43 protein-coding genes (1 of these 43 running past the window's edge) are annotated in these 57,671 nt (G+C 42.9%); 17 read left to right on the top strand and 26 right to left on the bottom strand.

The genetic code is table 11. The features are described from left to right. Positions 1-82 precede the first annotated feature (82 nt). The 6 genes from B2863_RS12240 to B2863_RS12265 form a co-directional block, all read right to left on the bottom strand. A complete protein-coding gene (locus B2863_RS12240; protein WP_296211060.1) occupies positions 83-622 on the bottom strand; it encodes a pentapeptide repeat-containing protein in 540 nt (179 codons plus the stop codon). A gap of 25 nt (positions 623-647) precedes the next feature. Then, positions 648-2,348: a copper resistance system multicopper oxidase gene (locus B2863_RS12245; RefSeq protein ID WP_296211063.1), complete on the bottom strand. Its 1,701-nt coding sequence runs from the start codon at positions 2,346-2,348 to the stop codon at positions 648-650. A gap of 98 nt (positions 2,349-2,446) precedes the next feature. Continuing rightward, positions 2,447-3,094 (bottom strand): DUF411 domain-containing protein, encoded by a 648-nt coding sequence (locus tag B2863_RS12250; RefSeq protein ID WP_296133885.1) that lies wholly within the window; start codon positions 3,092-3,094, stop codon positions 2,447-2,449. 139 nt (positions 3,095-3,233) lie between these two features. Beyond that, entirely contained in the window at positions 3,234-3,827 is a 594-nt protein-coding gene (locus B2863_RS12255; RefSeq protein WP_296211066.1) for a c-type cytochrome, read from the bottom strand. A gap of 90 nt (positions 3,828-3,917) precedes the next feature. Further along, positions 3,918-4,196, bottom strand: coding sequence for a hypothetical protein (locus tag B2863_RS12260; RefSeq protein ID WP_197102714.1), 279 nt, complete (start codon positions 4,194-4,196; stop codon positions 3,918-3,920). A gap of 176 nt (positions 4,197-4,372) precedes the next feature. Further along, entirely contained in the window at positions 4,373-4,657 is a 285-nt protein-coding gene (locus tag B2863_RS12265) for a hypothetical protein (protein WP_102093213.1), read from the bottom strand. Between the two features lie 227 nt (positions 4,658-4,884). Here B2863_RS12265 and B2863_RS12270 point away from each other — a divergent pair, with 227 nt between their 5' ends. Continuing rightward, the gene (locus tag B2863_RS12270) at positions 4,885-5,604 is read left to right on the top strand and encodes a heavy metal response regulator transcription factor (RefSeq protein ID WP_102078699.1); all 720 of its coding nucleotides are present in this window, start codon (positions 4,885-4,887) and stop codon (positions 5,602-5,604) included. Beyond that, on the top strand, positions 5,579-7,075 hold the full coding sequence (locus B2863_RS12275) for an ATP-binding protein (RefSeq protein ID WP_296211075.1): 1,497 nt from the start codon (positions 5,579-5,581) through the stop codon (positions 7,073-7,075). The genes B2863_RS12270 and B2863_RS12275 overlap by 26 nt, the downstream gene beginning before the upstream one ends. Before the next feature lie 625 nt (positions 7,076-7,700). Here B2863_RS12275 and B2863_RS12280 read toward each other — a convergent pair. Continuing rightward, positions 7,701-8,063 carry a hypothetical protein gene (locus B2863_RS12280; protein ID WP_102091131.1) on the bottom strand — a complete coding sequence of 121 codons (363 nt, stop codon included), beginning with the start codon at positions 8,061-8,063 and terminating at the stop codon, positions 7,701-7,703. A 35-nt stretch (positions 8,064-8,098) separates the two neighbouring features. Between B2863_RS12280 and B2863_RS12285 the strand changes: the two genes are divergently transcribed. Then, the gene (locus B2863_RS12285; RefSeq protein ID WP_296211081.1) at positions 8,099-8,899 is read left to right on the top strand and encodes an SIR2 family NAD-dependent protein deacylase; all 801 of its coding nucleotides are present in this window, start codon (positions 8,099-8,101) and stop codon (positions 8,897-8,899) included. A gap of 106 nt (positions 8,900-9,005) precedes the next feature. On the opposite strand, the gene B2863_RS12290 is transcribed toward B2863_RS12285, so the two are convergent. The 4 genes from B2863_RS12290 to B2863_RS12305 all read right to left on the bottom strand — a co-directional run bounded on the left by B2863_RS12290 (position 9,006) and on the right by B2863_RS12305 (position 12,742). Next, complete coding sequence (locus B2863_RS12290) at positions 9,006-10,004, bottom strand: adenosine deaminase (RefSeq protein WP_296211084.1); 999 nt, start codon at positions 10,002-10,004, stop codon at positions 9,006-9,008. Positions 10,005-10,208: 204 nt separating this feature from the next. After that, positions 10,209-10,733: a TPM domain-containing protein gene (locus tag B2863_RS12295; RefSeq protein WP_296211086.1), complete on the bottom strand. Its 525-nt coding sequence runs from the start codon at positions 10,731-10,733 to the stop codon at positions 10,209-10,211. A gap of 71 nt (positions 10,734-10,804) precedes the next feature. Next, positions 10,805-11,986, bottom strand: coding sequence for a TPM domain-containing protein (locus B2863_RS12300; protein ID WP_296211088.1), 1,182 nt, complete (start codon positions 11,984-11,986; stop codon positions 10,805-10,807). Positions 11,987-12,109: 123 nt separating this feature from the next. Next, positions 12,110-12,742: a LemA family protein gene (locus tag B2863_RS12305; protein ID WP_057758539.1), complete on the bottom strand. Its 633-nt coding sequence runs from the start codon at positions 12,740-12,742 to the stop codon at positions 12,110-12,112. Positions 12,743-13,698: 956 nt separating this feature from the next. Here B2863_RS12305 and B2863_RS12310 point away from each other — a divergent pair. Next, complete coding sequence (locus B2863_RS12310; RefSeq protein WP_201569401.1) at positions 13,699-15,246, top strand: alanine/glycine:cation symporter family protein; 1,548 nt, start codon at positions 13,699-13,701, stop codon at positions 15,244-15,246. 438 nt (positions 15,247-15,684) lie between these two features. Here B2863_RS12310 and B2863_RS12315 read toward each other — a convergent pair whose 3' ends face one another. Both B2863_RS12315 and B2863_RS12320 read right to left on the bottom strand, forming a co-directional pair. Continuing rightward, positions 15,685-16,290, bottom strand: a complete 606-nt coding sequence (locus B2863_RS12315; RefSeq protein ID WP_057758535.1) for a fasciclin domain-containing protein — start codon at positions 16,288-16,290, stop codon at positions 15,685-15,687. A gap of 422 nt (positions 16,291-16,712) precedes the next feature. After that, positions 16,713-17,267, bottom strand: a complete 555-nt coding sequence (locus B2863_RS12320; RefSeq protein ID WP_296211098.1) for a fasciclin domain-containing protein — start codon at positions 17,265-17,267, stop codon at positions 16,713-16,715. A gap of 572 nt (positions 17,268-17,839) precedes the next feature. On the opposite strand from B2863_RS12320, the gene metH reads away from it, so the two are divergent. From metH to B2863_RS12335, 3 genes are all read left to right on the top strand, one after another. Beyond that, a complete protein-coding gene (gene metH / locus B2863_RS12325) occupies positions 17,840-21,643 on the top strand; it encodes a methionine synthase (RefSeq protein WP_296211101.1) in 3,804 nt (1,267 codons plus the stop codon). A gap of 207 nt (positions 21,644-21,850) precedes the next feature. Next, complete coding sequence (locus tag B2863_RS12330; RefSeq protein WP_296211104.1) at positions 21,851-22,780, top strand: bile acid:sodium symporter family protein; 930 nt, start codon at positions 21,851-21,853, stop codon at positions 22,778-22,780. Positions 22,781-23,162: 382 nt separating this feature from the next. Continuing rightward, complete coding sequence (locus tag B2863_RS12335; RefSeq protein ID WP_296211107.1) at positions 23,163-24,425, top strand: RNA-directed DNA polymerase; 1,263 nt, start codon at positions 23,163-23,165, stop codon at positions 24,423-24,425. 24 nt (positions 24,426-24,449) lie between these two features. Here B2863_RS12335 and B2863_RS12340 read toward each other — a convergent pair whose 3' ends face one another. The 10 genes from B2863_RS12340 to B2863_RS12385 all read right to left on the bottom strand — a co-directional run bounded on the left by B2863_RS12340 (position 24,450) and on the right by B2863_RS12385 (position 40,415). Continuing rightward, on the bottom strand, positions 24,450-24,593 hold the full coding sequence (locus B2863_RS12340) for a DUF2256 domain-containing protein (RefSeq protein ID WP_296211113.1): 144 nt from the start codon (positions 24,591-24,593) through the stop codon (positions 24,450-24,452). Between the two features lie 45 nt (positions 24,594-24,638). Continuing rightward, complete coding sequence (locus tag B2863_RS12345; protein ID WP_349678899.1) at positions 24,639-24,839, bottom strand: DUF2256 domain-containing protein; 201 nt, start codon at positions 24,837-24,839, stop codon at positions 24,639-24,641. Between the two features lie 214 nt (positions 24,840-25,053). Further along, positions 25,054-31,257: a DNA repair ATPase gene (locus B2863_RS12350; RefSeq protein WP_296211119.1), complete on the bottom strand. Its 6,204-nt coding sequence runs from the start codon at positions 31,255-31,257 to the stop codon at positions 25,054-25,056. Positions 31,258-31,385: 128 nt separating this feature from the next. Then, complete coding sequence (locus B2863_RS12355; protein ID WP_296211121.1) at positions 31,386-32,432, bottom strand: hypothetical protein; 1,047 nt, start codon at positions 32,430-32,432, stop codon at positions 31,386-31,388. Between the two features lie 224 nt (positions 32,433-32,656). Further along, on the bottom strand, positions 32,657-34,732 hold the full coding sequence (locus tag B2863_RS12360; RefSeq protein ID WP_296211124.1) for a flotillin family protein: 2,076 nt from the start codon (positions 34,730-34,732) through the stop codon (positions 32,657-32,659). A 461-nt stretch (positions 34,733-35,193) separates the two neighbouring features. Next, complete coding sequence (locus tag B2863_RS12365) at positions 35,194-35,844, bottom strand: hypothetical protein (RefSeq protein WP_296211126.1); 651 nt, start codon at positions 35,842-35,844, stop codon at positions 35,194-35,196. A 142-nt stretch (positions 35,845-35,986) separates the two neighbouring features. Continuing rightward, positions 35,987-36,949 (bottom strand): Xaa-Pro aminopeptidase, encoded by a 963-nt coding sequence (locus B2863_RS12370; RefSeq protein ID WP_296211129.1) that lies wholly within the window; start codon positions 36,947-36,949, stop codon positions 35,987-35,989. Positions 36,950-37,326: 377 nt separating this feature from the next. Further along, positions 37,327-37,812: an META domain-containing protein gene (locus B2863_RS12375; protein WP_296211132.1), complete on the bottom strand. Its 486-nt coding sequence runs from the start codon at positions 37,810-37,812 to the stop codon at positions 37,327-37,329. Between the two features lie 370 nt (positions 37,813-38,182). Next, the gene (locus B2863_RS12380; protein WP_296211134.1) at positions 38,183-39,292 is read right to left on the bottom strand and encodes a lipase secretion chaperone; all 1,110 of its coding nucleotides are present in this window, start codon (positions 39,290-39,292) and stop codon (positions 38,183-38,185) included. 46 nt (positions 39,293-39,338) lie between these two features. Continuing rightward, on the bottom strand, positions 39,339-40,415 hold the full coding sequence (locus B2863_RS12385) for an esterase/lipase family protein (protein WP_296211137.1): 1,077 nt from the start codon (positions 40,413-40,415) through the stop codon (positions 39,339-39,341). Positions 40,416-40,713: 298 nt separating this feature from the next. Between B2863_RS12385 and map the strand changes: the two genes are divergently transcribed. After that, complete coding sequence (gene map, locus B2863_RS12390) at positions 40,714-41,505, top strand: type I methionyl aminopeptidase (RefSeq protein ID WP_371548431.1); 792 nt, start codon at positions 40,714-40,716, stop codon at positions 41,503-41,505. Positions 41,506-41,744: 239 nt separating this feature from the next. Further along, positions 41,745-44,501, top strand: a complete 2,757-nt coding sequence (gene glnD / locus B2863_RS12395) for a [protein-PII] uridylyltransferase (protein WP_296211139.1) — start codon at positions 41,745-41,747, stop codon at positions 44,499-44,501. An 81-nt stretch (positions 44,502-44,582) separates the two neighbouring features. Here the strand turns inward: glnD and B2863_RS12400 are convergent, their stop codons facing one another. Continuing rightward, complete coding sequence (locus B2863_RS12400; protein WP_296211141.1) at positions 44,583-45,254, bottom strand: hypothetical protein; 672 nt, start codon at positions 45,252-45,254, stop codon at positions 44,583-44,585. 261 nt (positions 45,255-45,515) lie between these two features. Between B2863_RS12400 and dapC the strand changes: the two genes are divergently transcribed. The 8 genes from dapC (at position 45,516) to B2863_RS12440 (ending at position 54,618) form a co-directional block, all read left to right on the top strand. Continuing rightward, on the top strand, positions 45,516-46,745 hold the full coding sequence (dapC, locus tag B2863_RS12405) for a succinyldiaminopimelate transaminase (RefSeq protein WP_296211144.1): 1,230 nt from the start codon (positions 45,516-45,518) through the stop codon (positions 46,743-46,745). 153 nt (positions 46,746-46,898) lie between these two features. Then, positions 46,899-48,866, top strand: a complete 1,968-nt coding sequence (locus tag B2863_RS12410) for a DUF294 nucleotidyltransferase-like domain-containing protein (RefSeq protein WP_296211147.1) — start codon at positions 46,899-46,901, stop codon at positions 48,864-48,866. A gap of 82 nt (positions 48,867-48,948) precedes the next feature. Beyond that, positions 48,949-49,554 (top strand): 3'-5' exonuclease, encoded by a 606-nt coding sequence (locus B2863_RS12415; protein WP_296211150.1) that lies wholly within the window; start codon positions 48,949-48,951, stop codon positions 49,552-49,554. A 151-nt stretch (positions 49,555-49,705) separates the two neighbouring features. After that, positions 49,706-51,748 carry a D-alanyl-D-alanine carboxypeptidase/D-alanyl-D-alanine-endopeptidase gene (locus B2863_RS12420; protein WP_296211153.1) on the top strand — a complete coding sequence of 681 codons (2,043 nt, stop codon included), beginning with the start codon at positions 49,706-49,708 and terminating at the stop codon, positions 51,746-51,748. 64 nt (positions 51,749-51,812) lie between these two features. Continuing rightward, positions 51,813-52,298, top strand: a complete 486-nt coding sequence (locus B2863_RS12425; RefSeq protein WP_296211155.1) for an ABZJ_00895 family protein — start codon at positions 51,813-51,815, stop codon at positions 52,296-52,298. 185 nt (positions 52,299-52,483) lie between these two features. Continuing rightward, a complete protein-coding gene (locus tag B2863_RS12430; RefSeq protein WP_296211158.1) occupies positions 52,484-53,032 on the top strand; it encodes a DUF421 domain-containing protein in 549 nt (182 codons plus the stop codon). A gap of 85 nt (positions 53,033-53,117) precedes the next feature. Further along, positions 53,118-53,606, top strand: coding sequence for a 23S rRNA (pseudouridine(1915)-N(3))-methyltransferase RlmH (gene rlmH / locus B2863_RS12435; protein WP_160023059.1), 489 nt, complete (start codon positions 53,118-53,120; stop codon positions 53,604-53,606). A 121-nt stretch (positions 53,607-53,727) separates the two neighbouring features. Continuing rightward, a complete protein-coding gene (locus B2863_RS12440; RefSeq protein ID WP_296211169.1) occupies positions 53,728-54,618 on the top strand; it encodes a DODA-type extradiol aromatic ring-opening family dioxygenase in 891 nt (296 codons plus the stop codon). 29 nt (positions 54,619-54,647) lie between these two features. On the opposite strand, the gene B2863_RS12445 is transcribed toward B2863_RS12440, so the two are convergent. After that, entirely contained in the window at positions 54,648-56,141 is a 1,494-nt protein-coding gene (locus B2863_RS12445; RefSeq protein WP_296211172.1) for an amidase, read from the bottom strand. 324 nt (positions 56,142-56,465) lie between these two features. Then, on the bottom strand, positions 56,466-57,671 hold the 3' portion of the coding sequence (locus B2863_RS12450; RefSeq protein ID WP_296211174.1) for a DNA translocase FtsK. Its footprint extends 2,157 nt past the window's final position; only the last 1,206 of its 3,363 coding nucleotides appear in the window; the start codon falls outside the window, past its right edge; the stop codon is at positions 56,466-56,468.

Genomic DNA, 57,671 nt, shown 5'->3' on the forward strand with positions numbered 1-57,671 from the left:
CAGTACCCTACCAACCCGTCGCTTCAAAGTTGATTTGGACTTCATCGAACTGATACACCAAGCCATCTACTGAGACTCCCCATTAGTGCATCCTACCCATCATCCTTGGCTTACCATCCTGCCCGTAGGGAACCCCATTTGAATAGTCTGGACTGCGAGCATCGGCTGGTGGCTGCCCACCTTGCATACCAGACATATCCATGCCACTATGATCCATATCAGACATATCACCTGACATATCCATGCCACTATGATCCATATCAGACATATCACCTGACATATCCATACCGCTATGATCCATACCAGACATATCGCCCGACATATCCATGCCACTGTGATCCATATCAGACATATCCATGCTGCTGTGATCCATATCAGACATATCCATGCTGCTGTGATCCATATCAGACATATCGCCCGACATGTCCATACCACTGTGATCCATACCAGACATATCGCCTGACATGTCCATGCCGCTATGATCCATACCAGACATATCGCCTGACATATCCATGTCACTGTGATCCATACCAGACATCTCAGCAGCTGTTGCAAAAGAGGATGTGAGCAAGACTAGCGATGACAAACCAATGAATGGCAGATTTTTCTTAAATATTTTCATAATAAGCCTCATATTTGAAGGTTTGTTAAACAACGGCAACTTCTCTGAACATACCGGCTTCCATGTGATAAAGCAGATGGCAATGCCACGCCCATCGTCCAAACTCACCCGTCACATCAAAGCTAATCTTTTGCGCAGGTTGCACCACAATCGTATGTTTACGTACCTGAAAGTCTCCAGATGGCGTGCGCAAATCACTCCACATACCATGCAAATGCATCGGATGGTTCATCATCGTGTCATTGACTAAGGTAATGCGTACACGCTCGTTAGGCTTAATATTGACAGGGGTTGCATCCTTAAACATGACACCATCTAAGGCCCAAATATAGCGCTCCATGTTACCCGTTAAATGTAGCTCGATCTCTCGGGTAGGCTTACGCTGCTCCGCAAATATGGCCTCATCGACAGAGCGTAATTGATCATAAGTCAAAACCTTTCTATCAATCTCACGCAGATTGATACCGGGGTCATCGAGGTTCATACGTGGACTGTCGACACGCATATCAGATTTAAAGTCATACTCGGTCTTAGCGTGCTTTGCTTTGTAACCTTTATCACCCATCGCACCCATCATATCGGCCATGGTTAGCCATTCGATCTTATCCATAGCAGGTATTGCAGCACGAGCGCCTTTTTTGGTTGCAAGCGTGGTCGCGACATAGCCCGAACGGTCTATATTTTGGGCAAATATCGTATGCGCATCTTTGGTCGGAGTGACGATGACATCATAGGTCTCAGCTACGCCAATACGGAAATCATCAATCGCAACGGGTGCGACATCATTTCCATCCGTTGATACGACGGTCATTTTGAGACCCGGTATACGCACATCAAATATCGTCTGTGCTGAGGCGTTGATAAAGCGTAGTTTGACGGGCTGTCCCGCTTTCACTAGCTGTGTCCAATTGGCGGCTGTGGTCTTACCATTCATCAGATACGTAAAAGTTTTTTCACCAGACAAATCGGTGAAATCCGTTGGCATCATGCGCATCTTATTCCACATTTTGCGCTTATCATGAGCGGCTTCTAGATCTGTTGCTGCGATATCAGACAATAGTTTTTTGAAGTCTGGCAAGTGGTAGTTATCAAAGTCAGCACGCTGCTTTAAAAGTTTTAAGAGATTGTGTGGATCGCGGTGTGTCCAGTCACTAAGCACAATAACGTGGTCTTCCTCGATTGGATGACGCTCACGGCCTTTTGGCTCAATGACGATAGCGCCGAGCATTCCTGTTTGCTCTTGGAACCCACTATGAGAGTGATACCAATAGGTGCCTGATTGCACCAGTTTGAATGTATAAGTAAAGGTACTGTTCGCAGGAATACCATCAAAGCTGATACCTGGCACACCGTCCATCTCAAATGGGACGAGCAGACCATGCCAATGAATAGAGGTCGACTCATCCATCTGGTTATGAACACGGATAGTTACTGTATCGCCTTCACGCATCTTTAGCGTTGGTGCTGGCAATGAGTCATTAATCAGCGTCGCCATGCTCTTTTTACCGTTCACAATAGCGGACTGTTTACTGACGTATAAGTCAAACTCTGTACCGGTTAGAATGGGTACGATATGGTCAGCTTTATCACTGTTGACGGCTACATTTTGTTGCCCTTTATCGAGTGCACTATTGGCAATAGACGGCAGCGTAGATAGCATGGATGCCCCTAACAAAGTAGAAGACCCTGTCAAAAAACGCCTGCGATTGAACATATTCTTGTTCATAATAATTTACCTAACTTAATCCGTGAAATGGGAGTTGAGTTCATATAACTGTTGGCTCATTAATAGAACAGAATGAGCTATGTAATGTTTTAATCAAACTAGATTTGCTGCTGCGGTGAGTCAATGGTTGCATAAATGGCTGTTGAGCCATCTTTGTTAAGCTGCATCACTTTATATGGCATAAATTTATCCTGGTATTCCATACCAGGGCTACCAACTGGCATACCAGGTACGGCAAGTCCAATGGCATCACTTGGCGGATTCTTTAGAAACTGCGCCATGTGCTTAGCAGGGACATGGCCTTCAAAGACAAAGCCATCGGTAGTAACGGTAGTATGGCAAGAGCGCATTTGCTGCGGTACGCCATAACGATCTTTAAACAAAGACACGTCGGCAACATCATGGGTAGCTGCGCTTAACCCATTGTCTTCTGCGTGGCCGACCCACTCTTTACAGCAACCACAATTGGCATCTTTATAGACGGTGGCTGACACATTTCGCAAAATAGTTGATTGGGTATCTGAATGAGCACTGACAGGTATTATTTCGGCTTGTGGTTGCTCTATTAGCGCGGTTTTTTGCGTAGCGGTAGTTGGCTCAGTCGCTGGTTTTGAGTCAGCAGTAGTCGCGTTAGGTTGACTACAAGCGGCTATCGTTAACGATAATGGCAATACCACGATCGCCGAGAGCACACGGCCAGATATCAGATTATGTTCATTAATAAATCTATTGGTATAGCGTCTCATAAAACCACTCCTGAGCGTCTATCTGACGATCACATTTATAAAAATTAAAGCCGTAACACTGACCAAAGTAGTACTGGTAAAGCTTAAAACTCAAATCGCAAAAGGCAGCACTATTAAGCACTGCATCTTTTACGAAAAATCAATGTTGCATTCCGGATCCATCACCTGACATATCCATCTCACCATCAAATGACATGCCCAACATATCATCGTCTATCCTAGTGGTTAGCATGGTGTACTGGTTTTCATTCAATTCAGGTAACGATCTGATAAAAGCGACCATTGCCCACATTCTATCATCATCGTGCGAAGCGCCCCATGCGGGCATACCTGATGCCATAATACCGTGTTTAATGGCCCAAAAGGCTTGCTGAGCACCGGCATCTGTTTTATAGCGTTCCACCAATTCAGTATTGGTAAAATTGGGCGGCTTTGGATATAAACTTGCACTAAAATCAGTACTTTCTACCCCAGGAGATAAGTGACAGCCTGCACACATATCTTTATAGTCTGCCCCGCCCGAGCTGATCATTTCTGTCTTTTCTAGGTTTGGAACCGCAATGTCCTTACTAGCATTTGCTATTGAACGCGTACGTGCCGCTTCTAAAAAATTGTAAACCAGCGGACTATGGGCTTGATCAGCACCGATATTTATCACGCCACTGGTCACCACAATAAAAATGCCCACAATAGCGACAAAGACAGTAAGCAGTACTCCTAGTAAAAACTTCATAGGTTTGTCCTAAAAATCCATTTTTGTTAATACCCAATTACTGCTCGACAAAACCATCTAACAATAATATTGAATTTCTACGATCAATGTCTAAGAATCACTTTTACTAGTAACACAGTGCTTTTGGTACATCGCTTTCATTTTTCCCATGTTGGTCATCATAGCTTTCATAGCAGGATCCTTCATATCCATTTTACTATGATCCATTTTGCCCATCATTTGCATGTGCTTTTCCATTTTTTCACAATTCATCTGATCTTTTTCAGCATGCATTTTTGGGTCATGTGCCAAAGCAGAGGTTGAAACAACTAAGGCTATAGCAGTTGCTACGATTGATTTAGACAGTGGTATTGATTTGAATAGTGACATGGTAAATCCTTATTTTATTTGGTATGAAGTCGAAAAACTTTAAAATATTAAGTTACTTTAAAGCATACTTTATTGATTCTGACAGAGAGATGACAGCAAGATTACAATTCTGTCATCTTGCTATTTATGGTTTTTAATATTGTCATCAATCCTTTAGTATGACATCAGAGCTGATATTACTTATCGCTACCATATTTGTTAATGAAGTATTTTTCAGACTGTAGATGTTGATCTTTGTGTTCAATCTCACAAGCCACTCTAGCATCGATATAGCTTTTCATTTGGGCGCTAGAAAGCTGAGCATCGTTATGATCCAAATTTTTTGCAAAGTCAGTAACAGCGTCGCAGTTATTGATGATTGAAGTACTTAGATCAGTAGTATGCGCATTAGCAGTAGTAATACCTATAAGTACAGATACCGATAGCAATACTACTTTTTTGAATGAACCGTGAATTTTCATATAAAACCTCTTTTGTAAGTTATTAGGCGTTTAAATTGATTACCTGTGAAAATAATTCGTAGTAGCTAGATATTAGGAACGAGCAACTATGTTTCATTCATATAGATTAGCAAATGAAGACTGACAATCTGATTACGAGTACATGACATTTTTGTCAGTTACAAAACGTTTTTGTCATCTATATTGATTAGGATGTCAAATAATCATAATCGTGTTGAGGGGTTACTATGAAAATACTACTGGTAGAAGATGAGTTGAAACTAGGCGAGTATATAAAAAAAGGCTTAACGGAAGCTGGTTTTATTGTTGATCATCACCTAACAGGCCTAGATGGCTATCATGCATTGATGACAGAAGAGTTTAGCGTGATCCTAATGGATGTGATGCTGCCTGATGTTAGCGGCTTTGAGCTGGTGCGCAATTACCGAGCAGCGGGTAAGCAAACACCTGTGCTCTTTCTAACGGCAAAAGATGACTTAAGCGATAAGATAAAAGGAATTGAGATTGGAGGCGATGATTATTTGACTAAGCCTTTTGCGTTTGCAGAATTGATCGTCAGAATAAAGAGTCTGTTACGACGCGCCAATCAAGCCGATTATCAAAGTACGATCCTGCAAATAGCAGATCTCAAGATGGATATTGCCAAGCGCACGGTACATAGAGGCGGCAAGCCTATTAAGCTCACGGCAAAAGAATTTTCCTTACTACAGTTTTTATTAGAGCGCCGAGGTGAAGTGCTACCACGTACCGTGATCGCCTCCCAAGTATGGGATGTGAATTTTGATAACGATACCAATGTGATTGATGTGGCGATAAGGCGTCTGCGTATAAAAATAGACGATGGTCATGAGGCAAAGCTCATTCATACTGTGCGTGGAATGGGCTATCGCTTAGAGGCGCTGGCTACTGAGGTCCAAAGTGATGCGGACGGAGACGATTCTAAATAGCATGAACCATACACTCAGAAACCGGCGCTGGTCACTGCTATGGCGAACGATTTCCTTATTGACAGTCTTCGTTATTATCTCTCAGGTCATCATCTATGCGTGGGTGCAGCGCTCTGTGAGTGGACACTTTGAGCAAATGGACTCAGAGATTATCACCCATGCAGCTTTTAATCTGCGTAAACGCATGGTTAGTGTTAACGAGCCCATAGAACCATTCACAGTGTCAAAGTCCCAATCACTCATTGATGACAATCACTTGCATTCCTCTTGGCTGGATTATGATTTAAAAACCTTAGTAGCAGATAAAAAAGGCAAGTTATTATCCAGTGACCCCAGTAGTTTCATTCATAGTTTGCCAGCCGATTTTAGTTTGTTATCACTATGGCAGGAACATCACGATCAGCAGTTTATGATCAAGATAAACAATAGGCATTACCGAGCCATTATTATTCCAAATCAAGAGATTTTGGCGTTTATTGCCCTACCTACCAATGTGCATCATCAATATCTTATCCAGTTTAATCGCCAGCTGAGCTTGATACTCACAGCCATCACCTTGTTGTTGGTTTCAGTAGCGGCATTAAGTGTGTATTGGGGGTTTGCGCCTCTGGCCACTATCGTCCAAAAAATGAAAGGCATAAACCTGCAAAGGTTAGACGAAAGAGTATCGGTTGGCGATATGCCGTTAGAGCTGCGACCACTAGCAGAGTCTTATAATTCGATGATGGTCAAGCTTGAAAGTAACTTTGAGTCTTTGTCTCGGTTTTCAGACAATATCGCTCATGAGCTACGTACGCCAATAGCGACGCTGAGTACACAAACGCAGGTCATGTTAACTAAGCCAAGAGAAGGCGACGAATACATTGAGCAGCTACATCATCAGCATGACACGTTAGAGCAGCTGTCGGCCATGATAAACAATATGCTGCTACTGGCAAAAACCCAAAAAGGATTAAGTGACTCGCAAATCAGTCACGTGGATACGGATAGTTTAATCACCAAGCTTGTTGATTACTATGAAATGATTGCAGAAGATCGAGGGATAACTTTTGAGAAATCAGGTGATTTTGAAATGGTGTTGGGTGATGAAGGCTTATTGCAACGGCTGTTTGCCAACCTGATATCAAATGCCATTTATTATGCAGCTAGTGATAGTACTATCATGATATCCGCTACCATCCTCACCTCAACCACCTCACTTAATGTGACTAAAGACGAGGTTCGACCCTCAAAGCAGCAACGGTTAAGGATAACGATGACCAATCGTTTAGACAAACCATTAGATCAGAAAGAGGCTGATAAATTATTCGAGCGATTCTATCGTCATGATAAGACTAGTCATAAGTACGCAGGTACAGGATTGGGATTGTCTATCGTGCAGGCCATCGCTAATGCCCATAAAGGTAAAGTCAGTATTACTATCAAAGATGAGTGTTTTTTTGAGGTTACTGTAGGATTATTGATGGCTTAACAAGGTAAATCAAAAGAAGATAAACTCAAAACGTTGTTGTCAAAAACTCAATATCAGAGTATTTGCAAGTGTAGTCCAGAACCGTTTCTTCAATGCATTCGAAAAATCGTTAAGATCTAAACTACGGCTGAAATACCTGACTATTTTTTCGAAATTATAGCAGCCCATTTCTACAGTAATTTATTCCAATATTACTTTGATGAGTTAATAATTCGCTTAATCAGTAATTTCTGAAAAAGTTAAGTATAAAATACGTACATTAATACTATAAAAAATGATTGAATTCTATACTTAACTAGTGACCAAAATTGATATCAATGTTGCTATAAAATACTTTAAAATACGCTAAACGTCATGGCATAAAATTCTTCCTATCCCTTTATTTATAACGTATAGTAGGTTTATATACATCAAAGTCATTTAACGAAATATGGTGGTTCTAGCCTCCGAAGCCGAGGGTCGTGGGTTCGATTCCCGCCGAGCGCACCAATCATATTGTCTATAACCTCGCTCCATCACTTCCTCAGTACTATCTTAAACTACCTATAATAATTAAACCTACATATCAAAATGTTTGCGGTTTTTCTGTGCTTGTATATTTCTAGTGCTCTCAGCTATATAGAACTTACTCTGCATCTTGTAAGTTAGCTGTTAGCTGAGCACGGCTAGGTATACGGTGATAATTAATCACTGGCACATCACCCAAACGGCGCTGACCTTCAGCAATTTTTTTATCAATCGTAATCATCGCAATTTTTTTATCTTGTTTGCTAACGAGCAAATGATTTGCCTTACGTGTGACTCGATAATCAGCAAAATGCTGCTTTAATATCGCTGATGTTTTTTGCAACGCATCATTTGGTGTTGCATTTTTTGATTTTGCACCGCTATGCTTTTCGCCTGCTTTTGCACCGCGCGATTTTGCCACGAACCATAAAACTGCGATGACAGCGAACAATATGACAAGCCACCAAATTCCGTCTATCATAAGTAAAAATATCCATTATTAGCAAGGGTTGGCTCATGTTAGCAGAATTATCACCAGCGTTAATAGCAGAAGTAAAACTTGCAGCACAACTGCTGGCATCCAAAAAGCGTATTTGCATTTTGACTGGGGCTGGCATTTCAGCAGAAAGCGGCATCCCAACGTTTCGAGATAAGCAAACAGGGCTGTGGGAGAACTATGGTGTCGAAGACTTGGCAACCCCTGAAGCGTTCACTCGTGATCCAAGGCTAGTGTGGTCATGGTATCAATGGCGCCGGCAAGTGGTCGCAGACAAAGCGCCAAATCCTGCCCATCATGCGTTGGCTCAGTGGCAGTATCATGCGCAAACCTCCGATCAGCAAGTGACACTCATCACCCAAAATGTCGATGATTTGCACGAGCAAGCTGGTAGCGCAGTGACTCACCTGCATGGTTATCTGTGGCGTAACCGCTGTGGTCGGTGTGAGATACCCTATCAAGATAAATCGAGAGCGTCATACGACAATCAAGGCACAATGAGCTTTGATGAAACACTGCTTAACTGTCCGCATTGCGACGGTTACATCAGACCAGATATTGTTTGGTTTGGCGAAGCTCTACCTGTACAGGCCTGGCAGGCTGCCGAAGATGCTGCGGCTAATTGCGAGGTGTTTATCAGTATCGGTACATCAAGCTTGGTTTATCCGGCTGCTGGATTGGCACAATTAGCAAAACAGAATGGCGCGCAAGTTATTGAAATAAACCCTGACCCCACACCAAATACCATCGTCGATATCACATTAGCAGAAAAGGCTGGAGTAATACTGCCGCTGCTTATAGAAGAGATTACTGCTCTATAAACGCTGCTACTACTTATAGATATTACTGAATGACAGACAATAAAAAAGGCTTAACGATTCATATAAACCGTTAAGCCTTTGCTACTAATAATAAACTCACTGCAGCTTATTTCAATGCAAGATCAACTCTCGCCAAGTAAGCTTCTTTTAACTCATCACTGATAAATGCCGATTTAAACGAGTTTTTTACCAAAGTAATAACATCTTCTTCCGTAATCGGTAGATTCTCATATAGGTTAATGAAGTTTTGATTCACGTAACCTTTGAAATACGCAGGGTCATCTGAGTTAACGCTAATATTCAGACCGTAGTCTAAAAGCTCTTTGATATTGTGCTCTTTATAAGTCTCAAAGACTTTTAGCTCGATATTTGAGTTCGGGCAAACCGTCAGTGGCATCTGCTCATCTTTGAGTCTTTGCATCAACTCTGGGCTTTTTATAGACTGCACACCATGATCGATTCTATTGATATTCAATAGGTCTAATGCTTCGTAGATATATGAAAAGTCTGCTTCTTCGCCTGCATGAGCAACCAACTTAAAGCCTTCTTCTTTGGCTTTTTGGAAGACTTCCTTGAATTTCGATGGTGGGTTACCTAATTCTGATGAATCAAGACCAACACCGATAATGTCGTCTTTATACTCTAGTGCTTGCTCTAACGTCTCGAACGCTTCTTCTTGCGATAAATGACGCAAGAAACACATGATGATGCATGATGTAATACCGTATTTTGCTTTGGCATCGGCGAGTGCTTCTTTGATACCTGTGATGACCGCTTCAAAAGGTACGCCGCGTTCGGTATGCGTCTGCGGATCAAAGAATATCTCTGTGTGAATAACATTATCTTCGACACATTTAAGAATATATTCCCACGTCAAATCATAGAAATCATCCTTTGTAAGCAGGACGTTGGCACCCGCATAGTAAATATCTAAAAAAGTCTGTAGATTGGTGAAGTTATAAGCACTGCGTACATCTTCGATATCTTTATAAGGTATCTCTACGTTGTTCTTTTTGGCCAGTCTAAACATCAGCTCAGGCTCTAACGAACCTTCAATATGTAGATGAAGTTCAGCTTTCGGTAGTTTCTTTATTAATTCAATCATAGTATTCCAATAATGGTGTTATCGAGACGAGCCCTAGTAAATGTTGCACAGTAGGATAATCAAACCATGCATATATGAGGCGTTATCTGTCTCAGAAAAATCATTTTAACACTAAAAGCGTATCGCCTAAAACAAAACCCTTTGACCTTATAGATAAGCTACTTATAAAAGCAACCTTCTTAATACAACTGTATAAGGCGCAAACTACTTTAAAAACACCACTGTATCGGACAGCTCATTACCTTCTGGATCATGCTCTAAATGATAATACTGACGTAATACCTGCCCCACTTCATCCAGCAGCTCAGCCAAGCTCTCTTCTGTCTTTTGAGTAGCGATACCAGATACCGCCTTTTCGCACATTGCATTCCATACTGTTGGACTAACGTGAGCGCTGATACCTCGGTCTGCGACAATCTCTAGTTTACGCTCGCATACATTGACATAGATCAAGACGCCCGTATTTTCTTCCGTATCCCAGACGCGATATTCGCTAAACAAATCAATCGCACGCTCACGGCAGTTCATGCGATAGGCTTCTTGGATAGGCAGATGATTTTCTACGATTAAAAACACCTCACCACGATGCCCACGCTCGGCTCGTGTCACAGCATATGTTAGGCGTGCCTTGGATTCTGTTGTCAGCCACTTACTATGTAATAAAGGGACGAACAAAACTTGACGCCACCAGCGGGCAAAACTGGGGTTTGAAGCATTGTCTTCTACCATTATATTATTTCCTCAAGTACGTCGTTTTCGATGGTTATGTAGAGTTTATTTTGTTTGCGTGTGTGGAATACTTACCACGAACCACCTGCGCCGCCGCCGCCGAAACCACCGCCACCGCCAAAGCCGCCGCCTCCGAAACCACCACCGCCAAAGCCGCCTCCACTACCGCCGCCCATACCGGGTAAGAAAATCATGCCGCCTCTGCGCCCACCTTTACCGCCGCCGCCTTTTCCACCGCCACCGCCGCGTGAGATCAAAAACATCCAAATGAATATTGCCATAATCAGCGTCATAAAGAAGCCGCCGCCTAAAGCCATCGAACCTGCAAAAAACCCGCCAGCGGTAATAATAGAACCAAATACTCGGCCCAATATATTAGTAATAAAGCTACCAAAAATCATCGCCATGATAAATAAGAAGATAGGTGACGGCAGCTCGTCTGAGCTTTGCTGAGCAGTACGTTCTGCGGCTTGCGCATCAGCACGGGCTAAGACTTCAGGATCAGCAGTTAGGCGTGTTTTAAGCGCTTCAACGCCAGCGATTATCCCTGCACCATAGTTATTTTGCTTAAATAACGGCGTGATATCTTCGCGAATGACACGGTTGACTGCCGCATCAGGCAAGACGCCTTCTAGTCCATAACCCGTTAGGATATACATATCACGGTCATTGACAGCGACGACAATCAGTAGACCATCATCGATAGCTTCATCACCCAATTCCCACTTTTCAGCAACTTGCAATGCATAATCAAATATTGGTACGCCATTGGTAGTTGGTACGATAACCACTGCTGCTTGTGCTAATCCCTGCTGATAGATACTTTGAAGCTGTGCCTCTAGACGTAGCTTCTCTTGAGGATTTAGGATATTGGCCTGATCAACGACTGGTTCATTGAGTATCAACTTATCAGCGTCAACACCCTCGGCACTGGAGCGTACAGGTGGCTTAGCGGTTGTTTGAGTATTGGCAGTACCATTTGCTGTACTTTGGTTATTTGCGTTTTGATTGATAGCGTCGTTGCCGAGCACCGCTTCATTGATGGCATCGTTATTTAATACAGCATCATTGATTGCTTCGTTAGACTCGCCTGCTTTAGCAACGGCCACCAACTCTTCGACACTACGGTTTTGCAGATTCGAGGTGCTATCTGTCGCCACCGCTGTATCATTGGGTGCAGCGTGCAATGCAGGCACGCTGACGACACCTAACGTAAACAGTAATGCTGATAAGATTGCTTTTGAATTATTCATCTAATCTATACCACCTCAAATAACATCTTTACCAATTGATAGACTCTAACTAATCATTGTCAAACCATTAGTTAAATGAACAGAGCTGCCTATGCCACTCTGTCGTCACGTTCATTCTAAATTTTATTCAGCAGACTTTTCTGTAGAGTCGCCAAAATCAACACTTGGTGCGGTTGAAATTGCCTCTTCATTGGCCACACTAAAGTTGGGCTTAGTATCCATACCAAATACTTTTGCAGTGATGTTAGTTGGGAACTGACGCACCGTTGTATTGTATCCCTGCACTTCTTGGATATAACGGTTACGAGCCACAGCAATACGGTTCTCAGTACCTTCTAACTGCGCTTGCAAGTCCTGAAACAGTGCATCTGACTTTAGATCTGGATAACGCTCAGACACCGCCATCAAACGTGACAATGCCCCTGTCATCTGCTCTTGCGCTGCTGCATAACGCTCCATCGCTTCTGGGTCATTAAGCACTTCTGGCGTTACCGTGATACCGCCCGCACGTGAGCGAGCTTCTGCCACTTGGGTGAAGACCTCTTGCTCTTGCTCAGCATATTGCTGTACGACTTTGACTAAGTTTGGCACCAAATCAGAACGGCGCTGATACTGGTTGACCACTTCTGACCATGAAGCAGTGACCTGCTCATCTTGTGCTTGCAGGTTGTTGTAGCCACAGCCGCTTAGACCAACCGTAGAAGTTGTCAATAAAGCGGCTAGCAACATCGGCTTCATAATAGATTTACGCGTCATTGTTGATTCTCCTAATAATGATAAATAACAAATATCCAGTACCACGTTTTTAATATTTTTAAGTTTGCTTGGTATTCATACGGCAGTCATACGCTCTATATATTGTATATCTGCGCATCACTCTATCAGCATGATATCAAAAGAAGTTGTCCTAATGATGGCGTTATACACGGCTTTTTACAATTGACCGTTACCAAAACACAACCGCATAGTGTCAACGATAACGCGTTTTTATCATGATAGATATAGAGCAAAAATCTAGCAGTCTGGCGCAATCAGACTAAATGTTATGAAAGTACAAACAATTATTTATATATCATCCAAATCTTGCTAATGTATTAACCAAATAAAATACGAATATATCTACCCTCTATAAAGAAATTTCTAGTAATTAGTACAAAAATATGGCAAATTGCAGTTACGTAGCCGTACGGTTTGAATACATTTGGTAGTGGACTTATAGTTTGATTAGTATTAGTGAGTTGTTAATTTCTTAATAAAAACATCAATTAACTGTCAAATTATCGCTAAATACTGTCAATTCGCCATACCAGTCATGTATTTATTCAAGACAGCTCATAGTAAGTTGAATGCCATCATGGTGATGGATATTTAATTATATAACCGCCTGTTTTATCCGCCGGTCAACTTATGACTCATCTGATGTATAACATGATGATAGAAGACCGCAGTAGTTGAGGTTGTAGAATAATAGTAAACGCAGCTGATATTAATATTATCAGTGATAAGCGCTATGCAAATAGTCCGTATTACTGATGAGATACGCGGGTAAATACAGACAACTACAGTCCATTCTTGGTGGCCAAGCACATGAGACTTAGACAATAAATAAGTCGATGCAGAGACTTTAACTGCTTAACTTAAATAAGTAAGTTAACCAGTTAGTTTACTCCTAGCAAACAGTGCCACCTTGAGACAGTACTAGGAACATAAATATGGAAGGTTTAGTTAACTTAGTAAATGGAATTATCTGGAGCCCAGCGCTGATTTATCTCTGCTTGGGTGCCGGTCTGTTCTATTCCATTATGACGCGCTTTGTACAAGTACGTCTATTCGGTGAGATGATCAAACTCCTATTCACTGGTAAATCTAGTGCACAGGGTATCTCATCATTTCAGGCACTTGCCGTCTCACTCGCCGGTCGTGTGGGTATGGGTAACATCGCTGGGGTAGCTGCTGCTATCGGCTTCGGTGGCCCAGGTGCCGTATTCTGGATGTGGATCGTAGCCTTCCTAGGTGCATCTACAGCCTATGTCGAATCTACTCTTGCTCAGATTTATAAAGAAAAAGATGTGGTAACTGGCGAGTATCGCGGTGGCCCAGCTTATTACTTTGAACGTGCCCTTGGTCAAAAGTGGTACGGCATCCTCTTCGCAATCGCTTCTATTTTATCATGTGGTATGTTCTTACCTGGTGTACAGGCGAACGGTGTTATCAGTGCATTTGCACAGGTAATGGGCGAAGGTACGATCATGAACGTTGCAGGCCTAGAAGTTGGCTCTATGCGTTTGGTCGGCTTGGCTATCATCTTAGTGGTGCTAGGTATCATCATCTTTGGTGGTATTAAGCGTATTGCAACCTTTACTGAGTTTGCAGTACCTTTCATGGCATTAGGTTATATTGCCCTAGCGCTAATCATCATGTTCAGCAACTTCAGCTTGATTCCAGATGTATTTGGTATGATCGTTGGTGATGCATTCACTGCACAAGCAGGTTTTGGTGCTGCTATCGGTTGGGGTGTGAAACGTGGTATCTACTCTAACGAAGCTGGTCAGGGTACAGGTCCTCACGCTGCTGCTGCTGCTGAAGTTGAGCATCCATCACAGCAGGGTCTAGTTCAGGCATTCTCAGTATATGTTGATACATTACTAGTATGTTCTGCTACTGCATTCATGATCTTATCTACTGGTATGTACAACATTCAAGGTACGCTACCAGATGGTCAATTCATCGTACAGAACGTTGCTGCTACTACTGAAATCAATGCTCCTGCGTTCACGCAAATGGCAATGGAATCTGTATACGGTACGTTTGGTAATGCCTTTATCGCAATCGCTGTATTCTTCTTTGCCTTTACAACAATTCTGGCTTACTACTACATCGCTGAAGTCAACGTCGCTTACTTAACACGCTTCCTTGGTCGTAGTGCGAACAGAACTGGTCTATTCCTAGTGAAAGTGCTTATCATGGCGATGGTTGCTTATGGTGGTCTAAACTCAGCTGGTTATATCTGGGCAATCGGCGATATCGGTGTTGGTCTTATGGCTTGGCTTAACATTGTTGGTATTCTTGTTATCTTTATCGTGGCTCGTCCAACACTTACTATGCTTAAAGACTATGAAGCTCAGCGCAAAGCTGGCGTAACTCGCTATAGTTTTGATCCTGCTAAATTCGGTATCAAAAATGCACCGTATTGGGAAGAGCGTCATCTAGCACAGCAAAAAAGCATGAACGCTGACCCATTACGTAAAGATAAAGTGTAAGTTGATTTAATAAGATTGCTACTTAATCTTATTGAATAAAAAAAAGCCCGAGACCTTGTTCTCGGGCTTTTTTGTTTGGATAGTTTTCTACACCACTATAGAATAGCTTACCGAAAAAACATCAAAACCTACGTTCATACAAACTGATTTAATACCTTAAAATCACCCTTTTATCTCTCAAAGTCAACCTGTCTTTGAAATAACATATAACTGTTATTTTGTATTTTGCCTGTCTTCTTTATAGAGCTCGCTTTAACATTTTATAACCTTATCTTAATTAGGTAGCCGCACCCGTATAGTTAACCCATAGCTTATCTCATCGCTTAAACTTCTGCGCCTTAACTCCCCCATTTTTAATCTATAGACGTAAAAAAACCTAGCGCGATGGCTAGGCTTTCTTTAACTTATAGATTATAAATCTACGCGTCAATAAATTGCTTATTCAGGCATTAATACTGCATCGATAGTGTGTACCACACCATTGGTTGCCATAATATCTGTACCAGTGATATTTGCTGTGTTACCAGTAGCATCAGTAATTACATTGTCTTCACTAATAGTGATGGTTTTACCATTCGCTGTTTCAATCTCAGTACCGTATGGGATATCAGCCGCTTTAACTTCCATTGCTAGTACATGGTAAGGAAGGACAGTTTTTAGCAAGTCTGTATTGGCCAATAACTCTTCTTTAGTCACGCCTAGTTTTTCTAGTACTGGCGCAAATGCATCATCAGTTGGGGCAAATACAGTATGCTTAGTTTCTTCCATTAACATAGTATCAAGACCAGCAGCCTGTAACGCAGCGGTTAAAATAGTTAAATTTTCGTTTTCTGCTGCGATTTCAGCGATAGTCTGAGTCGCTTCCATATCCATTTCGGCCATTGGCTCTGCTTCAACAGCTTCGGTCTCAGCAACTGGCTCAACTGCCATCTCTTCAGTAGCTTCTGGTTCAGTTGGCTCTGCAACAGTCTCAGTGTCGTTACACGCTGCTAGTGACATGGCTGCAGTTACAACTGCGATAGACAACAAATTCTTCTTTAACATAGGTAATTCCTTTTTGGATAAATAATTGATTAAGGGATTTATTTAAATTAATAATTTTCGATAAATATAATGGTGACCAATGATTGATAAATTTACCAATTACTTAGTCATACTATTTAGTCCGTTATATTGATAGTTCTCAGTCTAACTGTTTAATTTTCAAATGGTATTTACTTAGGTAGCAACACTGTATCAATCACGTATATAGCATTGTTTGCTTGTATATCAGTTATTGCGATATTTGAGACAAAATGCTGTTGATTAACTACTTTTAGATGTTTGTTTTAAGATTTCAACATAAACAGAAACTTATATAGATAAAACTCTAGAGTCTAAAACAGCCATTGTCTAATAGTGAAATCATCACAAACAATGGCTGCTTAGTCTTATAATAAATACAGTAGGTATGCCTTAATTAATACTTATTTAGGCAACAATACTCTATCGATTACATGGACAACACCATTGTTGGCAGCGATATCAGTCTTGACGATATTCGTTGTACGACCATTTTCATCCATCAATTTGCCTTCTTTAGTCACCATTAGCGTGTCTTTGCTAGCAGTCATTACGTTACCAGGCTTCACATCTTTGGCATACATAGCCATATCACCCGCGACTACGTGATAACCCAATACTTTGGTTAATAATGGCTTATTGGCAAATAACTGTGCTTTGGTCATACCTGTTTCTTGCAATGCTTGCATAAAGGCGGCATTGGTCGGTGCAAATACCGTATAGTGAGCGTTAGGATCAGACAACATATCGACTAGACCTGCTGCTTGTACAGCTTCTACCAATACTGAAAAATCAGGATTGCTTTGGGCAATTTGTACAACATTCATCTTAGCCATACTCTGACTGTGCATTGGTGCTTTCATATCGCCCGTCTTTGCTGGCATCATATTATTACAAGCACTTAGACCTGCGATTGAGATAGCCAATGTACCGATGGTGGCAATTTTAGTAAATTTCATAACATTTTCCTTAATGATTTGAATTTCTTTGACGTTGGTATTGTTTCAACTATGATATTACTGTCTTACAGATCGTCTTGCCTGCTAATGCCATTTGCTCACCATACCGTACTACTAACACTGATACTCTTGGTGCCAGTTACTGCTAATAAATGAGCCTATATTTATAAGTAGGACTTACTAAGACCTTGTATTTCTGAAATTAAATTAACATGTAAGCAATCTTTATCAACCTGCCTTTGCGCAATTTTTTGTGGTATGGGTGTAAATTTTGTCTAACTTCTGAGCATTCCCGTTGGTTTTCATTTGCAAAAGAAAAGCTTTATGTAAGCCCTTAGCGAAATGATATTCATTTGTGCGTATCTGCTTTATGAAATAGACTCTAGCACCTTACTTTGTTACTTAGTTTTCCTCTTATTGATCTATTGCCAAAGAGGAATATGCAGTATCCCTATGTAGCAAACTTTTCATGCTAAAATAATGCAAATTTGCGGTCTTCTTCGTGAGACTCTGCACGCTACTGGTTTATTATTCCTTCTTTTTTTAATAATTACGATATAAGCAGCACACCTATGATTCCAACAACGACCTCACCAACCGATTCTCATACCGATACTGCCTCTAGTTCCTCATCCGCTAATGACTTTATATTGACGCCACCTGCTGTATTTCCGTTTAAAGAGCAGCAGCTAACCGCTCGTGCCCGTATCACTGAGCAGATGGCATCACGCATTTTGATGTTAGACGGTGCGATGGGTACGCAGATTCAGACCTATAAACTAGAAGAAGCAGATTATCGTGGTGAGCGTTTTGCTGATATCGACCAAGATGTACGCGGCAATAACGATCTGCTAGTACTGACTCAGCCACACATGATTAAAGACATTCATCACGATCATCTGCTGGCGGGCGCTGATATCATCGAGACCAATACCTTTAACGGTACGCGTCTGTCGATGGCTGACTATGACATGCAGTATCTAGTGCCAGAACTAAATAGGACAGCGGCCAAGATTGCTCGAGAAGCGGCGGATGAATTTACCGCAAAAACGCCTGAGAAACCGCGCTTCGTTGCAGGTGTCGTGGGCCCGACGTCACGTACGTGCTCGCTATCGCCTGATGTCAATGATCCTGCATTTCGTAATATTACCTTTGATGAGTTGGTATTAAACTACCGTGAAGCGACCTTGTGCTTGATAGAAGGCGGTGTCGACCTTATCCTAATCGAAACTATTTTTGATACGCTGAATGCCAAAGCCGCAATCTTTGCCATCACTGGTGTGTTTGATGACATTGGTTTTGAATTACCGATTATGATTTCGGGTACGATTACGGATGCCTCAGGCCGTACGTTGTCAGGTCAAACGGCTGAAGCCTTTTATAACTCAATCCGCCATGCCAAACCATTATCAGTAGGCTTCAACTGCGCGCTTGGTGCCGATGCGCTACGTCCACACATTCAAACGCTATCTAATATCGCCAATACTTATGTGTCAGCGCATCCAAACGCAGGTCTACCCAATGAGTTTGGTGAATATGATGAAACGGCTGATGAAACCACTGCGCTGCTAGAAGGTTTTGCGAAAGCAGGTATCTTAAATATCGTGGGCGGCTGCTGTGGTACGACACCAGAACATATCCGCCAAATCGCGAATATGGTAAAAAACTATGCGCCGCGAGTGATTTCTGAAATCGCCCCTGCCTGCCGCTTGTCTGGACTTGAGCCATTTACCATCACAGCAGACAGCTTGTTCGTTAACGTGGGTGAACGTACCAACGTGACAGGCTCTAAAAAGTTCTTACGCTTGATCAAAACCGAAGCCTATACCGAAGCACTCGATGTCGCCCGCGATCAGGTAGAAGGCGGTGCGCAAATCGTCGATATCAACATGGATGAGGGCATGCTCGACTCCAAGCAAGCGATGATTCATTTCATCAACTTGGTATCAGGCGAGCCAGATATCAGCCGCGTACCGCTCATGATTGACTCTTCTAAATGGGACATCATCGAAGAAGGCCTAAAACGCACGCAGGGTAAATCTGTCGTCAACTCTATCTCCTTAAAAGAAGGTCATGCTGAGTTCGTCGAGCGCGCCAAACTGTGTATGCGCTATGGTGCTGCCGTTATCGTCATGGCATTTGATGAAGATGGTCAAGCTGATACTTATGAGCGTAAAATTCAAATCTGTCAGCGCAGCTATGATGTGTTGGTTAATGAAGTCGGTTTCCCTTCTGAAGACATCATTTTTGACCCGAACATTTTTGCCGTTGCAACGGGTATCACCGAGCATAATAACTATGGCGCTGACTTTATCAATGCCACACGCTGGATTACGGAAAACCTGCCGAACGCGATGGTCTCGGGCGGCGTATCCAACGTGTCGTTTAGTTTCCGTGGTAACCCGATCCGTGAAGCGATCAACTCTGTATTCTTATACCATGCGATCAAAAACGGTCTGACCATGGGTATCGTCAACCCAGCCATGCTTGAGCTGTACGATGATATTCCAAAGGAAGCTCGTGACGCTATCGAAGACGTCATGCTCAACCGCAATCAAGGTGAAACTGGTCAAGATGCCACTGAGCGCCTGATGACCGTCGCTGAAAACTATCAAGATGGCGGCAAGAAAAAAGACAGTACCGTCGATATGAGCTGGCGCGAAGGTACGGTAGAAGAACGTATCGCCCACGCACTGGTCAAAGGTGTAACGACTTTTATCGAAGCGGATACCAAAGAAGCCTGGGAGAAGTATCCCAAACCGCTAGAAGTCATCGAAGGGCCGCTCATGGACGGTATGAATATCGTCGGTGACCTATTCGGTGCGGGTAAAATGTTCCTACCGCAAGTCGTAAAATCTGCCCGTGTAATGAAGCAATCGGTCGCATGGCTAAACCCGTATATCGAAGCGGAAAAAGTCGAAGGCGAAGTCAAAGGTAAAATCCTAATGGCAACCGTCAAAGGCGACGTCCATGATATCGGCAAAAATATCGTCGGCGTGGTACTCGGCTGTAACGGCTATGACATCGTCGATCTCGGTGTCATGGTGCCATGTGAAAAAATCCTAGATACTGCCATCGCAGAGAAAGTCGATATCATTGGTCTGTCTGGTTTGATTACCCCAAGTCTAGACGAGATGGTCTATGTCGCAAAGCAAATGCAAGAGCGCGGCATGACACTACCATTAATGATCGGCGGTGCAACGACGTCTAAAGCGCATACTGCCGTCAAGGTCGAGCCACAATATCAAAACGATAGCGTCATCTATGTATCGGACGCTTCGCGCTCAGTCGGCGTGGTGACCAAATTGCTATCAAAAGAGCACCGTCAAGCGCTCATCGATGAGACACGCGAAGAGTATGTCAAAGTGCGTGAGCGTCTGGCTAAGCGTCAACCAAAAGCTGCCAAAGTCACCTATGCCGAATCAGTCAAGATTGGCTTTCAGTATGATTGGGAAACCTATGTGCCACCAGTGCCAAATAAGCTAGGACAAGTGATATTGGATGACTATCCAATCGCGAATCTGCTGCCTTATATTGACTGGACACCGTTCTTTATCTCTTGGGGTCTGACCGGTAAATACCCGAAAATATTGCAAGATGATGTGGTTGGTGAAGCAGCTCGCGATCTGTTTGAAAATGCAGAAGAGCTACTACAAAAGATGATTGATGAAAAATCAATCGTAGCCAAAGGAGTGTTTAAACTGATGCCCGCTCGCCGTACTGGCGCAGATACCGTCACTGTATATGACAATGCGCCTGCTGATGGCGGTAAACCGACCTACCAGTTTGAGCACTTACGTCAGCAAAGCGACAAAGCTAGTGGCAAGCCAAACTTTAGTTTGGCAGACTTTATCTCGCCATCAGAGACGCATACCGATCACTTGGGCGGCTTTACTGTCTCCATCGTCGGTACAGAAGCACTGGCTGAGCAATACAAAGCGGCAGGCGATGACTACAATGCCATTATGGTACAGGCGCTATCTGACCGTTTAGCCGAAGCATTCGCCGAGCATCTACATGAGCTCATTCGTAAAGAGTATTGGGGCTATCAGCCGACTGAGTCACTCACCAATGATGAGATGATTAAAGAAAAATACGTCGGTATCCGCCCTGCACCTGGCTACCCTGCCTGTCCTGAACATACCGAAAAAGGCAAATTGTTTGACTGGCTCGGAACGGTAGATGCTATCGGTACGACCTTAACCGAGAGCTATGCGATGTGGCCTGCGTCATCTGTCAGCGGATTCTACTATTCACATCCTGACAGTGAGTACTTCAATGTCGGTAAGATAAGCCGTGATCAGTTAGAGAGTTATGCTGAGCGTAAAGGTTGGGATATAAAAACGGCTGAGAAGTGGTTGAATCCGAACTTGTAGTTGATTGGCTAATCAAGTTATAGAAACCTGATAGTTCTTTTTTGGCTTACTCATTTAATATGGGTAAGCCATTTTTTATGGCGCATCCTTTATTTATTATCAGCAAACTTATCGCTACGTTCATAGCAAAATACTTTTATCATTTACTGACAAGAACCATGCTAGATTATTGTCTACTTTATTACTTTTATTGTTGTGAGACAGACTATGAATCAGATTGCACTACTTTCTAGTTGGATTGGCAAAACCTTTGCAATCTGGGCATTGGTCAGTGCTGTTTTGGGATTTATTTTTCCTGAATTTTTTGCTTCGTTGGCTTTTTTGATCGTTCCTATACTTGGCATCATTATGTTTGGGATGGGCATGACGCTCAAGATGGAAGATTTCCTAGAGATTATCAAACGCCCCAAGCCTGTACTGGTAGGACTGTTGGCACAGTTTACGCTCATGCCGTTGATTGCTTATCTATTAACGGTCATCTTCAACCTTGATCCTTTAATAGCTGTCGGTGTTATCTTGGTTGGTTGTTGCCCGGGCGGTACTTCTAGTAACGTGATTACGTTCTTAGCCAAAGGTGATGTAGCTTTGAGTGTAGCGATTACCTCTATCTCTACCCTACTGGCACCTTTTTTGACCCCGATTCTATTAAATGTGTTTGCTGGTCAGCTGATCGACATCGACCTAGCCAGTATGATGATGACCATTACGAAAATCGTTATCTTGCCCATATTACTGGGTGTTATCTTTCATAAGTTTTTGGGTAAAAAGATCGAGTTCGTTACCGAGGTATTACCGATGGTGTCGGTATTGGGTATCTCTATTATCATCGCGGCGGTGGTTGCCGTGTCTAAAGCGACCATCTTAGATAGCGGTGCTATCGTCTTTATCGTGGTTGCCTTACATAATATGACGGGTTATACCTTGGGATATGTAATCGCTCGCTTGTCTGGCTTTACGGAGAAACAACGCCGCGCGATTATGATAGAAGTGGGCATGCAAAACTCTGGTCTGGGCGCTGCCCTTGCGGCAACTTATTTCAACCCTGTTGCTGCCTTACCAAGTGCAATATTCAGTGTCTGGCATAACTTTAGTGGTGCGCTGGTTGCGAATATTTTTGCTAAGAGAGATGGTAGGTAAGAAATAACTATATAATGAGGACTTACAAGGCTTCAGACAACTAATACAGATACCTTTAATAATGTTCTTAAAAGCTTTTAGCAAATTATACAATGAGAAGATTCTACATGAGCGCCGCTAATAAAAGTAAGTCTATTCTTGAGCTAGATAGTATTTCTGTACGTGATTACTTTCTTAAAAGCGAATCTTATTGCAATGTAGACTTACCACCTTATTATAATTTCCAGAATATACTTAATGAAATCGATCTTATATATAGCAGTCTATTATCTGATAACAAGAAGCTTGAAGGGTATACTGAAGGCAATAAAAGCAATAACAACGTAAAAAATCTTGATGATGTGAATCACCACATATATGCCAACAAGGATGGTGGCTTGTCTTGGAGAGAGTTTCAGATAATCCACCCGCTCCTGTATATACTATACATTTACTGCATACAATAACAGACGAAAATAACTGGGATACTATTAAAGAAAGGTTTAAAGCCTTTCAGAATAATGGAAAAATCCGCTGTTTAAGCGTTCCAATGATATCTTTAACAAAAGAATCTGATAAAGCGGCACAAGTTAGTAGCTGGTGGAAAAATATTGAACAAAAATCAATTGAACTCGCATTAAGTTTTGATTATTTGTACGATACAGACATCTCAGATTGTTATGGCTCTATTTACACCCACTCTATCGCTTGGGCTATAGAAACCAAAGAAACTGCTAAAAATAAAAAGACAGATAAAAGCCTTTTAGGTAATCAAGTTGACTCTATTTTTCAAATGATGCAGCAGGAGCAAACTAACGGTATTCCTCAAGGTTCAAATTTAATGGATTTCATAGCTGAAATTGTCTTAGGATATGTTGATGAAAAAGTCGGATGTGCCATAAAAGATGCAGAAATAGATGATTATCAAATTATTAGATACAGAGACGATTATAGAATTTTTGTAAATAGTGCTACTGAAGGAGAGTTGATACTTAAAATAATATCAGAAAACCTCCTAGACTTAGGGATGCGTTTAAATAATTCAAAAACAAAAAAGTCTAATGATGTTATCTCAACAGCTATCAAGCCTGATAAGATAGACTGGTTGTCTAAAAATATTGCTTCAATAAACCCGCAGAATAGATTATTGCTGCTACGTGAACACTCTAAGAAATACCCGAACTCAGGAACATTAAAGAAAGAATTAAAAGTCTTCTATGGCAATTTTGATGAGTATAAGATTCACTCAGATTCTTTGTCAGTGATCTTAAGTATAGTCACTGATATTTGCTACAAAAACCCTTCTACCTATACTGTTTGCTTTGCTATTGTAAGTAAACTACTCAAAGAAATGGAATCAAGGGTAAATACTAATCATGTAATAATAATGATATACAAGAAATTTGAGAAAATTCCTAATACAGGTTTTATGCAAATATGGTTTCGCCGAATGATGCAAGAGCCTAATGACAACATAATTTTTACAGAAAAACTATGTTGTTATTTAGATACACCAAAATGCATATGGAATAATGATTGGATAACCAATAAAGATATGAAGAAAACACTAAATGAGACACATATTGTAGACGATGAAATATTAAAATCGTTGCATCCAGTTATTCAAAGCGAAGAGTTCGCACTTTATACTTATAACAACAAGTGACGCTTATACTATGATCTTGTATCATTAATTAATCTTCCTCCCACGCCGACACCGCTCAGAACAATAAATCACCTGCTCCCAATCTTTCTCCCATTTCTTACGCCACGTAAACGGGCGCTGGCAGACGGGGCAGATTTTTTGCGGTAGGTTTACTTTTTTATGTGCCATTATTTGCTCCCATCTACTTCTAACTATTTGTGTTGTGATGACATCTTACTTTTGATGATCTAGCCCTTCATACTTTTTCACCCGTCGGCATTGGTCGGAGCAATAGACCATGCTCTCCCAGTTTTTATCTAACTTTTTAGTCCAACTAAATTCGCGCTCGCAGACAGGGCAAAGTTTTTTGCGGACGTTCTTTTTTTTGTGCGCCATAATTTTCTCATTGGTTTGATATAGTCGATTCACTATCATCGGTTACGGTATCAGGCTCGCTTGACCTGCTTTTTATAGCAACTTTACTCGCTGTCATCGTATCCAAAGTAGCTGTTGCCGACTATATTACCACTGTCTCTTAATCATAAGACCTATTTATAGTGCTATACATCAGCATTGCTCATAAGCGTTAATAATCAATCATTAGTTGTTAATCGTCAGCTATTAATCAGTAATGACTAATCGTCAGCTACTAATCATAGTCGTCAAATATTTTATTTAAGCGATTGAGGCTATTAACGATTAACTTACCAGATTGATCGGTGCTGGTATCAATCGCCAGTTTCTCATCCATCCGCATCGTCAATGGCTCTAATGCTTGCTTGAGGGCAGTTGCCATCAATGCGGTCTGCTGATGAATATCAGGGATATCACTATCTGCTGCTTGATTCTCATCACTCTTAGCTAGGGTCTCAGTCAAACTATTAAACAAGCTATCCGCCATTTTTTGCGCCAGTTGTTCAACAGCATTGACCAACTGTACCATCAGTGCTTTTTGCACATCTTGGTTTTGCTTGAGATACTCGCCTTCCGCCTTTCCAGCATTGTGATCGTGCTTATATATTTGCAGCAATTGACTCACGCTTTTCTCAAAGCCATTATCGATACTGTCGCTGACAACTTTGGCATTATTAATGACGCTATCGGCGAGGATTTTTTGTGACTCTAATTGAGCGTTTAGCTGGGCATCGAGTTGCGCTTGTTGTCCTGCTTCTCGTAAGCGAGCGATTTGCTCTGGGTCATTTTTCGTTAAGTATGTCTCAAACTGGCTACTGATGGCATTGAAACCACTGGCCAAATCGACCAACTGGGCAACGATACGCGCGCCCGTATCGCCATCTTCACCGCCCATGGCTTTGTTACGTAGGAAGTCGGCTTTGATTTGCGCCCAACGCTCTGTTTCTGCTTCGGTCAAGATACCACGCATCTCACCAAGTTTGAGCAAGTTACTCTCTGCGCCTTGGGTCAATAGCTGCGACTCGCCTAAATAATGATCGTCTATCAGCTGGTTCAGCTCTTCTTCATTCATGACCGCCGACAGTTTTTCGGTCATCTTATTCATATTACGATAACTGCCTTGCAGCTTAAATATCGGCTCAACGCGGTACTTATCATCTTGCGAGGCGGAGGCAATATAGGCTTGGTTAACATCCAGAATGACTTCTTGCACCCTAAACATATGGCGCAAGATAGCGACAATCTCATTAACTTCTGAAGTGCTATACGGATACGTCAGATCGCTGCTTTGTGCTTGGGCAAGATTCGCATTGTCCGTTTTTGCCATTTTAATCAAACGATGCACATCGCTTAAGTCACGGTTGGCCATCGGTGCAAGGGCCGTATTAGAAGTGAGGGAGTTTTCGATATAACTGAGTGCAAATACCTCTTCCATGCCGCTCATGATATCGCCTAAGTTATAGATGTCGGCACGGTTGGCGAGCATGTCAGGGACTTTAAATGCCTCGCCGCTCTCGGTATATGGGTTACCTGCCATGACCACGCAGAACTTTTTGCCACGCATGTCATAGGTCTTGGTTTTGCCTTGCCAGACACCATCAATACGGCGTGTACCATCGCCCAATGAGATAAACTTCTGCAAAAATTCCGCATGGGTATGCTGAATATCATCAAGATACAGCATGACGTTGTTGCCCATCTCAAAGGCCAAGTTGATTTTATTCAGCTCTTCTCGTGCAGTAGCATTGGGTGCTTTTTCGGGATCTAATGAGGTGACGTCATGGCCAAGTGACGGACAGTTAATCTTCATAAAGATAAGGCCAAGACGATTTGCCACGTATTCCATCAAGGTGGTTTTACCATACCCTGGTGGCGATATCATCATGAGGATACCCATCAAATCGGTACGCTTATCCTCGCCGACCGTGCCCATCTGCTTGGCAAGGTTGTCACCGATAAGTGGCAGGTAGCTCTCGTTAATCAGACGGTTACGCACAAATGAGGACAGTGGACGCGGCATAAACTCGTCCAGTCGCAACGTCTCTTTTGAGTCATGCAATATCTCTGAGCGCATGGCCAGATAACGTCTATAGGCAGGGATAACTTGGGTATCATGATGATGTAAACGATTTAAGAAATCATCGACGGCAAAGGTTAAGGTCTGCTGATGAATACGTATATGCTCACCCAGCAAATTATTGACTTGTATCTCAAGCGATACCTTACCCGTGCTACGTTCAAAACTTTGCACTTGATTAAGCGGATTATTAATACTGGTCGATGACGTAGCCGACGAGGTGATTGAGGAAAATGACAAGGCCGATGGTGTGCCACTTGCGCCTGTACTGTTTAAACCTTGATTGCCCAATCCTTTAGCACTTAGCCCTTTATTAAAAGCCCCTTTATCAAAGCTAGCACCTGAATCAATGAGGCGCTGTACCAAGGCTTCACGCTGAGCATCATTTAACTGCGTCAGTAAGACAGCAATGGCTTCGGGTACATAATGACGGCCGCTCTCTAGCTGTTGCTTGCGTAGCGCGTTTTGTGTTTCAGTCTCGGCAAGCTGCTCTTCACTGAGTGCCTCGCCTGCCTCATCCGTGCCATCAGCCGACTCAGTACCACCATAAGTCTTATCAAGTAGTGCATGAAACCATGTGGCTAATAGCTCATAGGCTGATTTGGGTTGGAAGCCAAGCTTACTGATAGAAGATTGTAATTGGTCAAAACTGGCGGTATTTTGCGTGCTACCTGACGCACTATTTAACGTTTGGCTTAGCTGCTCACACAACTGCTGCGCTTGTTGGCTGGTTTGCCATTTTATTGTGTTATATGCACCTGCATTCGATTCCGCCGACTGCCCCATGACACTCACGAGATACTCACAGGCAAGCTGAACGTAGCTTGGTTTGAAGATGTTGGCGTTATGAACATCACTGGTATTTGAATCTGACTCTGGTTTTGATGTTGACTGCTTGCCGGCGCCATTATTAATGCCAGTACCGTTATCAGCGCTAAGACTGTCGTCATTATGAGCCATAACAAAGTGACGCATCACTTGGCTCATGTCCTCGACCAATAGAGACTTCGCAGTATCGCTGCCCAATGCACGACGCAGTTGCTCGGCGGTGGCGGCTCTATCTGTCCAGTTATTTGCGCGTGTCAGCACTGATTCATTCAGCCATTTGTCATAACCAAATTGACGTAAACTGTCTAAACCAAGCGCTTGCACGATCTTTAACTGCCAATAGAATAATTGCGCCAATGCTCGTACTTGCGGGGTATAAATCAGTAGCCCTGCCTCACGCAATGTCGGCAGTATCTGCATCAGTAATAACGTAGCATCATGGTCATGAATGCCTTTGTCATAGCCAAGCTGATAGCGAGGGGTGGCGTAAGCTTTGACCAGTTTGGACAATGGACTGTCATTATCAATATCGCCATTAACATCGAGGGTAATGACAGTCGCATCGTATGCTTGATATAGTCGCGTTTCGGTCAAACCCTCCTGGCTGTTCTTAGCACTTTCGATAATGCTATAGGCCAAGTACTCGGCGCGGTACACCTTGTCAGACTCAGAGGCAATATTCATGTCCCAGTACGGGCGCAAGGTATTTAACTCAGTGTTATTAAGTACTTCATAATAATCTGTACCCGTTAGATGCAAATTCAGCACGCGCTTGCCATCTGACTGCTGACGACTCAATAAGGTCAAATCAAGCGGCTGAGTATTGACTGAAAAGCGGTGCTTACCCAGTTTGATGATTTGACCACCATCTTCAAACAAGTCCGACTTGTCTTTTAGACTCTTATAGCTCTCGATTTGAATGGCTTTTAGACGCGCATCGATGTCATCTGCTTTGACGCTAAAGCCCATCGCTTGCAGCTCTTTTGCGATGTTGCGCACCTTTTGCACCAGACCATCAGCCACAAAATACGTATTTAACGCTTCTTCTTCTGTAAAGCCTGTGACGCCAGTGCTTTGTGTGCGTTTTTTAATACTCTCAAGCATCCGCAGCGCGCCATCACCTAAGTTTTGCGCTTTGCGATTGCGAGCATCGAGCAATTGCTGCTTATGGTTTTCAAAGGTTTCGTAGATTTCTTCACGTTTACTAATAATATCGGCTAAAAACTGATCGCCACTATTGGTTTCTGGATCAGCAAACTGACTCTCCAACTCTTCTAGCTGTACCAGCAATTTTGCCATTTGCTCATCTGACTTCTCAGGGGTATTGGCAATGGATAAGGCATTAGCAATGGACTGACCGAACAGCTTAAACTGCGCACCAAATTGTGCAACGGCTTCAGCAGAGCCTAGGTTTTTACGCTTGTGGTTGAGCTTGGCTTTGCTCTGATTTAGACTCGCATAAATGGTCGATATGTCATCGATAATTTGCGTACGCACCGTGGCATCGGCCACATCTAATGTGCCTAGCAACTCGGTCAATAAATCTAACCCTTGCGCTGTTTCATCGATTTTTTCTAGTACGGGTTTTAGCTCAGCATTGGTTTCTGCGGTGTTTAAGCGCTCACTGACATCGACCAATATGCCTTCGTAGCTTGATAGCGCTTCTTCGCCGCTTAAAAATAACACGGTCTTTTCAGCCAGCTCGCTTTCGGCTTCTTCTAACTGTGTCTGTAATGCTTGTAGCTTATCAGCATCTAGATAACGCAAATCTTCCAAGCTGACCAAACGGCCTTTTTGGCGTCTTAACGCTGACAACTGATCGACATAGTCACTGGCAGACTCAAAGCTAGTGACGCGTATCTGCCGCAAAATCTCACTTTGCTGCGTATCAGCATCGGCTAGCGCAGTTTGGGTTTGTTTCTGGATACTTTGTACTTTGGCGAACTCATCAATGACTAGCTCAGCCGTTGCCGTCACTTCCTTAATACTACTGGCGACGTCGCTCAGCTCAGGCTCAGACAACCAGTAATAGCTGTCAAAGAGTCGGCTGGTATTATTGGTAAGCTCTTCATAGAGCTTCTGTGACACGCTTTGATTGTCAATCAGGCGAGTAATGCTATACAGGTCTGAGATACCACGTACCAGTTCTTTATTGCCGATTTTGCCATAAAAGCTCGTGCTCTCTGGCAGCTCACTCACATACTCGTGTGAAGCATAAGGCGTGTGCCATATTTGCATTGGGTGAATACGAGACGGCTCACTTTGATCACTAAACAGTACCAAACGGCCATTCTCAGCCAAAGCCATACCGTTGCAATAAATAGGATTTGCCAATTGCTTTTTAATCAGGTTATAAGGGAACAGCCCCGTGACGCCCAAGTCTCTGTCATAAAATAAAAATAGAACGTCTTCCCCATTTGGCGATATGATTTTGCGTTTGAACTTTAAGTCTTTGGCGTCCACATTATTGGCATCAAACAGTTTATATTCGCCCGTTTGCAGATAGTAGCCACCCGGAAATATGATGCCGTGGTCTTCTGGTAGCTGCACACACGATTGTCCAATCGCATCCAAACGTAATACCGCTTCGGTTAAAGTGTTATAAACGAAATAACGGTAGTCCTCTTCACGATAGGGCAATATTTTGAGCAGGATTAAACTGCCAACTTTGGCATAAGCAATCTCGGCATCAGTCAGTGACTGAGTACGATCTTCAACAGGCTCACTATAGATACCCTGCCCTGACTGCGTATTATCCTCAATCTTGATGGTCAGATCTCCACCGACCGTCTCTACAAATATCGTATCCAAGATATTCATATGCGGATATTTGCCGTTGATCATCTGATCGCGTGTGGTTTCTATCCAGTCAAAATCATAGGCAGGCGGCAGTTCAATGTCACGCTCGCCGCGATTGTCGACGTAAGCGACTTGAGCAGACTCTGGTGTACCTTGGCTAAAATCTAACGCAAAACGGAACACTCGAATATCAGTGATGCGCTCACCAATCTGAAACGCCAATAGCAGTTTGCTGTCTTTCACCGTTATTTGAATTAAGCGCGTTTGCTTATAATATCGATACAACTCATTGAAATCTTGGACAAAGGCATCTTGACCCAAAAAAGTGCCTGTTAAATCGACCTCTTCAAGTTGGCACTCTTCTTCACTTTCGACTGGCTCAATCAAACGATATAGCGACAATACATCCTCAACATTGCTTGCACGTTTGAGTCCCATAAAAACGTTGTAGCCAAACAGTAGATATTCGCCTACTTGCACCATATCCTGCGCCACACAGTTATGTTCGGTACGGATACGCGTACGGGCGATGACTTGCATTTGAGTACTGCCAAACTCTTCGAGACGCGCATTATTTAGCGTCTGCGTTTGCGTCTCTAAACGACCGCCTTGTTCCGTCAGACGTTTTTTGATGAGCTCGTAAGCATTGCTCGAGGCAACCGCCTGATCAGTTTGGTTGGCTTGATTAGCGTTATCGTTGCTGTCTGAATTTGTTGAGTTTTGCGTGTCCGCCATTGTTGCTCGTCCGTTTTTATTTTTGGGCAATAGGGAAAATAAAATAATAGAATTTTCCTAAATTTTTACTTAGCTATAGCATACAATTTGAACTAGTTATAATGAAAACCGCTTGATTTCAAAAAAGCTTAAACAACATTAATAAAACTATTGTAAATGTAGTTTCCTAATATACCTATAACTAAAGACATCACTAACATTATTGACGTAGAGAAAAATTTATTTTTTGTAGAAGTATTTGAAAGACTTTTACTCATAAGATCTTGAGTGCTTTTTGTTAATACTACATATGATGGGTAAGGCTTTATAAACTCTTTTAATATACTAATCAGAATAACTAAAAAAGGAATTGATACCGAGAAAAGTAGTAAATTTGTTCCAGAATAGTCACTTCTATCTAATAATATCTTAGAGATGAAATTCAACTTCTCATTTATTAGTTCTAAATTATTACTATTTTGAATAGATAACTTTTCTAATTCTTCAATTACATCGTTTGATGACTTAGTATATGTAGAGTAAAATAACATTATGATGCTAAGTAGCATTGAGAATAGTAAAAACCCTTTACTACTAAGCAAGTCTATAATCTTCATTATACTTTTAAAAATAAAATTTTCTTCTATCCATATTCCATCTAGAGCCTTTTCAATCATGGTTAGCATGTCATCTGCCCATGTTCTTTCAGTATGCTCAATGTCTATAATAACTATGCCTGTTTTTTTGTTTGAAGATTCTAATATCGTATTATTATTACAATCCATATTAGAATCAAAAACAAAATTAATATTTTGTCTTTCTGGGATTTTTTTACTCGGAAATTTAATTAATAACGAAATACTTATAAACAACCTAACACTAATTAAACTCATAGTTTCAGAATAAGAATTGAAAGACTCTACGGAAGTTATTTTTCTTTCGACACCGTCATCAAAACTTATTTTTGCAACAAAATCCACCATTTCAAACTCGTTTTGCTGTTCAAGCCTTTGAAATATAAGAGCTAATAAATGCTTAAAAAATGAATGATCAACCTTAAAAGGTTTATTAAAAGACTTGCTTATCGCCTGAGGTTGACCTAATAGACTAGATATGAACTCACCAAGATGTTCATCTTCTAAATATAAAGATAGCTCCTTTTGATCTTTATCTCTTACCTGAACAACATTTTTCATAATTCATCCTAGTCTTTTCTAATCTTGGAAGTAAAAATTATAATAACCTATACACTTCAATTAACTAATAAAAAATTCAAAACTAATTAACCATACAGTTTTTATAAGAGTTAATAATATTCTTTACCTTCAAATAAAATTTGTAGGCTTTCAACCAGTAGTGACTCGCTGAAAGCCTACAATATATAAATAAATTATTGATAGTACCTACTTAAAAAACTGCTTTAAGCTGGTTTGTCATCATTTGACTGGTTCGCTTTCATAGCTTGACTAGCCATCACACCATTGATGATACCGCTCAATGTGTCTGACTTACCCGCCAGGCCATCGATGGCTTTACCGATAGACAGTGACTTGGCAAAGTTATCAAAGAAATGCGCTTCGCCGCCAACAATATCGATTTTGGCTTTCTGTAACGCGACTGCCAATACTTCAGCATTTTCTTTGGCTATCTCTTTACCTGCGTCGATCGATGCCAGTGCTTCTTGCAAGGCTGTCTCAAGACTCATGCGGAACTCTTCGTGCTCACGCGCTTCTTTATTCATGCTACCCATTGCATTGAATTTCTCGACCAGACCATCTGCTTCGGCTTGGAAATGTGCACGAGTGACTTCGGCTTTTGCCAGTCCAACTTCGCGTTCTGCTTTGGCATTAGACTCACCGCGAGCTGCGATGATTTCAGCATCTGCCATGCCTTTTTCACGCTCAGCTCTGGCGGTAGATTGACCACGAGCGGCGATGATTTCTGCATCGACCATACCGATATCACGCTCAGCTTTTGCCTTAGATTCGCCACGAGCCGCGATAACCTCAGCATCTGCCATGCCTTTTTCACGATCTGATTGCGCTTCAGCTTGTCCAGTCGCTTTAATAATATTGGCTTTCGCAATGCCTTCTTTTTCCATAGAGACCGACTTGGCTTCTTGAATAGCAGCTTCAGCAAAGCCATGTGCAGACTCTTCGGCTTTAATACCTTCAGCCATTCTGATTTTGGCTTCTGACTCTTTAGCAGAGGCTTCAAGGTTAGCCGTAGCAAGCGTAGTGATTTCAACGGCTTTGTGCTTGGCAGATAGCTCTTCTGCTTCGGCTTTTTTCACCTGACGTACTTTGATTTCTTCCGCATCGGCTTCTGCTGCTAGCACGCGTGTCTGCTTAGAGCGTTGCGCTTCACTAACTTCGCGAACTTCTTTGATACGCTCTTCTTCTTGCGCCACTGTTTTGTCGACCGCAATACGCTCGCGGATGACATTGGCGATTTCTTTTTTCTCAAGTTCAATCGCACGTTCAGCCTCGATGCGTTGCAAGTCAACTTCACGCTCACGAGAGACGATTTCTAAGTCACGAGCACGCGTAACCTTCTCTTCTTCGATGACAACTGCACGCAGACGATTTTGACCTGCTACTTCAATTTCACGTTGCTGATTCTCTCGCTGAATCGCTAAGTCCTGCTCAACCATTATGACGGCCGTTTCTGACTTCTTACGCTCTTCTTCTTCAATCTTACGAGTTTCAGCCGTTTCACGGGCAATCACTGACGAGATTTCACGCTTTTGCTTGGCTTCAGCATCGGCTTGTTGACGCTCAAGCTCTAGCATCGCCTCTCTGGTTTCAACGTTCTTTTTCTTAACCGCTAGCTCTTCATCACGCTCAAGCTCATTGGTAATAACGTTTTGAAAAGCCGTTAGTTGAGTAATCTTTTTGATACCTTCAGCATCTAGAATATTACTTGAGTCCAATGACACTTTCGGTGTTTGCTCTAGATAATCGATTGCGACATCTTCTAAGACATAGCCGTTTAGATCGTTACCAATTTCTTGAACGATACTGTCACGAAACTCGCTGCGGTTTTCAAACAATTTAACGAAATCTATTTGCTTACCAACTGTTTTTAGCGCTTCTGAAAACTTGGCATTAAACAGCTCATTAACAGCGACTTTATCTGATGCTCTCTCAACCCCAACCGATTTGGCGACTTTTAGCACATCCTCTTCGGTTTCATTGACACGTAGATAAAATGCCACGGTGATATCAGCACGCATGTTGTCTGCGCAAATCAAACCTTCTTTACCGCGTCTGTCCACTTCTAAGGTGATAAGCGAGATTCTCATCAACTCTTTTTTATTAATAACTGGCCAAACAAAACCACCATCAAAACGTACGGCAATTTTACTCACACCGTTAATAATGAGTGCTTTGCCCTGCTCGACCTTAAAGTAAAAGGCTTTGAGCATCAGTAGTGCGACCATCATAAAAACAAACGCCAGCACTACAACCACGCCGACGATAATGAGTGTGTCCATATCCATTCCTTTAATTAAAACATTCCATAATCAATTCTATATAAATCAGATACGCTATCAGGCCTGTTAAATTTACTGTTTATAGCACCTTTTATAGCACGTGTGCCTTAATAGCCCTGTCACGCACCATTCTTATATCTGCATTATTCTGAACCGACTATAACCAAATTTAAAACCGTTTAAATCATTGCTAAAAATATTATGCCTAAGCCAGAAATGCTTCTAAAACCTCTGACTAAATCACTATTCATTCTGTGAACTTATTCTGTGCTAAAAGCGATAATGATGTGCTGAAAATAACGATGGCGAATCATCGTGACTAAATTACTTACTAGTGGCTAAATTGTTTATATAGTCGATTCAATTTAAAAGTAGTACAAGGCAACCGAGTGTAGATGTATATCAAATACTTCAAGCGAGGTTAACGCAGTAACACTTTTATAGTGGAGTGACTATAGTGGTTATTTATCTTTTACAGGGGTTACACGATAGGTATTGGCTGCCTCTAAATACTCCACCAACATCACTCGATCGCCTTGTTTCAGCGAGCCATCATTGATGTCTGAGCGAATTTTGAGTATCAATCCTGCACCGCCATCATTCAATTCTACTTCGCCGTGTTTGTCCGTGACACTAAGGGTACGCACAACCGCGATTTTGCCGATATTGCTAGCAGCATTGCGTCTAGGTATTTTGGCTATTTTGTTGCGGATGGGAGAAATAATGATGCCTGTCAGCCACATGGAGATGACCAATACAAAGATTAGCGCCCCAGTGCCGAATAGGTAATATAAGATGCCTGAATCAAAATTTTGATGTAAAAAACTGGTATAGAAGTAACTTAACAACCAACCAATTAAACTTATTAGGCTAAGAATAACGATAAGCGGCACGCCATATAGACCGAACTTAAGCAGCAGACCCGACACAAATCCTGATGAGGTCAAATCAGCCCCCTCGCCACTTGCATCGCCAATATCTACCGTATCCATATCTGCCATACCAAGTAGAGAAACCATCCAATACAAGGTCACACACATCACCAATCCTGTAAATACTATCGTCGGGTACAAGCTAATTTTGGTGATGAACACGAAAAAAGCCTCTTGCATTACGCGGGTTCTCCCTTTGTGAACCTAATCTTCTATTTGTAATAACCTACTACAAAAGCTAAGGCTCTTCACTTAATATTTATAAACTTATGTTGTTTTACAAATAAGTTTATATACATATCACGGCATAAGACATACTTCTCTAACGACCCCATATCGGTGAGCGTACGACTCCACCATTTTGACCGCTAATGGCATAGCTGGTATTGCCTGACAGAGAATGGATAACTAGACTACCACCATTTTGGCTTGCTGCTTGCCCGCCCACATTCAAGTGGCGAGTTGGATAGATGGCATAATTGCCAGAGGGAGATAGACGTGCGGGCTCATCAAGCCCTGTTTCTGCCAAGTTGACCACCTGCCCAGTCGTCAAGGTCATGACAGCCGCTTTGCGACCATTTAAGTAGGCCATACGCTGACCATCTAAGCTAAGCTGAGGACTGGCCACATACCCATTTGTTGATACAGCTGTCGCATTGCCCGTAGCGAAGTCATAACGATAAATTCGTGGTCGTCCAGCACGGACTTTATCACTGGTATAAATAAAGCTCTTGCCATCAGCAGCATAACTGGGCTGTACCTCTGTACTCGGCAGAGTCGTTAACTGCTGGGTATTGCCATCACTCAGACGCATCTTATAGATATCAGCATTACCACCGACAGTAGAGCTATAGAGCAAATCTTGACCATCGGGTGAAAATGACGCTGACATATTGCTGCCTTCAGCATTTACCACTAGGTTGCGCGTATTGCTACTACGATCATAAATATAAATTTTGGGATGCTCACGCGGGGCTTGTTTGCTATAGGCAAGCAGTTGTCCGTCTGCCGACCATGCTGGCGCATAGATATAGCCATTAAGCTGATCGATGAGCTGACGATCGCTACCGTCAGGACGAATGCTATAGAGTGTCGATACTTTCGCCGTACCTACGCCCTGCTCTTCTATATAGGCAATGTATCCTTGGCGATCAATCACTGGCATACGTGCAGTCAGCGGACTGGTCTCAACTGTACTGATTGGCTTTTTTACTGAGGTATTAGGTAATGTCTGGCAACCGGTAAGCACAGCAAATACGCCGATGGCAATAGGTGCTTTTATCATTAGTCTATCTATGTTTGATTTAGATAGACTCCCTTTACATATGGTTGTTTTATTTATGGCAGTTTTCAGCATAGCGTCATATCCAACAGAGCTTGATGATAAAAGTCTTATAAATATCTAAGAAAGCGATCGTTATCGACATAAATTCAGAGCCATCACCATCAATTTAAAAAATCAAAGATATTACAGAAACATTACTCTAGTGTAACCTAAACTGGAATAAATTTTGGATAAAAAAATGCCCCACTTGATAGCGAGGCATTTTGCGTTTCAAGAAGAGTAGCTTTAAATGAGCAATTTTAAACGAGTAGTTTTAGACAAATAATTTTAATTGTTTAAACTCACGAACCAGTCAAACTGTTTACTCAATCATTAAGCTACTTCGCAACGGCTTTAAAATAAGCGACTTGATCATCGTTTTTAATGGTCAAAATAGGAACATTGTTGGCATTCTTACTAAGGCTGTACTTACCTTTTACAGTGGCTAAGGCAGCAGTATCAAAGCTGGCTTGCGGTTCAGGACATGCCATCATAGTACTGATGCCGTTTTTAATCTCTACTTCACCATTTGCGACACTATATCCAGCACCCATGCTATTACAGGTGTTCATAAATGCCACGTAATCTCTACCGTTATCATTCATAAAATTCAATGTTAACGGCTTGGCTGGGTCAAAAAACAGCTGAGTCACTTTATCACCATTGCTGCGTTTGGCATCAACGAGCTGCCAGTTATGTGCTTGCAAGACATCTGCAGTGATTGGTTGGTTAACTGGTGCAGGCAAGTTCGTCGTCTGGCAACCCGCAGCAAACGTACCAATTGCCAATGTCGCGGCCATCATTACTTTAGTCATGTTCTTCATATCAACTCCTCGCTTTATTGCATCCGATACTTTTACTAGACACCCTATCTGCATGAGCCATCAGCGCTAATAGACAAACGATAAGCTCTAATAGACATAGTAATAGCTCGGACTTATTATGATTCATTTATTGTTTTATTTAATGCTCTAAACAATGACAATATTGTGCATGACTCACAGGGAGGTGTCATCATAAACTGGGTAGTTATTCGGAATGCATTTTGTACTACTTTGCAAATATCTAGCTACTTGCCCTTGCCAGCACCTAAATGAGCTGCTAACTATAATCTTGCTCACTCTGTTCATCCCTATCAATGATGATTATTGATGGTTATTGACGATAGCTAGTGACGGTAACTATTGACGGTAATTATGGATTATTCACAGCTTGCTGTCGTTGTAATGCTGCATAACCATCTAGACGCTTACGCTCAGTGTCATTAAATAATTGCTGTTCAAGCTGATCTATCTGAATTTGCGCTTGGGCGGCATTGACACCTTGGCTTAATAAGCGGGTTTTTTGAGTTTCATACTGGGTGAAGCGTTGGTCAAAATTAGCGTCTTCTTGATCTACTTGTGCTAGCCTTTCTGCTGCTAGTGCGCCTACTAGCTCTCGGCGCATATTATATAATTCCTCGGGCGTTGCACCGCGAGCTTTCATCTGTTCAGTGCGAGTCATTAGCTCGCTAATATTGGCCTGTTGCATGATATTGGCTTTAGTAGCATTCTCTGGCAATCGACTAATATAATCCTGACGGGCAGCTTGTTTCTGTGCATCAGACATCTGCTTATTTTGGTCAATTCTGACCATCTCTATACTATAATTATCGTAATCATCCTCTGCGCCAAAAAATGCTGTAATGGTTTGCTTATCAAAGTACTGCTGACGTAAATTCGCGATGTCTTGTTTTTGCTGAGCAACTGCGTTCAAATCCAGCTCACCACTTTTGGTCGCCTGTAATTGCAGATTACCATAGCGCTTTTCTATCTCAGGAAGTGCTTTAAGGTAAGCAACATATTGATTAAAAATAGTGACCGCTTGGCTAGCGGCAGGCTCTGGTGTGTGATGGCGAATATAACTCTCCACACGGGCAAATATAACCGCCTCCTCTTCCTCACCTAGGGCGGATAAAAAATAATCGAACAAACGCCGCAGACCTTCAGTGACGACTAACTGTTTATTTTCATCGATGATGATTTCACCATCAATGTGGGTGCCCTTTAATGAACGTGGTAAATTTTCTAATCCTGTGACAAAGTGAGACTGGCTAGGTGTCATTGTCGCTTTCACGACTTGTACCGCAGCCAACTCAGTTGTCACTGACTCGTTAGTCTCATTATCAGAGACCGACGGTTTGATTGAAGTTGAATTTATATCGTTGCTATCAGGCTTGAACCACAAAATAACCGCCGCTGTGGCAATGATAACCACGGCGATGATAGCAATTGTTGCATAGGTTGGACGGCGGTTATTTGACATAAACGATATTTCTCAATCAATGAGCATTCTTATTTTGTAGTTCAGCTTATAGGTTGGCATTTTTCAAACGGTTTACTTGAGTACGGTAGATAGATTTTGGCTCAGACTCTCCCCATGCCGTCAGACCCAAGACTTGATCAGCGGAATCCAAATGGTTCATCCTATAATTATCACGAATCACATAGCCAAGACGACTTGAGCAAGCAGATACCAATCCATCATTAGACTCCCCTGCAAATGGTACGCCCGTTGCGGCCAATAGGTAATCGCTAGGGTCAAGTGCGCTCGTTATTTGCCCAACGCCGCTAAATGAATAATACTTGATGCCATTGACCGCAGTACTAGTCGGTTGACCACAATAGTTTTTTGGCATTGCTGCAGGAAATTTGGCATTGAACTTAGCAGCACCATCGGTCGATAGAGCCACGAGCGCTTGCCAGCCGTCTTGTTGTTGAATTTGATTGAAACTGATACCAGAACCAATATCTGTAAAGCCACCAATCAGATTAAACACACCTGATACTAGCTGGGTGGTGACATTAGATGGCTCTCCAGAAGTATTATTTGGCTCAAGGACATTTTTCACAAAATCAGCGGTTTTTGATCCTTGCTCTGGGCTTGATACCGCAGTTACTGAAGCCACGTACTTTGGCGCGACGCCAGCGACATAACGGATATCTATACCGCCCTGACTGTGTCCAAATAAGTTGACTTTGGACTCACCTGAAATAGCAGCAATGGTCTTGACCTGTTGTAGCAGTTGCTCACCTCGAACTTCGCTGTTATTGACCGCTGACGTTTTGGTGGTATATACCTCTGATCCACCTTTCATCAAGTCTTCTGGAATCCCGTTGAAATAATCAATGACTCCGAATAGCGTTGTGAAGCCGCCAAGCCCGTGTGCTAAGACGACTGGATATTGAGTTTTAGTGTAACTAGAAGTGAAGTATTTACTGTCCACCAACTTGCAACCGTTAGCATTGGCACAATTATAGTATTGTCCTGCAGCTTGAGCAGAAGTGGTTTGCATGGTCATTAGAAGCACACCAGCACTGATTGAACCCAGTATTGGTAGAAACTTCTTTGGTGTGAGAGCTGCACGAATGTACAAAGAAAGCGTCATAACAACATCCTTGTTATCATTGATTTGGTTATTTTTACTGCACAACTACAGTAAAAATTGCTGCTAATTCCATTAGCAGGCAAAATTACATTACTTATATATTCTGCAACATTCAACTAATTTGTCAAAATATGAATATATTAGTCTGACTAATGAGTCATATAAGCTCTCACCGTGCTGTAAAGCAATTATTATCAATGATAATGATAGGTTCACTATCACTTAACGTAAAAGTGTCATTAGTACGTTTATGGTATAATCTATCCACAATGAACCCATAATTATAAGATATACGATGATGACTAAAAAATCCCTTATCCAGTCTCCAGAAGCCATAGAAAAAATGCGTGTGGCCGGTAAACTCGCTAGTGATGTGCTTGTCATGCTCGACGAGCATGTCAAAGTGGGCGTCAGTACCGAAGCACTCAATCAGATTGCCCATGACTATATTGTTAATGTGCAGCAGGCTATCCCTGCCCCACTTAATTATAATGGTTTTCCAAAATCTATCTGTACCTCAGTCAACCATGTTGTCTGTCACGGTATCCCAACTGAAAGCAAGCTACTAAAAGATGGTGATATTATCAACATCGACGTGACTGTTATCAAAGATGGTTACTATGGCGATACCTCAAAGATGTGGATCGTCGGCAACGGCTCTATCATGGCACAGCGTATTTGCAAAGTGGCACAAGATGCTCTTTACGCAGGTATGAGCGTGGTCAAGAACGGTGCTCGTCTAGGTGATGTTGGCGCTGCTATTCAGGCCGTTGTCGAGCCTGAGCGTTTTAGTATCGTTCGCGAGTTCTGTGGTCATGGTATCAGTGACGAATTTCACCACGAGCCACAAGTCATGCACTATGGCAAAAAAGGTACTGGCTTTGAGCTAAAAACAGGCATGACGTTTACCATTGAGCCTATGATTAACCAAGGCACGTGGCAGACTAAGATTTTGCCTGATGAGTGGACAGCGATTACTAAAGACCGTAAATTATCTGCCCAATGGGAGCACACCATGGTCGTAACAGACAATGGTTGTGAGGTATTTACTACTCGCCCCGAAGAAGATTTAAGTTTTTTGACGCAGTAGTACAATCAAAGATCGCTTAGGCGGTCTTTTTTTTGGTCTTTAATTAGGGCATATTGAGTATTGTGCTTATAGGCGCTTTGTCTTTATACTCAGATGACCTGATAACTTCTATCGATATATTTATCAGCACCTTTATTAATAGTTGCTATTCGTGACTTTTATTAGCCATCAGCACATTAGTTGCTCAATAGCGCTCAGCTCGAACGTTCTATTTCTAAACTCTTAACTGGATAACACTCATGTTTAATTGTGATATCGCCTCTGTTGATTTGACGCCTTTACCGATACTACCAAGTGAGGTGGCGACAGACTCATCCCCACTGTCAGCCAAAAATGTGACAGACAAGAATCTACTTGGCATTCCTGAATGGTTGGCCCAGATCAACGACGATATCAGCCGCTCACTAGAACGTGGCACCAATATTCGTCAGCTGGTTGCAGCACGTGCTTGCGCTATCGACAGCCTATTGATTGCGTTGTTTAAATGGTTTGAGTTGGATAAGACTGATTTGGCGTTTTTTGCGACTGGTGGCTACGGGCGCGGTGAGCTATCGCTTTATTCAGACATCGATATTTTGCTCCTGTCTCCTGGTGAAATAGGTACTGATGCCAGCAGTAAAATCGACAAACTAGTTGCTCTACTATGGGATATAGGACTAGAGCCCGCGCTCTCTGTACGTAGTGTTAATGACGCGCTAGAGGCCGCGCTTGATCATACGATTGCCAGTGCTCAGCTAGAGGCTCGACTCCTAATCGGTAACGAGGCATTGCAAGACATGCCTGCTCAAATCGTCAATAAACAATGGTCTCCGCGCGCATTCTTTGATGTAAAAATGGAAGAATCCAAAACGCGTTATTTGCAGCACAATGCCACCGAGTACAACCTTGAACCCAATATCAAAACAGCACCGGGCGGGCTACGTGATATCCATATCATCGGCTGGGTCACCAAGCGTTATTTTCGCGTGAGCAAGCTATATGATTTAGTGCAACAGAACTTTTTGACCGAAAAAGAGTTTGATGAGTTGAGCTTTGCCGAAGGGTATTTATGGCAAATTCGTCATTACTTACATGTACTGACGGGCCGTAATGAAAACAAGCTGTTGTTTGATTATCAGCGTGAGATTGCTCAGCTAATGGGCTACGAGACCCAGCCCGACGATCAGCCTAATGCTGCGGTCGAACGGTTTATGCGTGACTATTATCGCTGTGCGATGCAGATATCAACGCTATCTGAGATGCTGACCAATCACTATTATGAAACGATAATAGAGCCACAGCTGCCTGACGATGAACGTCCAAAAAAACAGCCTATAAATGCACGGTTCAACCGCATTGGTAACCATATTGCCATTGCGCATCATCGAGTGTTTGCACAGCACCCAGATTCTATCTTAGAGATGTTTTTATTGATGGGTCAGCACGGTATCGATAAAGTTCGTACCCATACCCTGCGCGCACTCAAAATTGCCGCACGAGGCATCGATCAGATATATAGAGACAACCCTACGCACAAAGCGTTGTTTTTATCGAATCTAAAAGAACAGAACTACTTATTCCATCGTCTACGTACCATGAATCGCTACGGGGTATTGGGTAACTATATTCCTGCTTTTGCGCAAGTCACTGGCCTCATGCAATATGACTTGTTCCATCGTTATACAGTAGATGCGCATACTTTATTTTTAATTAGAATCTTGCATCGATTTACAGATCCGACATTTCACGAAGAGTTTCCGCTGGTCAGCTCTATCTTTCAGCGTATCGAGCGTAAAGAGATTTTGGTATTGGCAGCGATGTTTCATGATATTGCTAAGGGCCGTGGCGGCGACCATAGTGAGCTTGGTCAAACAGAATCGATTGAGTTTTGTTTATCGCATGGTATGAGCTTGGCGGATGCGAACTTAGTAGGTTGGCTCACGCGCTATCACCTTCTTATGTCGATTACTGCACAGAAAAAAGATATCTCAGACCCTGAAGTGGTGACTATTTTCTCTGATCTCATCGGTAACGTGACTCATCTAAACCATCTGTATGTACTGACGGTGGCTGATATGAATGCGACTAACCCACAGCTATGGAACAGCTGGCGGGCGACCCTCATGAAACAGCTGTACTCACAAACTCGGCGCATCTTGCGCGCTGATATCGATGCGCCTACCAATCGTCAAGATATGATTAGTGCCACACGTAAGCAAGCGTTGACGATGCTAGATAATGTCAATAACCAACATATGAACCGCGATGAAGTATTGCGCCTGTGGGATGACTTGGGCGATGAGTATTTCTTGCGAGAGATTGCAGAAGATATCTTATGGCATACCGAAGCTATTTTGAATCACCCACCGATTGGATTGGCTTCTAATGCTGATAGTCCACCGTTGGTCGTTTTGCGTGAACATCGCGAATTGGCACTTGATGCGGTACAGGTATTTGTTTATACCCAAGATCAAATGAACCTATTTGCCGTTACTATGGCAGTATTTGATCAGATGAATCTTGATGTTTTAGATGCACGTATTATCACAGCGACCCGTGACTTTGCTTTGGATTCTTATGTATTGCTAGATCCTAGTGGCACATTGCTGGTCGATGAGGAGAGCCAACAAGAGCTAAAACAACGCTTAATTGACTCGTTCAAAGACCCTACCGTACTTAAACTGACGAACAAGCGTATGCCGCGTCAGTTAAAACACTTTGAAGTAAAAACGGTGATTAACTTCGAATTCAATGAAGCATCAGATCAGCACATCTTGAGCTTAGAAACGCTTGATCAGCCAGGGCTACTGGCGCGAGTTGGGCAAGTGTTTTTGCAAGAGCAAATCGAAGTACATGCTGCGCGTATTACTACTCTAGGTGAGCGTGCTGAGGATATGTTTTATATCAGTGATCAAAACGATAAGCCACTCTCACCTGATAGACTGGAAGCATTAAAGACAGCTCTGTTAGCCAGTCTTACCGTTCAGAAAGAGCATAATAGCGTAATATATTTTTGATACGGCTAGATAGTTTTGGTTAGCCATTATTTTGAATATTAACTAGCAAAAGTAGTCTGATAGTCATCATAGAAGTACGTTTTATAACGTACTTCTATAAGTTATCTCGCTGGCATGTTCGTTCAATTCATCGTCAGCAAGCTCTGGCGGCAAAACACCTACTTCATGTGGCTGCTGCTCCATGATTAATCGTCCAGCATCGACTTCTTTTTGTAGCAAACACTGCAAGCTTGCTAGGTGAAACTGTCCATCTAGATAATCATCTAAGGCTTCTAAAGAAATAGGCGATTTGGCATGTACATCAGGATATAGGCTATCTTCTGCCAAAATAATCATCTCGTTGAGCGCCTCTTCGCGCATCAGCTCGTCGTTGTCTATTTTGCGCTGAAGTTTGTTTTCCAACTGGCCTTTAGCAGCAAGTGCGCTGACAAAAAATATGGTCTGTATTACAAACAAAGAAACGTATTGCCATAGCGGTAATGAGATACCAAATATATTATTGAGCAGCATCAAGGCCATTGCCACTACCACGTAGCCGACCAATTGCCACAACAGCCACATAATTAGGCTGTTTTCACCATACCAAAACATTTTCTTTTCTTGACGCTCGATCAGTTGCTGGCGCGCTTGCCACCAGCTCTGTTCACGTTCTTTGAGCAGCTTATACAGGTTAGAACGCTGCAAACTGTTATCAAGTTTTTCATTATTGATATCTTTAGCGATGAGATCATCATTATTTAGCACACTAGACATATCAAACTATCCTTAAAACGATCTACCACTTTTGTGATGTAGTCATTTTTTATATTGTTATAGGTTATAGATTATGAAAGGTTCAAAAGACTTTTGAGCGACTACCTATTTGGTAGTCATACAATGAATAGCTTACGCTTGGTAAATGCCTATTCACGATATAAGAAGAAAAGGACAAAAAATTAGAGAAATGCTACACTGCTCTAATGTAAATTTTCTTTATAACTTTATTATTAATTGTCTATTATAGTTATCACACTTATGAATCACAACTTAAAGCATCTACATCCTTATCCATTCGCAAAGATGGCAACATTACTTGCCGATAGCAAGCCTGCCAACGGTTACAGTGAAATAAAGCTCGGTATTGGTGAGCCAAAACACGAGCCCCCTGCATTTGTGCTGGACGTCCTACGCGAAAACTTGGACAAAATAAGTCGTTATCCGACTACAAACGGTATGTTTGAGCTGCGCCAAACCATCGCCCACTGGTTAGAGAAGCGGTTTTTTCTAAATCATGTCGATGCCAATACTCAAGTATTGCCCGTGATGGGCACACGTGAAGCGATTTTTAGCTTCGTACAAGCGGTCGTTGATCATGATGTAGCTGACAAAGAGAGCCATTCTCTAGCGTCTAACACATCGCCTACGGTTGTCATGCCCAACCCGTTTTATCAGATATATGAAGGCGCAGCGATACTGGCACAGGCAACGCCTTATTTTGTCCCTTGTACATCAGATAATGACTACAAAGGTGACTATCGCGCGGTACCAAAAGACGTCTGGATGCGTACGCAGCTATTGTTTGTCTGTAGTCCAAACAATCCAACAGGTTCTGTCATGACAATGGATGATTGGGAATACCTTATTCGCCTGTCAGATCAGTACGGTTTTATTATTGCCAGTGACGAGTGTTATAGCGAGCTATATTTTGATACAGCACCGATTGGATTGCTCCAAGCCTGTGCTGCCCTTGGTCGCCGTGATTTCAAAAACTGTATCGTGTTCCACTCTCTATCCAAACGTTCAAACCTACCGGGTTTGCGCTCTGGATTTGTGGCTGGTGATGCCAAAATTTTGCAGGCTTATTTGCAATATCGTACTTACCAAGGTTGTGCGATGCCGATACCACATCAGCTCGCCTCTATCGCTGCGTGGCAAGACGAAAAACACGTTGCTCACAATCGCGCGCTATACCAAGAAAAGTTTGCCCTATGGATGTCTGAGCTTGGGGAATTGCTAGAGTTACGTATGCCTGATGCTGGGTTTTACTTTTGGGTCAAAGTGCCTGAGCAGTTCGATGGTGATGATGAAATCTTTGTCAAAGCGCTGTATGAGCAAGCCAATATCCATGCATTGGCAGGACGTTATTTGTCACGTGAAGTTGATGGTCATAATCCTGGACAAGGTTATGTGCGTATCGCTCTGGTCGCGAGTGTCGATGAGAGCCGAGAAGCAATCAGTCGTATCCGCCAATTATTAGGTGCTTAAAGCTAATTAGAAAAATCTAATGTAGCTGGAATAAATGTCGCAGTAGCAAAAAGCCTCCAATAACCACAATATAAATAGGGTTATTGGAGGCTTTTTGTTGTATTAATGCTATAGTAAAGTCTCTGCCGAAAATATGCCATCAAGGATGATGCCATGCCCCATCTTGATTTTAGCCAACCGCCCTTTGATGTATTGAGCTTAGCCGAGCGTCAAAGCATTAGAAAAAACACCCAGATACGCTACCTTGCCAAAAACGAAAGCTTGCCTGCAGAAGAACTGCAATGTCTGTATGTGGTCATCAAAGGGCAAATCGAGCAATCACTAGATGGTGAGTTTGTCGCGTCCTATGTAGGTAGCAATCACGCTGATGGTCTGAATAATAATGATTGGTTTGATAGTCGCCGCCTACCTGAGTCACTTACCAACGATAATCAGCTAGAGCCTGAAAGTACGTCTATACAGCCCTATCAATTCCGAGCCAATGAAGAGACGTTACTGCTCCAAGTCGCTGGTGATGCTATCGATAAAATCAGTGCACAAAATCATTTGGTACGCCAAATGCTATCAGACAAACTGCCTGAACGATTAAAAGCATTGCGCCAACGACGTCATAACAAAACGCTAGATCCTGCTAGCTATACCAACCAACAAGAAGTACAGCAAATTATGCTGCAGCCAGTGATAGATGTTCATCTATTACCAGTGCATATCGTCGATGCCAATGATAGCTTGTACGAAGCGGCCCGTATCATGACCAAAGCTGGATTGAAACATGTGCTGGTCAGACCGCTACATGGCTTAGATGGTTTGAATAACTTAGATGGCTCACAAACAGCGCAACATGAGACAAGATTACTCTTAGGAATTTTGACCGATACTGATATTTGTCGCGCTGTAAGCGATAAACAAGATCCTGCTACTACTCCTTGCCAGCGCTATGCAAATTTTAATCTCCGTACAATCAAAGCCAGTGATGAGATTGGCGATGCGCTGCTGACCATGACTCGCTATCGTATTCATAGACTGCCAGTCGTTGATAAGAGTGGTGATGTCGTCGGTGTGCTTGGGCAAAGTGATATGCTCGCTCATATTGGTCATCATTCGCAGCTGATTAGTATTCAAATCGAACAGGCACAAGACTTATCGAGCCTAGATACCGCTGTTGAGCTAATCGGTCGCTACATTCGGGCACAGCATCACAATGGTGTCAAAATCGGCAATATCAGTCGTATGGTACAGACGCTAAATGCGCAAGTATTTACCAAACTATGGCAGCTGATCGTACCTGATGAAGTGATGGCCAATACCTGCCTTATCGTTATGGGTTCAGAAGGGCGCGGTGAGCAAATCATGCGTACCGATCAGGACAATGCGCTCATCATTCGTGATGGCTATACGCATCCCGACCTAGCACAGTTCACTGATACTTTTAATAGCCATTTAGCAACGCTTGGCTACCCACTGTGTGATGGCAATATTATGATGACCAATCCTATGTGGCGACAACCGCTCGAGCAATTCACTGCGCAAATTGGCCTATGGTTTAGAAATTCAAATCCAATGCATGGTATTTACTTGTCTGCGATACTAGATGCTGAATACGTCTGCGGCGATGAGTCACTGCTGACTCAAGTACGTCAGCATTTAAAGCTTGCTCATAGCCAGGCAGATCCTATGTTTGTCAGGCAATTTGCCCGGGCAGCGCTACAGTTTGGCGATGTTAATCAATGGTGGCAAAAATTTGTACCTTTACTAGGTGGCAAATCAGCATCGTCCGATATCGACCTAAAAAAAGCCGGTATCTTTCCCTTAGTTCATGGTATCCGCACTTTAGCATTAGAAAACAATGTGCTCGATGTGCCTAGTACCAAGGCGCGTTTAAAGGGCTTGGTACAGATTAATGCTATGACTCAAGAACGCGCCGATACTTTGCTTGAAGCCTTAGAGTTTTTTATGGCGCAGCGCTTGTCCGTGGCACTCTCAACCGACGATAAGCATGCACGGCAAGTAGATCCAACGACTTTGACCGCACTTGAACGTGATCTACTCAAAGAGTGTCTGGGCGTGGTCAAAAGCTTTAAAAATCAGTTGCGTCAACACTATCAATTAGAAATCGCATAAATGTGGCAGTTTTAATACAGAGGCTCCATGGATAGAGAAAGTTTATAAATACAAAAACAATATAGATGGATGAACGACTAATATGAGCTGGTTACAGCAGTTATCTTGCGCTTGGCAAAAGACGCAATTGCAGCGTCCAGAGCTTGCCTCAATGTTTACGACACCTTCGGCTGAGCAGTGGGTGGCGATTGACTGCGAAATGACAGGACTGAACCCCAAGAAGCATCATCTGCTGTCTGTAGCAGCGATACATATTAATGGTAATACCATCGACACAGGTAATGGCATGCATTTGGTTTGCAGACCTCCTGTCATGCCAGACCGCGACACTATTGTCATTCATGGCCTACGTACCGCCGATGTTGAACATGGCATGAGTTACGATGACATGTTGGCAATGCTGCTACCATTCATAAACAATCGACCAATCGTTGGATTCTGCACACAGCTAGACATGGCTTTTTTAAATCCATTGGTCAAACGCTATATGGGAACCTCGCTACCAAACGAAGTCATAGATTTGCGTCATCTGTACAGTCGGCGTATCAGTGGTCACACACAAGGGCTTTCTGGACAAGCCCAACATCTGAATCGCATCCTAGCCCATTACAACATTCCTGAACTGGGCGCGCATGATGCTTATAACGATGCTGTTATGACGGCGATGGCTTTTTTGCATGTGCGTTAGCAGCAAATCATACTCTTAGTTCAATCGATAGTTAGAGTTAGTTATATAAATAAGGGCGGCGTTATTGCTAAAATTGTGCTTCTGACGTCGTGTGCGAAAACAGCAACTCATGTTACCATAGGCTGTTTTTGCCACCTGATGAAAGATGCTCATGCGATACCCTTCTAAACGCCGTCATTACTCTACTGCTGCAACCAAAACCACCACGCTTTGTCGTCATTTGCGACCGTTGAACCAACCTAGTAAACGTCTATCTAGGTTAGCGTTATTGGCAGCAGTTATAGTCGCACCGATACATGTACAAGCAGCATTGCCAGCAGCCATTCAAAAAGCCTTGGCGCGTGCCGACCTGACAGAAGCGGATATCAGCATCGTTATTACACCTGTGGGTGACAAAACTGCCAGTCGTCTGCCGACTCCTATTCAAGTCATTGATAGTAATGAATCTGACAGCCAATCTGCATCTACTATAGTATCTGAACACCCAGTTATAAACGCCTCTACGGATATAATTAGCAGCGACCCGAGCCATCAGAGCGCGTTAATGACCATAGAGCAGCGCACCATTGAAAAGCACGAGCAAAAAATACATGCTTATACCGATGACCCTTATACTTATCAGAGCGTAGAGAGCATTCCAACGGTTATCCCTGATGAATCTCAGCATACGCTTACTCAGAATGCCAAAGCCCAAAGCAACGCTAGCACCGATAAAAACGCTATAAAAATCTCATTTTCGCCTTTGCTAAATCATCAGTCCGATATCCCTCGCACGCCTGCCAGCACCATGAAGCTCGTGCCCAGTTTTATCGCGTTAGACACGTTAGGGGCGGATTTTGTGTGGCATACGCGGGTGTATCATACTGGCCTTGTCATCGGTGACCGTCTATATGGTGACTTGATTATTCAAGGAAGTGGCGACCCAAAAATGACTCACGAGCGCTTAAAACAGTTACTGTATAAAGTGCAAGCATCAGGTATTCGTCATATCGATGGTGACATCATCATTGACAGCGCAGTTTTTAATAATGTTAGTAAAGATCCTGCCGCCTTTGATAACTCACCTCTACGCCCTTATAACGCCAGCCCAGATGGGTTTTTGGTCAACTTTAGCACCATTGGCATCAAAACTTACCCTCAAGATAACGGCCAAGCAAGCGTGACCTATAAGCCGCAGTTAGCAGACTATCAGCTACCTGCTAAAATCAATACTCGTGCAGCCAGTTGTGGGCAAGCAAGCTATAGCCTAGCGCCGCAGTGGCAAAACACGCAGCTTGTGTTAAATGCCAGTCTCCCAGAGAGCTGCGGTGAGCATGTCTTTTACGTAGCATATCCCAATGCCAAAGAGTTTGCCGCACACGTCATCGCTGCCAAATGGCAAGCATTAGGGAATACTTTGAGTGGACAGGTAATCTCACAAGAAACACCTTACGATATGACCAAGACGACAAAACGAGCGCACGGACTTACGGCTATCGCGATGTCGCCTCTACCTATGGTCAGCTATCCGTCGTTGAATTTAACCGAGCAGATTCATGACATTAACCACTTCTCAAACAATGTCATGGCTGAGCAAATGGCGTTATCTATAGGCGCTTATGATAAAGAAAGGCTGACTCAAACAATACCTGCTAGCATAACTGCGACTAGTCCAAGCAGTCATGAAGTCAAAGCTAATAATGAGGTGGATAGTAAAGTAGTAGCCGATAAATCTAATGGTAAAAAGGCTGATAGCTTATATCAATTTGGCAAACCTGCTACGACAGACTATCCAGCAGCCTTACAAACCATCAATCAATGGTGGCAAACCAACCTCAGTACGCCGCCGCCACATTTGACCAATGGCTCAGGGCTTTGCCGCGAGTGTACTATCACCGCAGCCAACCTAAGCGAGCTACTGACTTATGCTTACAGTCGACCAAATTTTGATGCCTATGTCGATTCGTTAGGTGTCGCTGGGGTTAGTGGCACTATTGCCGCCCATAGCGATCGCTTGCCTGAATCTGTAGCTACTGGTCGTGCATGGATAAAAACTGGCACGTTAAATAACGTCACCTCAATGGCAGGTTACGTCAAAGGGCTGTCAGGACAGGATTACGTTGTCGTCGGTATAATTAATACTGATCAAGCATTAAATCCTTATGCAGCGCGACCTATATTAGATGCCATGCTCGACTGGACAGCACAGCGCTGACACTTAACGCTTTAAGTCGATTTATTATCAATACTCTATTTTTTACCTTTATAAAGGTTAGCTTATGTCACGCCAGACAACCAGTCTCAACAAACCTCAAACACTTGTACAAGTGCAGCCTAAACTTGCTCGATATGTCGGTTTTTTTGCAATTGGATACACGCTCGCCAGTACCATATTTATGATAATACAGACCAAGCTTGCGCTCAATCCACAACTGGTCATGGTAGTTTCTATTATCGTGGGTGCTTACATCGCTGTCAGTAAATTTATCAAACATCAGAAGCGAGCATTAGCGAGAGATGAGATTAATAAATTGATGTTAGGTGGGGTTGTGACTGTCTGGATGCTGACTGTCATTTATTTTTCAGCCATCTGGTTTTGGCTGTTTGATACGATAAGCCGTGAGGTACTGTTTGAGATGGCGATGCAGCGTCCACTGCCCCTGCTTTCATCACTAATGCTAATGCTGGTTCTCACTCTAGTCAGTGCGCGAATCAGTCTATGGTCTATCAATAGATTATTAGACCCTATACGCAAATCAACGTAAGTACAAACCATCATCTACAAGGTGCTACAAAGTTTTCCCCTGCTAATGCGTAAAATCCGTTAGGCTAAGTTTAGGGCGTGTCATTATTTTAAGAATAGTACTAAAAATGAGACAAAGTAAGACGCGCCCTAGTAAGTAGTATTTTAGCGATGACTTGTTTTACCTTTATAATAGGAGCGAACATTATGGACATGATCTTTTTTGACAACATAGACAAGCTTGGTCGTATTGTTTTGACGACTGTTATGGTCTACGTGTTGATCGTGACAGTCACCAAAATCTCTGGCAAACGCTCAACATCGCAGCTCAATAACTTCGATTGGATCGTGACGGTCATGATCGGCTCGTTAGGTGCCAGTACAATTCTGCTCAAAGACATTCCCTTTGTTGAAGGGGTGTCGTCTATTTTAGTGCTGTACCTACTGCAATTTGTGGTGACCAAATATGCGTCTGTTTCACCGCAATTTAGTAACTTTATTTTATCAGAGCCGCGTATCGTTTTTTATCAGGGGCAGTTTTTGCCAGACGCCATGCGCGATGAGCGTTTGACGCGTCAAGAAATTGAGTGTGCCATGCGTTCTGAAGGGATTAATAGTTTTGATGATGTCGAAGCCATTGTCTTTGAGTCTGATGCCAAGTTGACTGTCATTCCAAAGCCAAGCCAAAGTAATAAGAGCGACGATGATCAAAACACGAATAGCAACGTATCAGAGACAATTAACCCTCTGATGTAAATTGCAGACAATGAAGAATGAACGATACAACTATTAAGAACACGCCCTAGTAAGCTTGAATTCAATTATCGAGATGGTAAGTATTATGAAAGTAAGGATTTTGACCGTTGGCAATAAAATGCCTAGCTGGGTACAGACGGGTTTTGACGAATATTACAAACGCATTCAACCAATGCTAAGCACAGAAATTGTCGAGATTGCGGCAGCCAAACGGGCAAAAAACCCTTCAGATGCCAATTTGGCACAGTACCGTGAGCAAGAAGGTCAGGCCATATTAGCCGCTCATAATGCATCAAGCCGAGAGCAATTGTGGGTACTAGATGTCAAAGGCAAGATGATTTCGACCGAAGGACTGGCTGATAAACTCGCAGATGGCATGCAGCAAGGCGATGATATTGCCTTGGTCATCGGCGGTGCAGACGGCGTCTCGCCAGAAGTATTGGCAAAGGCCGATGCAAAATTATCACTGTCAGCACTAACATTGCCTCATCCGCTAGTACGCGTCGTACTCATGGAACAATTGTATCGCGCGATGAGTATCAATAATAATCACCCTTATCACCGTGGTAATTAAACAAAATACTAGGGTGTGTCCTCATTTTAAAAATGGAAACATGCCCTAAGCTATTTCTTTGATTTAAAACATTGACCCTAAAGTAGATTGAAAAACTGGCGCACGCCCTAATAAATGCAACATGAAATATCCAAAACGTGCGACACCTAACGCCTCTAAGCCCACTCATCCACGTGATGACCATCATAGTGTGCAGACGCCTATCACAGCGGCTGCCGCATGGGAAAATACGTCTGATGTAGCGACAAATACATCTAAGCTACCAGCGCTCTTTATCTCGCATGGCGCGCCTACGCTCGCGATTGAGCAGTCTGCGACGACCAGTGCACTGGCACGTATTGGTCAAAACCTACCTAAGCCACGTGCCATCGTCATTATGTCAGCGCATTGGCAGTCAGCAAAGCTTGAGATTAGTAGTAATCCACAGCCAAAGACGTGGCATGATTTTTCAGGATTTTCGCCTGAACTTTACGATATTCAGTATCCTGCTACAGGCCAACCAGCGCTGGCTGAGACACTTGCTCAGCAGCTGACCGCACGTGGCATTACTTGTAGTGTCAATCCAGTACGTGCCTGTGATCATGGTGTGTGGGCGCCGCTTAGACACCTGTACCCAGAAGCCGATGTACCTATCGTACAGATATCACTACCACAGCATTATGACAGTATTGCCTGCTATCAATTAGGCGCACAGTTAGCACATCTACGCGATGAGCAAATTCTTGTCATTGGCTCAGGTAACATTACGCATAATTTGCAAGCATTGCGCTGGGAAGCTGACAGCATCGATCAAGCAGCCAAAACGTTTAAGCAATGGTTGTTGCAGCAGCTCAAAATAGACATTCCCACGGCACTCGATTGGCAGCAATACCCAGACTACAAGGACATCCATCCAAGTGATGAGCACTTGCTACCGTTGTTTTTTGCACTAGGTACTGGTCAGCGCGTCTCTGTCGTTCATCAAAGTATGGCCCATCATAGTTTGGGTATGGATATTTATCGCTTTGATTGAGTGTGAGCAATCCAAACTATAGCTTAACCCTACTTCTCAAAAGCATGTTTGGTAAATAAACCTGCGCGCTCCATCTCGCCCGCCACGCTGAATAATGTCGCTTCATCATTCATGCGCCCGATTAACTGCATACCAATAGGTAGGCCTTTTTTGCTCATACCAACGGGTACTGACATCGCGGGTAATCCTGTAACATTACCCAATAACGTAAAGCCCATTTTACCTAATACAGGTGCACTGAGCTTTTCAATCATACCTGAGCTAAAGGCATATCTACCCATATTGAAGCCCTTGTTAAGCACCTCGGCGCTACGCATCATCATCTCATCCATACGACTGGGCGGTAGTACACCATGCTTTACCGCAGGCGTGGGCACAGTCGGGCACAAAATCATATCGTAGTCTTCTAGCAATAGACCCGTCTGATACTGGCTATGATGCCAGCCATGTTTGGCATGTGCCAAATCAACCGCTGATAGCGAACGCCCAAGCAGTGCCATATTGTAGGTTTGTGGCTCTAGGTTTTTGACGTGATCAGCACCAAACTCACGCTCGATATTATCAATCGTAAAAGCCGTATGCGCGCAGACCACAACGATAAAGTCATGCCAAAACTGCTCGATATTGATGTTTGGCTCAGCTGGTACTACTTCATGACCCATAGACTCTAATTGCTTAGCCGTTTGCTCAAGTACCGTTAATACCTCTTTGTCTACTGTCGTATTGGCTATCAAAGGCTGCTGATGCAAAGCGATTTTTAGCTTTCGCGGTGCACGCATTGCTGCTTGCAGAAAGGTGCCGTTTGGCGGAGCTATAACATAAGGGGCACCAATCTCTGCTCCACTAATGGCATCTAGCATCGCTGCACTATCGCGCACTGAGCGCGTAATCACATGGTCAGCCACGGCACCCTCCCAGCCTTCACCAAGATTAGGGCCCATTGGGTTACGTCCACGGCTTGGCTTTAACCCAAACGTACCGCACCAAGCAGATGGAAAACGTATCGAGCCGCCACCATCACCGCCGCCTGCCATCGGTACAATACCGCTCGCAACTGCTGCTGCACTACCTCCTGACGAGCCGCCAGAACTGTAGCCTTTCTTAAAAGGATTGTGAGTAGCGCCATGCGCTTTTGGCTCAGTGGTGATAATCAAACCAAACTCAGGAGTATTCGTCTTGCCAAAGGTATTAACACCTGTCGCCTTCATCCGTTTGACGATTTCGCTGTCTTTTTCTGAGATGATATTGACGCTGCGACTGCCCATCGTAATAGGTTCGTCGGCGAAGCTGAATGATAAATCTTTTAGCAAATACGGCACGCCAGTAAATACACCTGAAGGCAAACCTGCCTGCGCAGCATTATAAGCACGCTCGTCAAAACGATGCACAATGGCATTTAATTTAGGATTGATTTGATTGGCTTGATGGACAGCAGCGTCTAGCAACTCTTTCGCGCTGACCTCTCCTGAATTGACCAATGCCGCTAAGGCGAGCCCATCATACTGAGTATATTCTTTAAACATAACTAACCTTCCTTGGAGAGTAATTTTATTAAGACTATGTAGCACTCATATTTTCTAAAATTAATGACTATTTTTTCATCAACTCTTGTCAGTTTAGTATAAAAAACTGTGCCTGATATTTGATAAACGGACTCGTTAGTCATCTGGTCGATTTCGCGAATTAATGAGCTAGTATGCGAATCTACTCTACACTCCCTAGAGCGTATTGAACAATAAGAGCTTACTTCTAAACCCACAATTTATGAAAGTATTATTAAGTTTCTTCCATAAAAAAACGAGCCATTCTCATGACTCGCTTTTTCGTTATCAACTTAAGGATTAATCCTACATCAATAGTTCACGTTTGCCACTTTTGCCCATCGAGCTAACCAATCCAGCTTCCTCCATAGAGTCGACAATACGCGCGGCACGGTTATAGCCGATGCTGAATTTACGCTGAATGCTTGAGGCAGAAACTTTACGTGTTTCCATAATAAAAGCCACGGCATCATTATATAAATCATCATCTTCACCAGAGGCATTGGCTGTACTACCACCGCTTGGGCTAGACAATTCAAAATTGCCTGCCATATTATCAATATAATCAGGGGCACCGCGCTCACGCCACGCATCACAGACACGGTTAACTTCTTCGTCACTGACGTAAGCACCATGTACACGGTCCGGCTCGATTTGTCCTGGCCCTAAGAACAACATATCGCCATTACCTAGCATGTCCTCAGCACCGCCACTATCCAAAATCGTACGTGAATCGACTTTTGAGTTGACTCGTAGTGCCGCACGCACCGGGATGTTGGCTTTAATCAGACCTGTAATGACATCGACTGACGGACGCTGAGTCGCTAGCATTAAGTGAATACCCGCAGCACGCGATTTCTGCGCCAAACGTGTGATGAGCTCTTCGGCTTGTTTACCGACCTGCATAATCATATCGGCAAACTCATCCGCGACAATGACAATCATGGGTAAGGTTTTTAACTTGGGTGCTTGGCTAATACTGACGCTATCATTTGGACGCCATAGAGGATCGAGCATAGGATTGCCTGATTTCTCCGCTGCGATGACCTTCTTATTAAACTCATTGAGCTTACGAACCTTTAGCAAGCTCATCAACTGATAGCGACGTTCCATCTCCGCCACACACCATGACAAGCTACTGGCCGCTTCCGTCATATCGGTGACTACTGGCGTTAACAAATGCGGAATATCATTGTAATTGGCAAGTTCAAGCTGCTTTGGATCAATCAAGATAAGACGCAGCTCATTGGGCGTATATTTAAGTAGCATCGATAATAGCATCGAGTTGACCAATACTGACTTACCAGAGCCTGTGGTACCAGCGACCAGCATATGCGGCGCACGCGCAAGGTCGGTAATGATTGGGTTACCACCGATGTCTTTACCCATCGCCATGCTAATCTGCGCTTTCGGGTCTTTGAACGTTTCGGTATTGAGCAGTTCAATCAAGCGTACCATTTCACGTTTCTTGTTCGGCACTTCGATACCGATGTACGGTTTACCCGGAATCAC

The organism is Psychrobacter sp. UBA3480 (assembly GCF_002377945.1).
In the GTDB taxonomy this organism is placed as follows: domain Bacteria; phylum Pseudomonadota; class Gammaproteobacteria; order Pseudomonadales; family Moraxellaceae; genus Psychrobacter.

Coding starts and splice junctions, on each gene's coding strand:
- B2863_RS12330 (WP_296211104.1), top strand. CDS start 21,851: ATGAATCAGATTGCACTACTTTCTAGTTGGATTGGCAAAACCTTTGCA.
- B2863_RS12250 (WP_296133885.1), bottom strand. CDS start 3,094: ATGAGACGCTATACCAATAGATTTATTAATGAACATAATCTGATATCT.
- B2863_RS12260 (WP_197102714.1), bottom strand. CDS start 4,196: ATGTCACTATTCAAATCAATACCACTGTCTAAATCAATCGTAGCAACT.
- B2863_RS12365 (WP_296211126.1), bottom strand. CDS start 35,844: ATGCAAGAGGCTTTTTTCGTGTTCATCACCAAAATTAGCTTGTACCCG.
- B2863_RS12275 (WP_296211075.1), top strand. CDS start 5,579: ATGCGGACGGAGACGATTCTAAATAGCATGAACCATACACTCAGAAAC.
- B2863_RS12360 (WP_296211124.1), bottom strand. CDS start 34,732: ATGGACACACTCATTATCGTCGGCGTGGTTGTAGTGCTGGCGTTTGTT.
- B2863_RS12245 (WP_296211063.1), bottom strand. CDS start 2,348: ATGAACAAGAATATGTTCAATCGCAGGCGTTTTTTGACAGGGTCTTCT.
- B2863_RS12315 (WP_057758535.1), bottom strand. CDS start 16,290: ATGTTAAAGAAGAATTTGTTGTCTATCGCAGTTGTAACTGCAGCCATG.
- B2863_RS12295 (WP_296211086.1), bottom strand. CDS start 10,733: ATGGTAGAAGACAATGCTTCAAACCCCAGTTTTGCCCGCTGGTGGCGT.
- B2863_RS12345 (WP_349678899.1), bottom strand. CDS start 24,839: ATGATAGTGAATCGACTATATCAAACCAATGAGAAAATTATGGCGCAC.
- B2863_RS12270 (WP_102078699.1), top strand. CDS start 4,885: ATGAAAATACTACTGGTAGAAGATGAGTTGAAACTAGGCGAGTATATA.
- B2863_RS12420 (WP_296211153.1), top strand. CDS start 49,706: ATGCGATACCCTTCTAAACGCCGTCATTACTCTACTGCTGCAACCAAA.
- B2863_RS12445 (WP_296211172.1), bottom strand. CDS start 56,141: ATGTTTAAAGAATATACTCAGTATGATGGGCTCGCCTTAGCGGCATTG.
- B2863_RS12385 (WP_296211137.1), bottom strand. CDS start 40,415: ATGACGCTTTCTTTGTACATTCGTGCAGCTCTCACACCAAAGAAGTTT.
- B2863_RS12255 (WP_296211066.1), bottom strand. CDS start 3,827: ATGAAGTTTTTACTAGGAGTACTGCTTACTGTCTTTGTCGCTATTGTG.
- B2863_RS12355 (WP_296211121.1), bottom strand. CDS start 32,432: ATGAAAAATGTTGTTCAGGTAAGAGATAAAGATCAAAAGGAGCTATCT.
- B2863_RS12400 (WP_296211141.1), bottom strand. CDS start 45,254: ATGTCTAGTGTGCTAAATAATGATGATCTCATCGCTAAAGATATCAAT.
- B2863_RS12320 (WP_296211098.1), bottom strand. CDS start 17,267: ATGAAATTTACTAAAATTGCCACCATCGGTACATTGGCTATCTCAATC.
- B2863_RS12440 (WP_296211169.1), top strand. CDS start 53,728: ATGAAATATCCAAAACGTGCGACACCTAACGCCTCTAAGCCCACTCAT.
- B2863_RS12380 (WP_296211134.1), bottom strand. CDS start 39,292: ATGTCAAATAACCGCCGTCCAACCTATGCAACAATTGCTATCATCGCC.
- B2863_RS12430 (WP_296211158.1), top strand. CDS start 52,484: ATGGACATGATCTTTTTTGACAACATAGACAAGCTTGGTCGTATTGTT.
- glnD (WP_296211139.1), top strand. CDS start 41,745: ATGTTTAATTGTGATATCGCCTCTGTTGATTTGACGCCTTTACCGATA.
- dapC (WP_296211144.1), top strand. CDS start 45,516: ATGAATCACAACTTAAAGCATCTACATCCTTATCCATTCGCAAAGATG.
- B2863_RS12280 (WP_102091131.1), bottom strand. CDS start 8,063: ATGATAGACGGAATTTGGTGGCTTGTCATATTGTTCGCTGTCATCGCA.
- B2863_RS12240 (WP_296211060.1), bottom strand. CDS start 622: ATGAAAATATTTAAGAAAAATCTGCCATTCATTGGTTTGTCATCGCTA.
- B2863_RS12310 (WP_201569401.1), top strand. CDS start 13,699: ATGGAAGGTTTAGTTAACTTAGTAAATGGAATTATCTGGAGCCCAGCG.
- B2863_RS12410 (WP_296211147.1), top strand. CDS start 46,899: ATGCCCCATCTTGATTTTAGCCAACCGCCCTTTGATGTATTGAGCTTA.
- B2863_RS12375 (WP_296211132.1), bottom strand. CDS start 37,812: ATGAAGAACATGACTAAAGTAATGATGGCCGCGACATTGGCAATTGGT.
- metH (WP_296211101.1), top strand. CDS start 17,840: ATGATTCCAACAACGACCTCACCAACCGATTCTCATACCGATACTGCC.
- B2863_RS12300 (WP_296211088.1), bottom strand. CDS start 11,986: ATGAATAATTCAAAAGCAATCTTATCAGCATTACTGTTTACGTTAGGT.
- B2863_RS12285 (WP_296211081.1), top strand. CDS start 8,099: ATGTTAGCAGAATTATCACCAGCGTTAATAGCAGAAGTAAAACTTGCA.
- B2863_RS12305 (WP_057758539.1), bottom strand. CDS start 12,742: ATGACGCGTAAATCTATTATGAAGCCGATGTTGCTAGCCGCTTTATTG.
- rlmH (WP_160023059.1), top strand. CDS start 53,118: ATGAAAGTAAGGATTTTGACCGTTGGCAATAAAATGCCTAGCTGGGTA.
- B2863_RS12340 (WP_296211113.1), bottom strand. CDS start 24,593: ATGGCACATAAAAAAGTAAACCTACCGCAAAAAATCTGCCCCGTCTGC.
- B2863_RS12290 (WP_296211084.1), bottom strand. CDS start 10,004: ATGATTGAATTAATAAAGAAACTACCGAAAGCTGAACTTCATCTACAT.
- B2863_RS12265 (WP_102093213.1), bottom strand. CDS start 4,657: ATGAAAATTCACGGTTCATTCAAAAAAGTAGTATTGCTATCGGTATCT.
- map (WP_371548431.1), top strand. CDS start 40,714: ATGACTAAAAAATCCCTTATCCAGTCTCCAGAAGCCATAGAAAAAATG.
- B2863_RS12350 (WP_296211119.1), bottom strand. CDS start 31,257: ATGGCGGACACGCAAAACTCAACAAATTCAGACAGCAACGATAACGCT.
- B2863_RS12370 (WP_296211129.1), bottom strand. CDS start 36,949: ATGATAAAAGCACCTATTGCCATCGGCGTATTTGCTGTGCTTACCGGT.
- B2863_RS12425 (WP_296211155.1), top strand. CDS start 51,813: ATGTCACGCCAGACAACCAGTCTCAACAAACCTCAAACACTTGTACAA.
- B2863_RS12415 (WP_296211150.1), top strand. CDS start 48,949: ATGAGCTGGTTACAGCAGTTATCTTGCGCTTGGCAAAAGACGCAATTG.